Origin of the sequence: Nocardiopsis gilva YIM 90087 (genome assembly GCF_002263495.1) — a bacterium.
GTDB classification, from domain to species: domain Bacteria; phylum Actinomycetota; class Actinomycetes; order Streptosporangiales; family Streptosporangiaceae; genus Nocardiopsis_C; species Nocardiopsis_C gilva.
On record NZ_CP022753.1, the window covers coordinates 3,305,822 to 3,362,816 of the forward strand.

Annotated in this window: 50 protein-coding genes (2 of these 50 cut by a window edge); 21 read left to right on the plus strand and 29 right to left on the minus strand. The window is 72.5% G+C overall.

The features are described from left to right. The 6 genes from CDO52_RS15025 to CDO52_RS15050 form a co-directional block, all read left to right on the plus strand. Window positions 1–64 carry the end of an exodeoxyribonuclease III gene (locus CDO52_RS15025; RefSeq protein ID WP_026125854.1) on the plus strand. The gene continues 731 nt to the left of window position 1, outside the view, so the window shows 64 of its 795 coding nt (coding positions 732–795); its start codon lies off the left edge, out of view; it ends in the stop codon at window positions 62–64. Window positions 65–142: 78 nt separating this feature from the next. Continuing rightward, the gene (locus CDO52_RS15030; protein ID WP_094932466.1) at window positions 143–901 is read left to right on the plus strand and encodes an alpha/beta fold hydrolase; all 759 of its coding nucleotides are present in this window, start codon (window positions 143–145) and stop codon (window positions 899–901) included. Window positions 902–1,346: 445 nt separating this feature from the next. After that, window positions 1,347–1,991: an HAD-IA family hydrolase gene (locus tag CDO52_RS15035; RefSeq protein WP_033300411.1), complete on the plus strand. Its 645-nt coding sequence runs from the start codon at window positions 1,347–1,349 to the stop codon at window positions 1,989–1,991. Between the two features lie 307 nt (window positions 1,992–2,298). Then, entirely contained in the window at window positions 2,299–4,320 is a 2,022-nt protein-coding gene (locus CDO52_RS15040) for a cation:proton antiporter domain-containing protein (RefSeq protein WP_033300413.1), read from the plus strand. A 147-nt stretch (window positions 4,321–4,467) separates the two neighbouring features. Then, the gene (locus tag CDO52_RS15045) at window positions 4,468–5,094 is read left to right on the plus strand and encodes a DJ-1/PfpI family protein (protein WP_017619001.1); all 627 of its coding nucleotides are present in this window, start codon (window positions 4,468–4,470) and stop codon (window positions 5,092–5,094) included. Between the two features lie 145 nt (window positions 5,095–5,239). Beyond that, window positions 5,240–6,067, plus strand: coding sequence for an MBL fold metallo-hydrolase (locus CDO52_RS15050; protein ID WP_094932467.1), 828 nt, complete (start codon window positions 5,240–5,242; stop codon window positions 6,065–6,067). A gap of 12 nt (window positions 6,068–6,079) precedes the next feature. On the opposite strand, the gene CDO52_RS15055 is transcribed toward CDO52_RS15050, so the two are convergent. Together CDO52_RS15055 and CDO52_RS15060 are read right to left on the minus strand one after the other, a co-directional pair. Next, the gene (locus CDO52_RS15055; protein ID WP_017619002.1) at window positions 6,080–6,811 is read right to left on the minus strand and encodes a response regulator; all 732 of its coding nucleotides are present in this window, start codon (window positions 6,809–6,811) and stop codon (window positions 6,080–6,082) included. After that, window positions 6,808–8,103 carry a sensor histidine kinase gene (locus CDO52_RS15060; protein ID WP_017619003.1) on the minus strand — a complete coding sequence of 432 codons (1,296 nt, stop codon included), beginning with the start codon at window positions 8,101–8,103 and terminating at the stop codon, window positions 6,808–6,810. The genes CDO52_RS15055 and CDO52_RS15060 overlap by 4 nt, the downstream gene beginning before the upstream one ends. A gap of 293 nt (window positions 8,104–8,396) precedes the next feature. Between CDO52_RS15060 and CDO52_RS15065 the strand changes: the two genes are divergently transcribed. The 3 genes from CDO52_RS15065 to CDO52_RS15075 all read left to right on the plus strand — a co-directional run bounded on the left by CDO52_RS15065 (window position 8,397) and on the right by CDO52_RS15075 (window position 11,983). Beyond that, window positions 8,397–8,702, plus strand: a complete 306-nt coding sequence (locus tag CDO52_RS15065) for a hypothetical protein (protein WP_017619004.1) — start codon at window positions 8,397–8,399, stop codon at window positions 8,700–8,702. 1,336 nt (window positions 8,703–10,038) lie between these two features. Then, complete coding sequence (locus CDO52_RS15070; RefSeq protein ID WP_026125855.1) at window positions 10,039–11,397, plus strand: amino acid permease; 1,359 nt, start codon at window positions 10,039–10,041, stop codon at window positions 11,395–11,397. Between the two features lie 91 nt (window positions 11,398–11,488). Continuing rightward, entirely contained in the window at window positions 11,489–11,983 is a 495-nt protein-coding gene (locus CDO52_RS15075) for an NUDIX domain-containing protein (protein WP_017619006.1), read from the plus strand. Window positions 11,984–12,000: 17 nt separating this feature from the next. Here CDO52_RS15075 and CDO52_RS15080 read toward each other — a convergent pair whose 3' ends face one another. Then, window positions 12,001–12,987, minus strand: coding sequence for a hypothetical protein (locus CDO52_RS15080; protein ID WP_017619007.1), 987 nt, complete (start codon window positions 12,985–12,987; stop codon window positions 12,001–12,003). Between the two features lie 5 nt (window positions 12,988–12,992). Continuing rightward, on the minus strand, window positions 12,993–13,412 hold the full coding sequence (locus CDO52_RS15085) for an ankyrin repeat domain-containing protein (protein WP_017619008.1): 420 nt from the start codon (window positions 13,410–13,412) through the stop codon (window positions 12,993–12,995). Window positions 13,413–13,871: 459 nt separating this feature from the next. On the opposite strand from CDO52_RS15085, the gene CDO52_RS15090 reads away from it, so the two are divergent. Continuing rightward, window positions 13,872–14,399, plus strand: a complete 528-nt coding sequence (locus tag CDO52_RS15090) for a hypothetical protein (RefSeq protein ID WP_094932468.1) — start codon at window positions 13,872–13,874, stop codon at window positions 14,397–14,399. An 84-nt stretch (window positions 14,400–14,483) separates the two neighbouring features. Here CDO52_RS15090 and CDO52_RS15095 read toward each other — a convergent pair whose 3' ends face one another. From CDO52_RS15095 to CDO52_RS29105, 7 genes are all read right to left on the minus strand, one after another. After that, on the minus strand, window positions 14,484–14,681 hold the full coding sequence (locus tag CDO52_RS15095) for a hypothetical protein (protein WP_094932469.1): 198 nt from the start codon (window positions 14,679–14,681) through the stop codon (window positions 14,484–14,486). Further along, complete coding sequence (locus tag CDO52_RS15100; protein ID WP_157745580.1) at window positions 14,678–16,576, minus strand: hypothetical protein; 1,899 nt, start codon at window positions 16,574–16,576, stop codon at window positions 14,678–14,680. Before CDO52_RS15100 ends, CDO52_RS15095 begins: the two co-directional genes overlap by 4 nt. 103 nt (window positions 16,577–16,679) lie before the next feature. After that, complete coding sequence (locus tag CDO52_RS15105) at window positions 16,680–17,939, minus strand: site-specific integrase (protein WP_017619012.1); 1,260 nt, start codon at window positions 17,937–17,939, stop codon at window positions 16,680–16,682. Between the two features lie 104 nt (window positions 17,940–18,043). Continuing rightward, the gene (locus tag CDO52_RS15110; RefSeq protein ID WP_017619013.1) at window positions 18,044–18,502 is read right to left on the minus strand and encodes a hypothetical protein; all 459 of its coding nucleotides are present in this window, start codon (window positions 18,500–18,502) and stop codon (window positions 18,044–18,046) included. An 82-nt stretch (window positions 18,503–18,584) separates the two neighbouring features. Further along, entirely contained in the window at window positions 18,585–18,899 is a 315-nt protein-coding gene (locus CDO52_RS15115) for a hypothetical protein (RefSeq protein ID WP_026125858.1), read from the minus strand. A 307-nt stretch (window positions 18,900–19,206) separates the two neighbouring features. Further along, the gene (locus CDO52_RS15120; RefSeq protein WP_094932471.1) at window positions 19,207–22,752 is read right to left on the minus strand and encodes a TM0106 family RecB-like putative nuclease; all 3,546 of its coding nucleotides are present in this window, start codon (window positions 22,750–22,752) and stop codon (window positions 19,207–19,209) included. A 192-nt stretch (window positions 22,753–22,944) separates the two neighbouring features. Then, window positions 22,945–23,652, minus strand: a complete 708-nt coding sequence (locus CDO52_RS29105) for a septal ring lytic transglycosylase RlpA family protein (RefSeq protein WP_017619017.1) — start codon at window positions 23,650–23,652, stop codon at window positions 22,945–22,947. A gap of 792 nt (window positions 23,653–24,444) precedes the next feature. Here CDO52_RS29105 and CDO52_RS15130 point away from each other — a divergent pair. Continuing rightward, on the plus strand, window positions 24,445–24,663 hold the full coding sequence (locus CDO52_RS15130) for a hypothetical protein (protein WP_017619018.1): 219 nt from the start codon (window positions 24,445–24,447) through the stop codon (window positions 24,661–24,663). Between the two features lie 135 nt (window positions 24,664–24,798). Here CDO52_RS15130 and CDO52_RS15135 read toward each other — a convergent pair whose 3' ends face one another. The 5 genes from CDO52_RS15135 to nirB form a co-directional block, all read right to left on the minus strand. Further along, on the minus strand, window positions 24,799–25,968 hold the full coding sequence (locus CDO52_RS15135) for a protein-tyrosine phosphatase family protein (protein ID WP_232524197.1): 1,170 nt from the start codon (window positions 25,966–25,968) through the stop codon (window positions 24,799–24,801). 156 nt (window positions 25,969–26,124) lie between these two features. Further along, window positions 26,125–26,862 (minus strand): sirohydrochlorin chelatase, encoded by a 738-nt coding sequence (locus CDO52_RS15140; RefSeq protein WP_094932472.1) that lies wholly within the window; start codon window positions 26,860–26,862, stop codon window positions 26,125–26,127. Beyond that, window positions 26,862–28,034, minus strand: coding sequence for a uroporphyrinogen-III synthase (locus CDO52_RS15145; RefSeq protein ID WP_017619021.1), 1,173 nt, complete (start codon window positions 28,032–28,034; stop codon window positions 26,862–26,864). Before CDO52_RS15145 ends, CDO52_RS15140 begins: the two co-directional genes overlap by 1 nt. Beyond that, window positions 28,031–28,417 (minus strand): nitrite reductase small subunit NirD, encoded by a 387-nt coding sequence (nirD, locus tag CDO52_RS15150; RefSeq protein WP_094932473.1) that lies wholly within the window; start codon window positions 28,415–28,417, stop codon window positions 28,031–28,033. Before nirD ends, CDO52_RS15145 begins: the two co-directional genes overlap by 4 nt. A 4-nt stretch (window positions 28,418–28,421) precedes the next feature. Beyond that, window positions 28,422–30,980: a nitrite reductase large subunit NirB gene (gene nirB / locus CDO52_RS15155; RefSeq protein WP_094932474.1), complete on the minus strand. Its 2,559-nt coding sequence runs from the start codon at window positions 30,978–30,980 to the stop codon at window positions 28,422–28,424. 217 nt (window positions 30,981–31,197) lie between these two features. Here nirB and CDO52_RS15160 point away from each other — a divergent pair, with 217 nt between their 5' ends. After that, window positions 31,198–32,352, plus strand: coding sequence for an ADP-ribosylglycohydrolase family protein (locus CDO52_RS15160; RefSeq protein ID WP_232524199.1), 1,155 nt, complete (start codon window positions 31,198–31,200; stop codon window positions 32,350–32,352). Between the two features lie 484 nt (window positions 32,353–32,836). Here CDO52_RS15160 and CDO52_RS15165 read toward each other — a convergent pair whose 3' ends face one another. Together CDO52_RS15165 and CDO52_RS15170 are read right to left on the minus strand one after the other, a co-directional pair. Next, a complete protein-coding gene (locus tag CDO52_RS15165; RefSeq protein ID WP_026125861.1) occupies window positions 32,837–34,594 on the minus strand; it encodes a PKD domain-containing protein in 1,758 nt (585 codons plus the stop codon). Window positions 34,595–34,924: 330 nt separating this feature from the next. Further along, the gene (locus CDO52_RS15170; RefSeq protein WP_094932475.1) at window positions 34,925–37,759 is read right to left on the minus strand and encodes an ATP-binding protein; all 2,835 of its coding nucleotides are present in this window, start codon (window positions 37,757–37,759) and stop codon (window positions 34,925–34,927) included. Between the two features lie 188 nt (window positions 37,760–37,947). Between CDO52_RS15170 and CDO52_RS15175 the strand changes: the two genes are divergently transcribed. Further along, entirely contained in the window at window positions 37,948–38,220 is a 273-nt protein-coding gene (locus CDO52_RS15175; protein WP_017619027.1) for a hypothetical protein, read from the plus strand. Between the two features lie 11 nt (window positions 38,221–38,231). Here CDO52_RS15175 and CDO52_RS15180 read toward each other — a convergent pair whose 3' ends face one another. Continuing rightward, window positions 38,232–38,990: an ABC transporter permease gene (locus CDO52_RS15180; protein ID WP_094932476.1), complete on the minus strand. Its 759-nt coding sequence runs from the start codon at window positions 38,988–38,990 to the stop codon at window positions 38,232–38,234. A gap of 120 nt (window positions 38,991–39,110) precedes the next feature. Here CDO52_RS15180 and CDO52_RS15185 point away from each other — a divergent pair, with 120 nt between their 5' ends. Further along, on the plus strand, window positions 39,111–39,446 hold the full coding sequence (locus tag CDO52_RS15185; protein WP_017619029.1) for a hypothetical protein: 336 nt from the start codon (window positions 39,111–39,113) through the stop codon (window positions 39,444–39,446). A 195-nt stretch (window positions 39,447–39,641) separates the two neighbouring features. Here the strand turns inward: CDO52_RS15185 and CDO52_RS15190 are convergent, their stop codons facing one another. The 4 genes from CDO52_RS15190 to CDO52_RS15205 form a co-directional block, all read right to left on the minus strand. Next, window positions 39,642–41,081: an FAD-dependent oxidoreductase gene (locus CDO52_RS15190; RefSeq protein ID WP_017619030.1), complete on the minus strand. Its 1,440-nt coding sequence runs from the start codon at window positions 41,079–41,081 to the stop codon at window positions 39,642–39,644. After that, entirely contained in the window at window positions 41,078–43,165 is a 2,088-nt protein-coding gene (locus tag CDO52_RS15195) for a molybdopterin oxidoreductase family protein (protein ID WP_094932477.1), read from the minus strand. Before CDO52_RS15195 ends, CDO52_RS15190 begins: the two co-directional genes overlap by 4 nt. Further along, complete coding sequence (locus tag CDO52_RS15200) at window positions 43,162–44,601, minus strand: MFS transporter (protein WP_017619032.1); 1,440 nt, start codon at window positions 44,599–44,601, stop codon at window positions 43,162–43,164. Before CDO52_RS15200 ends, CDO52_RS15195 begins: the two co-directional genes overlap by 4 nt. A 228-nt stretch (window positions 44,602–44,829) precedes the next feature. After that, window positions 44,830–45,627: an SDR family oxidoreductase gene (locus CDO52_RS15205; RefSeq protein WP_017619033.1), complete on the minus strand. Its 798-nt coding sequence runs from the start codon at window positions 45,625–45,627 to the stop codon at window positions 44,830–44,832. Between the two features lie 197 nt (window positions 45,628–45,824). Here CDO52_RS15205 and CDO52_RS15210 point away from each other — a divergent pair, with 197 nt between their 5' ends. Together CDO52_RS15210 and CDO52_RS15215 are read left to right on the plus strand one after the other, a co-directional pair. Further along, the gene (locus tag CDO52_RS15210) at window positions 45,825–47,249 is read left to right on the plus strand and encodes a hypothetical protein (protein ID WP_017619034.1); all 1,425 of its coding nucleotides are present in this window, start codon (window positions 45,825–45,827) and stop codon (window positions 47,247–47,249) included. Window positions 47,250–47,365: 116 nt separating this feature from the next. Next, window positions 47,366–47,620, plus strand: coding sequence for a hypothetical protein (locus CDO52_RS15215; RefSeq protein ID WP_017619035.1), 255 nt, complete (start codon window positions 47,366–47,368; stop codon window positions 47,618–47,620). Between the two features lie 36 nt (window positions 47,621–47,656). Here CDO52_RS15215 and CDO52_RS15220 read toward each other — a convergent pair whose 3' ends face one another. The 4 genes from CDO52_RS15220 to CDO52_RS15235 form a co-directional block, all read right to left on the minus strand. Beyond that, complete coding sequence (locus tag CDO52_RS15220; RefSeq protein ID WP_026125863.1) at window positions 47,657–48,466, minus strand: methyltransferase domain-containing protein; 810 nt, start codon at window positions 48,464–48,466, stop codon at window positions 47,657–47,659. Between the two features lie 134 nt (window positions 48,467–48,600). Beyond that, a complete protein-coding gene (locus tag CDO52_RS15225) occupies window positions 48,601–49,488 on the minus strand; it encodes a metal ABC transporter permease (protein WP_017619037.1) in 888 nt (295 codons plus the stop codon). A gap of 22 nt (window positions 49,489–49,510) precedes the next feature. Further along, window positions 49,511–50,287: a metal ABC transporter ATP-binding protein gene (locus CDO52_RS15230; protein WP_017619038.1), complete on the minus strand. Its 777-nt coding sequence runs from the start codon at window positions 50,285–50,287 to the stop codon at window positions 49,511–49,513. Continuing rightward, window positions 50,284–51,231: a metal ABC transporter substrate-binding protein gene (locus tag CDO52_RS15235; RefSeq protein WP_394296723.1), complete on the minus strand. Its 948-nt coding sequence runs from the start codon at window positions 51,229–51,231 to the stop codon at window positions 50,284–50,286. Before CDO52_RS15235 ends, CDO52_RS15230 begins: the two co-directional genes overlap by 4 nt. 569 nt (window positions 51,232–51,800) lie before the next feature. Between CDO52_RS15235 and CDO52_RS15240 the strand changes: the two genes are divergently transcribed. Together CDO52_RS15240 and CDO52_RS15245 are read left to right on the plus strand one after the other, a co-directional pair. Further along, entirely contained in the window at window positions 51,801–52,442 is a 642-nt protein-coding gene (locus CDO52_RS15240) for a DUF4360 domain-containing protein (protein WP_017619040.1), read from the plus strand. Window positions 52,443–52,651: 209 nt separating this feature from the next. Next, entirely contained in the window at window positions 52,652–53,422 is a 771-nt protein-coding gene (locus CDO52_RS15245) for a (2Fe-2S)-binding protein (RefSeq protein WP_017619041.1), read from the plus strand. Between the two features lie 53 nt (window positions 53,423–53,475). Here the strand turns inward: CDO52_RS15245 and CDO52_RS15250 are convergent, their stop codons facing one another. Then, the gene (locus CDO52_RS15250) at window positions 53,476–54,219 is read right to left on the minus strand and encodes a TetR/AcrR family transcriptional regulator (RefSeq protein WP_017619042.1); all 744 of its coding nucleotides are present in this window, start codon (window positions 54,217–54,219) and stop codon (window positions 53,476–53,478) included. 120 nt (window positions 54,220–54,339) lie between these two features. Here CDO52_RS15250 and CDO52_RS15255 point away from each other — a divergent pair, with 120 nt between their 5' ends. Continuing rightward, window positions 54,340–55,341, plus strand: coding sequence for an aldo/keto reductase (locus CDO52_RS15255; protein ID WP_017619043.1), 1,002 nt, complete (start codon window positions 54,340–54,342; stop codon window positions 55,339–55,341). Window positions 55,342–55,485: 144 nt separating this feature from the next. On the opposite strand, the gene CDO52_RS15260 is transcribed toward CDO52_RS15255, so the two are convergent. Beyond that, a complete protein-coding gene (locus tag CDO52_RS15260; protein ID WP_017619044.1) occupies window positions 55,486–56,217 on the minus strand; it encodes an alpha/beta fold hydrolase in 732 nt (243 codons plus the stop codon). A gap of 52 nt (window positions 56,218–56,269) precedes the next feature. Between CDO52_RS15260 and CDO52_RS15265 the strand changes: the two genes are divergently transcribed. Next, entirely contained in the window at window positions 56,270–56,629 is a 360-nt protein-coding gene (locus CDO52_RS15265) for a MerR family transcriptional regulator (RefSeq protein WP_017619045.1), read from the plus strand. A 317-nt stretch (window positions 56,630–56,946) separates the two neighbouring features. Then, window positions 56,947–56,995 carry the 5' portion of a lysophospholipid acyltransferase family protein gene (locus CDO52_RS15270; RefSeq protein ID WP_094932478.1) on the plus strand. 710 nt of this gene lie beyond the right edge of the window, so 49 of the gene's 759 nt are visible here — the first part of the coding sequence; it begins with the start codon at window positions 56,947–56,949; the stop codon falls past the right edge of the window.

Genomic DNA, 56,995 nt, shown 5'->3' on the forward strand with positions numbered 1-56,995 from the left:
GGCTGCCGCTCATGACCTGCGGTGGTCGGACCATGCGCCGGTGACGGTGGCCTACGCCTGGTAGGCCGGCGGGTGGTCGGGTACCGCCGGTAGTGCGGGAGTGGAGTCGGTGCCGGTCGAGCGAGCGGAAAGGGGCGGGGCGATGGGCCTGCCGGTGGTTCTGGTCCACGGGCTGCGGCTGTCGGGCACGATGTGGCGCCCGCAGCAGGAGCTGTTGGAGGCTCAGGGGCGCCGTGTGGTGGCGGTGGACCTGCCGGGGCACGGAACGCGCCGGGGGCAGGAGTTCACTCTGCCTGCGGCGATCGATGCGGTGGCCGAGGCGATCGACGCGGTGGGTGGGCGCGCACTGCTGGTGGGGTTGAGCCTGGGCGGGTTCGTGTCCATCGCGGTGGCGGCGGCGCATCCGGGCCGGGTGGCGGGGCTGGTGGCCGCGGGGTGTACGGCGCGTCCGGCGCAGACGCTGGCGCAGGTGTACCGGATCCCGGCGGTGTTGCTGGACCGGCTGCCCGATCACGGGCAGGCGGTCAACGAGCGGTTCCATCGGCTGACGCTTCCCACCGACGGGGCCGCGGCGGCGCTGGACGGCGGGTTGGCGATGGAGGCCGCTCGGGCGGTGATCGATGAGATCTCCGACATGGAGGTGCTGGAGGCGTTGGGCGCCTATGAGGGGCCGGTGTGGCTGATCAATGGGGCGCGTGATCCGTTCCGGATCCATGAGCGGCAGTTCTTGGAGGCGTGTGTCGATGGGCGCCTGCTGAACGTGCCGCGGGCGGGCCACATGGTCAGCTTGGACCAGCCGGAGAACTTCGCGAAGCTGGTGGGCGATATCGCCGATGTGGCGTCGGTCCGCGCCGCGGAGGCGCCGCCGGGCGCGGCCCGGTCGCACGGTCCTGGTGTTTGAACCCTCCCCCAGCTGAAAGCAGGGGGATTCCTGGCTCAGGAAGCCCCGCAGGTCAGCGACCTGAAAGGTCGTACTCCCTGAACACCAGCCGGGACGGAACCTGCCCGGTTCAATAAAGCAAAGCTGGGTTGTTCTGTGCCGTCTTGGTTCTCGACCGGCACGGTGTACGCGCTTGGTTCTCGCAACGCACACGGCACACAACACCCGAACACCCGGTCATGCGGGCGGTCTTTCGCCCTGGGGGCGAAACCCCGTTCGTGCCCCGCTCCGCAGGGGTTCGATTCCTCCCCCGGCTCAAGCCGGGGGCATCCTCGAAGGAAACCCGGTGAAACGGGCGGTCGACGGCCCTTCTTTCGCCGGGGCGGCCCCGGCACGGTGCGGGGGTGGCCGGTGTCACCCCTGCTGGGGGTGGGTCCGCGGGCGCGGGGTTCCTAGACTCCGCAGGATGATGATCTCGGCGGATGCGCTGCTGTTCGACATGGACGGAACCCTGGTCGACTCCGGGCCGGTGGTGGAGGAATGCTGGGCCACCTGGGCGGCGGAGTACGGGATCTCCCCCGAACAGTTGGCCGCGAAGGCGGGGCACGGCATCCCGGCGCGCCAGATCGCGGCGGCGCTGCTGCCGCCCGAGGACGTGGTCGCGGCCGTGGCACGCATCGAGCAGCTGGAGATCGACCGTGTCGCCGGGTTGCGCGTCCTGCCCGGGACGCGGGAACTGCTGGCGGTGCTGCCCGATGACGCGTGGGCGATCGTGACGTCGTGCACCCGTGCGCTGGCCGAGGCGCGGCTGAAGGCCGTGGGCCTGGAGGCGCCGACGCTGGTGACCGCCGACGATGTGAGCCGCGGCAAGCCCGACCCCGAACCCTTCGAGCTGGGTGCGAAGCTCCTGGGTGTCGCCGTGGACCGGTGCGTCGTCTTCGAGGACGCTCCGGCCGGTCTCGCGGCCGCCCGCGATGCGGGCGCGTCCACGGTCGCGGTGACCACGACCCATGGCGCCGCCGATCTGGAGGCCGACGTGGTGGTCGACGACCTCGCGCGCGTCGCGGTGGGCCCTGGTGTGGGCGGGGGCGTGGTGGTCAGCGCCGGGTGAGGCGCGGCGGCCGTCGTGGCTGCCTTTCCGTGCCGGTGGTGCGTGGTGCGGTCCCTTGAATGGCGTGGGGTGGGGGTAGCGCGTCGCCCCGCCTCGGTTCCCCCGTGTCCTGGGCGTTCGGTGTTCCATGTGGAGGTCTGCGCCGCCGGTGCGGTCCATCCGCGCTCAGCGTCGTGCGGCTGTCTTGGCCGGCCGTGGTGGGGCGCTGCTGTTCCGTGGTCGGGCGGGCGGACGGGGCTTCGCTAGGCTGACCTGCGGGTCCCGTGCGTCGGCTGGGGCTGGTGGGTGGCAGGGGAGGAATCCGACCATGATGCTTGCGGCTGGGGAGACGCCGGAGTTTCTCGGGCCCGTGGTGGCGCTGTTGTGTGTGGCCGGGTTGATCGGTGCGCTGTTCGTGCGGCTGCGGGTGGTCCCGATCGTGGGGTTCCTGCTGGCGGGGGTGGTGATCGGTCCCCACCAGCTCGGGGTGGTCGGGGATGTGGAGCAGGTGCGGGCGGCGGCCGACATCGGGGTCATGCTGCTGCTGTTCACGATCGGGATCGAGTTCTCGTTGGAGCGGCTGGCCAAGATCCGCCGCTATGTGCTGCTGGGCGGCAGTGTGCAGGTGGTCGCGACGGTCGCGCTGACCGCTGCGCTGGTGGTGGCCGTGGGGCAGGACTGGCGTAGCGCGGTGTTCACCGGGTTCCTGGTCGCCCTGTCCTCGACGGCGATCGTGCTCAAGATCGTGGCGGCCAAGGGGGTGACGTCCCGGCCGACTGGGCAGGTGGCGGTGGGCATCCTGATCTTCCAGGACTTGGCCGTCGTCGTCATGGTCCTGCTGATCCCGCTGCTGGCGGGGCCGGGTTCCCCCGGTGGCGGTGGGGGCGCGGAGCCGTGGGGGATCCTGCGGGCGCTGGGGACGGCCGCGCTGGTGCTGACCGCAGTGATGGTGGTGGCCCGCAAGGTGATGCCGCCGCTGCTGGAGCGGGTCGCGCGGCTGTGCTCGCCGGAGATCTTCCTGCTGACGATCGTGGCCATCGCGCTGGGCGTCGCCTACCTGACCTCGCTGGCCGGGGTCAGTGACGCGCTGGGGGCGTTCTTGGCGGGGATGGTGCTCAGCGAGTCGCGGCACAGCGCGCACGCGCTCAGCGAGATCATGCCGCTGCAGATTCTGTTCAGTGCGGTGTTCTTCGTGTCCATCGGCATGCTGCTGGATGTGGGCGTGGTGGTGGAGCTGTGGTGGCTGGTGGCGCTGCTGGCGTTGGTCGTGGTCGCGATCAAGGTGGTGACGGGCTATGTCGCGGCCTCCACCCTGCGGGTGGGGGCGCCCACGGTGCTGGCCGGTGCGTTCCTGCTCCCCCAGATCGGGGAGTTCTCGTTCGTGTTGCAGCAGGTCGGGGCCGCGTCCGGGATGAGCCCGGTGGGGTTGGGCGACCAGGGTGCGCAGCTGCTGGTGGCCGTCACCGTCGTGCTGATGACCGCGACGCCGGCGCTGGCGTCGGTCGGTGAGCGCCTGGCCAAGGTCGTGGGGGTGCGCCAGGGGCGTGGAACCGTGCCAACGCGGCAGGGCGAGGCGGCGCGCCCGAGACCGCAGGGGCGGGTGTTGGTCTCGGGGTGGGGGCCGGTGGCCCAGTACCTGGGGGTCTACCTGCGGGCCCGCGGGGTGCCGGTGACGGTGACGACGCTCAACCCCGACCTGGCGGCTCAGGCCGAGGCCGAGGGGCACACGGTGGTGCGGGGCGAGGTCATCAAGGCGGGCGTGCTGCACGATGTCGGCATGGACCAGGTGCGGCTCATCGTGATCTGTGAGCACAGCGGTGAGGAGACCACCCACATCGCCGAGGCGCTGCGCAATGTGGCGCCGGGTGTGCCGATCGTGGCGCGGCCGGTGGAGTCGGTGGATGTGCCGGGGTTGAGTGATGCGGGGGTGGCCCGGGTGGTGGATTCCCAGCGGGCCGTCGCCCAGCCGCTGACGCGGACGGTGCTGGATGTGCTGGGTGTGGAGCATTTCGAGGTGCCGCGGCCCGATCCGACGGTGGTGGTGGATTTCGCCCCGGATGCCGAGGCGGCGTGCCCGCATGCTGAGGAGATCCGCCCGGTGTTGCCCAAGAGTCCGGGCTGTACGGCGTGTCTGAGCCGGGGGCGCCATGACTGGGTGCACTTGCGGATCTGTTTGACCTGCGGGTTTGTGGGGTGTTGCAATTCGTCGCCGGGTCGGCATGCCCAGGAGCACGCGGAGTCGGTCGGCCACCCCATGGCGATGTCGGCCGAGCCGGGCGAGGTGTGGGCGTGGTGCTTCCTGGACGAGGCGGAGATCGGCCCGGCGCAGGTGGACGCCCCCACGAGCTGACCCCTCCCCTCCCCCGTTTGGGGGTGTCCGGATCCGAGGGGTCATCGTCATTGCCGCAACGGGGTTGCGGTTTCGATACTGGGGGTGCGGGCGGACCGGCCGGGGCCCGCGTCCGTTCCGCTTCCGCCGCATCATGAAATGGGCATTATGGACATCGCGTTCGTCCTGTACCCGGGCATGACCGCCCTCGACCTCACGGGCCCCTACGAGGTCCTGGCCCCCAACCCCGGCGTGCGGGCGCACTTCGTGGCCGCCACCCCCGGGCCCGTGACCTGCGACTCCGGCATGGTGATCACCGCAGGCTCCGCCTTGGGCGACCTGCCTCGCCCTGATGTCATCGTCGTGCCCGGCGGGTCGGGGTGGCGGGCGGCCCTGGACAACGAGACCGAGCTGGTGGCGTGGCTGGCCGCCGCCTATCCGCACGCCACATGGACCACCTCGGTGTGCACCGGCTCCACGCTGCTGGCCAAGGCCGGGATTCTCACCGGTCGTCCCGCGACCACCCACTGGAGTGTGCGCGACGTGCTGGCCGACCTCGGCGCCACGGTCAGCACCGAGCGCGTGGTCATCGACGGCGACGTCGTCACCGCGGCCGGGGTCTCGGCCGGGATCGACATGGGGCTGCGGTTGGCCGCGGAGGTGTGGGGCGAGGAGACCGCCCAGCGCATCCAGCTCGTGCTGGAGTACGATCCGCAGCCGCCGTTCGACACCGGCAGCGTGGACAGCGCGCCGCCGGAGATGGTCGAGGCGGTGCGCCGGCTCGTCCGGGGCTGAGGACGGCCGACCGGCGCTGCGACCTCCGCACTTGGCTCACCTGCCCACCCGGCGGGCCGGGCCCCTCGTGGCGGGCCGCGCGCCGCCGAGTGGTAGGCAGGACCGTGGGGGAGGACACAGACGTCGGTGACGAGGAGGTCCACCCATGCGCATCCACCACCTCAACTGCGCGACGATCCGCCCACCGGGAGCCGGGCTGGGCGGGATGGGGTACGGCGGTGCGCTGGTGTGCCACTGCCTGCTCATCGAGACCGGCGGGGAGCTCATCCTCGTCGACACCGGGGTGGGCACCGCGGCCCTGGGCGACCCCGCCCGGCTGGGGCGGTTCTTCCTCGCGGCGCGGCCCGCCCTGGCACGGGAGGAGACCGCCCAGGCCCAGATCACGCGACTGGGCTATGACACCGCTGACGTCCGCCACATCATCCTCACGCACCTGGACGTGGACCACGCCTCCGGCCTGGGCGACTTCCCCGACGCCGCCGTCCATGTCAGCGGCGCGGAGCTGCGCACGGCCACCGCCGGGCCGCCTCTGGAACGGGCCCGCTACCAGCCGTCGGCCTGGGCGCACGGCCCGCGCTGGCAGGAGCACGAGTTCGGCGGCGGCGACCGGTGGTTCGGATTCGAGGCGGTCCGCCCCATCCCCGGCGTCGGGGCCGACATCGCCCTGATCCCGCTGCACGGGCACACCCGCGGACACGTGGGTGTGGCGGTGGCCGCGGGCGGGCAGGCGGCGACACCGTGGCTGTTGCATGCCGGGGACGCCTACTTCCACCACCACCAGACCGATGTGCTGTGGCCGCACCGCCCGCCCGGGGCCGCCGCCATGGAGGTCGTCTCCACGATCGACGCGGTCTACCGCCGCCACAACCAGCGCATGCTGCGGCGGCTGCGCCGCGACCACGGCGGCGAGGTGACGGTGTTCTGCGCCCATGACCCCGCCGAGATGCCGGAGGCAGGTGCCCACAGCCGGTGAGGCGGGGGCTGTTCAGGGTGCGGCGCCGCCCACGGGCGGCGCACCGTCGCCGTTGACGCCTCCCGGGCGGATGAGCCCGGAGTCGTAGGCGGCGATCACCGCCTGGGTGCGGTCGCGCACCTGGAGCTTGGACAGGATGTTGGAGACGTGTGTCTTGATCGTCTGCACTCCGACGAACAGTTCGGCGGCGATCTCGGCGTTGGACCGGCCGCGCGCCATGAGCCGCAGGGTGTCGGCTTCGCGCTCGGTGAGGGCGGGGATCCTGCCGGCGGCGGGGGTGGCGGGTTGGGCATGCGTGGCGGCCAGGGCGCGGATCGCGGCGGGGAACAGCAGGGAGTCGCCGGAGGCGACCAGCCGGACGGCGGCGAGGATGTCCTCGGGGCGGCTGCGTTTGAGTAGGAATCCGCTGGCGCCCGCGCGTAGCGCGCCGTAGACGTAGTCGTCGTTCTCGAAGGTGGTGACGACGATGATCTTGGGCGGGGTGTCCAGGCCGCTCATCAGTGTGGTGGTGGCCTGGATGCCGTCCAGGCGGGGCATGCGCACGTCCATCAGCACGATGTGGGGGCGCGTGCGGCGCGCGAGGTCCAGGACGCCGGTGCCGTCGTCGGCCTCGGCCACCACCCGCAGGTCGTCTTCGGCGTTGATGAGGGCGCGCAGTCCGGCCCGGACGAGTGCCTCGTCGTCGACCAGGGCCACGGTGATCGATCCGCCGTTGTCGGCGGGGTGGGGTGCGGGTGCGGTCATCGGGCCTGCCCCCAGGAGATCTCGGCGCGCAGCCGCCAGTGGCCGTCGTGGGGTCCGGCCTGCAGGCGGCCGCCGAGGATCCGCAGGCGTTCGTGCAGGCCGGCCAGGCCGTGACCGCCGCCGCGGCGCAGCGCGGGCCGGGGCAGCGGGGAGGAGGCCGGGGTGTGCGGGTTGGTGACCTCCACGCTCAGCCGTTCGGGTTCGATGGTCACGTGCAGGGTGATGGGAACCTTACCGCCGTGGCGCAGCGCGTTGGTGATGCCTTCCTGGCAGATGCGGTAGGTCTCGCGGGAGACGACGGCCGGGACGTGGTGCACGTCGCCGTCGACGTGGGCGGTGAGCTGGCCGCCGATGGCGCGGGTGGCCTCGATGAGCCCCTGAAGGTCGCTCAGGCCGCGCTGGGGCGGGGTGGCGGCGGTCGGGCGCTCCTCGCGGAGCAGCCCCAGGACGTGGTCGAGTTCGGCGGTGGCGGTGCGGGCCTGCTCGGCGATGGCCTCCAGAGCGTGGCGGGCGAAGTCGGGGTCGGAGTCCAGCACGCGGGCGGCCGTCCCGGACTGCAGGGCGACCACGGACAGGGCGTGGCCGATGGAGTCGTGCAGTTCGCGGGCGAGCCGGTTGCGTTCGGCCAGGTGGTCGGCGCGTTCCTGGGCGGCGGCCAGCCGCTCGGCCGTCGAGGGCCCCAGCAGGCGGGGTGCCAGCCGCGCCATCCCCCAGCCGATCAGCGCCGTGGTGTAGACGAGGGCGAGCAGGAGGCCCAGCCCGATGAGGGGGGCCAGCCAGCGCAGGGCTCCGGTGGGTCGGCTGCTGCCGAAGAAGGTGAGCGGGCCTTGGGCGATGGCCATGTGGTCGGTGGCGAAGGGGGTGGCGGCCAGGGCCGCGGCCTCAGTGAGGCCGACCATGGTGGCCAGGGCCACCCCGAAGCCCAGCACGAGGTGGAGGGCCAGCCACAGCCCGGTGCGCGCGCGGGAGCGCCAGGAGGCCGACTCGGTGATGTGTTCAGCGGCGATGGGGCCGCGCAGCAGCGCGTGGGTGACGTGGCCTTCCAGGGAACGGGCGCCGGGGATCCACGCCGAGGCGGCGACCAGGAGCACCGCCGGGATCAGGGCCAGGGCGAGGAAGCCCGGGTCGGCGCCCTGGGGGCCGGGCGTGGCGGGGGTGGCGAACATCGAGGCCAGCACCAGGGTCGCCAGCAGGTAGGGCAGGAACACCGTGCCGCCGATGACCATGTAGACCCAGCGGGCGTAGGTGGTGGCGTCCCACAGCGGTGTGAGCAGGAGGCGGATGACCGGCACACCACGATCGTGGCACGCGCGGGCGGGGTGGGGCCTCCCCCGCCCGGGGGAATGCCGCATGTCGCGGTGGGCGGAGGTGCGTGGCGGCACCGCGTGGCCCCCGTGGGTGACGGGATGGTGTATTTGCGCTAAACCGCCACGTGCGGGCGCGGATGTCTCCTACGCTCGGGTGCCAGAGGGGCGCAGGTCAGCGCGTGCGGTGCCCCGGTGGCATCGGCCGACGCCGACCTGGCCCCGTCCCCCAACGCCCCTGCCTACCCCTCGGCGAGGAGATGAGAAGAGATGAGCGGCCGATGAGCGCGACAGAGGAACTCCTGGCGGCCCTGGAGGACGGGCGACTCACCGACGCCCACGCCTACCTGGCCTTGAAGCCGCTGTGGCGCGCCGGACGGTTGCAACGCCCCGCGGGACGCTCACGCCAGTGCATCCTGCGCGCCAAGGAGGAACTGCGGGCCGCCGCGAGCAGCGGAGTGCTCAGCGACGGCGAAGCCTACGACGCCCTGCGCCCGCTGCGCACCGTCCGCGACGGCGGCGCTGCGGATGTGGACGGCGTCGACCCTGAGACCGGCGATTTCCCCCCAGCCGAGCCCGGCGCCTAGTCCTGCGGCGACAGGTTGTTGCCTGGGCGTCTGCGGTAGCGGCTCTGGCCGGCACGCTGCAGGGGCCGACGCCTGGACAGCGCCCCACGCCACGACGTCGGTGACCGAGTGGGTGATCCGCATGCCACCGGGGTGAACAACGACCGGGGGTATCTGGGGCTGCTGCCCCAGCTGCGTATCGCTGAGCTGCGGGGCGCCGAGCTCACCGTCGCCCTCGGGCAGAGGTGGCGCCTTCGCCTGGACGTGGATGCGGCGCAGTTCCCGGTGTCATATCGGCCCTGTCGCCAGCTACTCATCGGAGCGTCCTCCTGTTTCGTACAAGCGCCCCGATGGTTAACGTGGTGCAATCGGTCCGATTCGAAGGGTGGCATTGTGCGTGGTCTCGTTCGTGGTCTGACCGTCATCGCCGGAGCCGCCCTGGCGATCCCCTACTCGCCGTCCCTGCCCTGGCCGACTGGCCGAACCCGGACACTGGCTTCACGATGACAAGCGTCGGCGTGCCCAGCCAATGCATGACGGGAACGACCAAGACGCCCGTGGTCACGTTGGAGCCGTGCTCCGAGCCGGTCTCTCGTGGGCAGACATGGCAAGCCCCCAGTGAAACCCAGGTCTCCAAGCTCAGGAACATGGCCAGTGGCGGCTGCCTCGCTCCGGCGCCCTATGGGCCCCTCCTTGGGCGCTGTGACGGGGCGCCGCCATGGGAGTACGACCTGCTCTCCGGGCAGCCGACGGTGGGCCAGATCCGGATCCAGCTCCCCCAGGGTGAGGGCTGCTTGGAAGCCCGTTCATCGGGTGGACCCATCGGTGGTAGCGAGTGCGCCCCGACCAATCTCAACCAGTCATGGCTGGTGACTCCGACCGTCGGCTAAACGGCCAGGTGGGCGATCGAGGCGTGGTTCCCCGACCGTGAAGAATGAAGCCGGCCGGGGCCACTCGCGGGCACGGGGGTGGAGGGCATGGTATTGCCACGTCACCTTGTCCGGGGCCGCGCTGGCGTTCCTGACCCGGCTGCGCCGAGCCGTTCAAAACCCATGGGGTGGGCCGTAGGTGCCCGCGACCTTGACCGGTCCGCCTCTGGGATCGGCGCCTCGGGGGCGCGGTGTGCGGGCGGTGGGCCAACGGCGGTGGCGCCGCACGGCAGGACTCGGTCGGTGGTGATCTCTCCCACACTCGCCCGGTGAGCGGTGTCATGTGGGGCGTGAGCTGCGTCGGCGGTGCTGTCTGCCACATAGTGTGTGTGGTCGTGACCTCGCACGACATTTCGCCCGTTGAGGCGGATACCAGTACATCCCCGGACGCGGCTCCGCGCCTCGCCCACACGCTGCGGCGGCGGCACATGACGATGATCGCCATCGGCGGCTCCGTGGGGGCCGGGCTGTTCATCGGGTCGGGGGCCGTCATCCACGCCGCAGGTCCCGCCGCGATCGTCTCCTATGCCATCGCCGGGGCACTCGTGCTCCTGACACTGCGGGCACTGGGCGAGATGGTGGTGGCCCGCCCGGCCTCCGGGTCCTTCTCCGACTACGCCCGCATGGCCCTGGGGCCGCGCGTCGGCTTCTCCATCGGGTGGCTGTACTGGTGGCTCTACAGCGTCCTGGTCGCCGCCGAGGCCGTGGCCGGGGCCTCGATCCTCTCCGGCTGGGTGGAGGCCGCAGGGGTGCAGGCGCCCGCCTGGCTGCTGTCGCTGCTCCTGCTGGTGGTCATGACCGGGGCCAACCTCATCTCGGTGAAGGTGTTCGGCGAGACCGAGTCCCTGTTCTCCCTGATCAAGATCGCGACCATCGTCGCGTTCCTCATCCTGGGCGGGTTGTACGCGGCCGGGATGTGGCCCGGGACCGACGGGTCGAGTGTCGCCAACCTGTGGGCGCACGGCGGGTTCGCGCCCAACGGGTGGGTGGCGGTGTTCGCCGCCACCGTCGTGGTGCTGTTCTCGTTCGGCGGCGTGGAGATCGTGACCATCGCCGCCGGGGAGAGCGACGAGCCCGAGCAGGGCGTGGCGCGGGCCACCACCAACGTGCTGTGGCGCATCGCGCTGTTCTACATCGCCTCCATCCTGGTGGTGGTCATGGTGCTGCCCTGGGACGACGCCGGGCTGCGCACCAGCCCGTTCGTGTCGGTGATGGAGACCGTGGGCGTCCCGGCGGCCCCGCTCATCATGGAGGCCGTGGTCTTCGTGGCGGTGCTCAGCGTGCTCAACGCCGCGCTGTACACCTCCTCGCGGATGCTGCACGTGCTCACCCGGCAGGGCGACGCGCCCCGGGCGCTGTCGTCGGTCAGCGGGCGCGGTGTCCCGACGCGCGCGATCCTGCTGGGCACGGTCGTGGGGTATGTGTCGGTGATCGGCAACTACCTGTGGCCCGAGACCGTCCTGGGCTTCCTCATCGCCTCCATCGGCGCGATTCTGCTGGTCCTGTTCATCACCATCGTCGCCTCCCAGCTGGTGATGGGGCGGCGGCTGCGCGCTGCCGAACCCGAGCGGCTCACCTTCCGCATGTGGGGCTTCCCCTACCTCAGCTGGGTGACGCTGGCCGGGCTGGTGGCGGTCCTGGTGGCGATGGCGTTCCTGCCCGAGCACCGCGGGCCGCTGCTGACGAGCATGGCCAGCGTGGCGGTCGTACTCGGCGCCTATGAGCTGCGGCGCAGGCTCGGCACGACACCGGTCAGCGACCGGCCGCTGGACATCGGCGAGCGGTAGCCCGCCGCCACCGCACGGCGCCGACACACCCGCAACGACCCCCCGGGGGCGAGCCCGCGGGTGTCGGCGCCGTTGCGTAGGGTGTCGTTCCATGGCCGACACCGAACTGGAGTTCTTCGAGAGCCTCCCGCGCAGCCGTGGGGCGGCCAGCGCGCTCCTGCGGGCCCCCGACGGGCGGGTGCTGCTGGTCAAGCCCACCTACAAGCCCGGGTGGAGCCTGCCGGGCGGGGTGATCGAGCAGCGGGAGTCCCCGCTGGCAGCCTGCCGCCGCGAGTGCGCCGAGGAGATCGGGTTCGTGCCCGGCCTGGACGGGCTGGCGTGCGTCGACTGGATCCCGCCGCAGCTGAGCCCCGACCACCGGCCCGCGACCATCTTCATCTTCGCCGGTCGGCTGGCGACGGGGCAGTTCGATGAGGTCCGCCTGCCCGCCGACGAGCTGAGCGACGCCATGCTGGCCGACGCCGCCGACTTCCACCTGCTGCTGCCCGGGGGCCGGGGGCGGCGGATCGCCACGGCGCTCAAGGCCGCCGATGCCGGGCTCACCGTGTACCTGGAGGACGGGCAGCCGGTGGACTGGTCGACCTGACGCGGGCCGGAGGCGGCTCAGCCGGTGGTGCCCGGGGCGGTGCCGTCGGGCCCGTCGGGCCCGCCGTCGTCCTCGCGATGGGGTGAGGGCGGCTGCGGGCCGTCGTCCGGGGCCAGCAGGCGGGCGGCCTGTGCGGCCTCCTCCAGCGACCGGCGCAGGTCCGCCTCGGCCAGGCGGGCCCGGTCGGTCAGCTCCTCCACCTGCCCTATCGCCTGCTCGTCGGCCGCGCTGGCCGCCAGCAGGTCGCGGTACTCCTGCTGTTCCTCCATCAGCTGCCGCACGGCGGCCAGGTGCCGGTGGTGTTCCTCGGCCGCCGCGAGGTGGGCGGCGTAGCGCTCCAGTGCCTCCACTCGGGCGGTGACGGCGGCGTCGGCCGCCCGCAGGGCCGCACGGCGTTCGGCCAGCAGCCCGGAGACGTCGACGTCGAGCTGGATGTCGGAGGACACCCGCGCGCGGGCGCGCATGTCGGTCAGGCGGCGCAGCCGGGTGCCGATCTCCCACAGCTGTTCGGGCAGCACGACGGCGTGGTCGATGGGCTCGACGTGGCCGGTGGCCGCCAGCGGTGAGGCGGTGACCGCGGCCACCGCCTCCTGGGCGCTGTGCAGCAGGGCGCGGGCGGGCGCGTCGAGGTCCTCGGCCAGCAGGTAGCGGCCGTGGTAGTGGCGCGCCGCGGCCCGGGCCGGGGATTCGCCGATGCGCCGGGCCGACAGCAGCCCGGCGATCGCCAGGTTGACGGCGACCAGGACCAGTCCCAGGCCGGTGACCAGGATCAGCGCCCCGGAACGGGTCATCAGCGCCACGAGGAACAGTGCGGAGACGACGGCCAGGCGTGCGGGGAAGCGGTCGGGCAGGTCGGGGAACTCCCAGCGGGCCCGCACGGGCGGCGGGGGTGGGCGGGTGGCCGGGATGAGCGCGTGGGGGTGGGCGGCGAGCAGGTCGCGTTGGGCCGGTGGCAGCGTCGGGTCGAACACCGGCCGGGGCCGCGGGTCGGGGGCGGCCATCATGGGCCTCAGGAGTCCTGGGGGCCGAACAGTTGGAGGTACTCGCCCTTGTCGAACATGTGCGCGGCCTCCTTCGCTGAGGGGGTGCCCGCCTCGGGGTCGGCCCCGTGCTCCGCCAGGATGGCCACGACCTCGTCTTCGCCCTTGAACACCGCGCCGGCCAGGGGGGACTGGCCGCGGTCGTTGAGGCGGTCGACGTCGGCGCCGTGGCGGCACAGGTGGGCGACGGTGTCGGCGTGCCCGTGGTAGGAGGCGAGCATGACCAGGGTGTCGCCGCTGTCGTTGGTGAGGTTCACCGGGACGCCGGCGGCGAGGTAGGCGCCCAGGGACTCGGTGTCGCCGTTGCGGGCGAAGTCGAAGACCTTGGTGGCCAGGTTGATGATGTCAGGGTCGTTGATGGGGTCGGTGGACCCGTCCTCGGTACTCACGTTTCCCAGACTAGAGCCAGTCGGCGCGCTAGATCGGTGATGGGAGTCGGCTGGAGCGGCCCTGCCCGGGCCCGGGCAGGTTTCCCGCCTCCCCGTTCGTTGATCTCGGCGATGTGCACCTCATACCGGCGGGTATGAGGTGCACATCGCCGAGATCAACGAAGCGAGCGATGGTGTGGCGCCGGGAACCCACCGCCGCAGGCCCGCGGGCACTCCGTCCCGCCCATGCGTCCACTGCTCGCCTGCCGCCACCGGCCAGGCCGAAGACCTCCCACCAACCATCTAGCGGCGGCGCTCGCAGGTGGTCGATCCGGTGCGCGGGGGCCGGGTGCCCGGGGAGGGTCGGCAGTGCGGGTGCGGGTGGGACACGCGACGCCGCGCATCCGACTTGTCGGAAATGGTCAGGGGCGGGGAATTGTCGCTAGGGTGCCTAGCGCACGTCCTGAGAGGAGCACCCCCATGCGACACTTCGTCGGCTTCCTGACCGGACTGGTCCTGGCCCCCGTCGTCGTTTTCGGGGCCGGGTGGGCTCTGCCCCGCCTGACCGAGCTGAAGGCGCAGCAGGCCACCTTCCTCAGTGCCGGGGGCGCCGTGACCCTGGCCGTTCTGAGCGTGCTCGCGCTGCTGCTGGCGGTGGCCATGGCGGCACCCCGGCTGACCCCCATGGTGCCGGGGATCGCGGGGCTCACCCTGATCGGGCTTTCCGTCGGTGCCGTGCTGCGTCCCGAGCTCGCCGACCGCCTCCCCCGTGGCCCCGGCCTCAGCGGGGCCCTGGACCTGCTGCCCCTGGGCGTCTTCCTGCCGCTGGGCCTGGCGCTGGTGATCCCCATGTTCCTGGCATCGCGCTGGACGGGCGCGGAGCACGGCGACGGCGTCACCGAGGAGGAGTACTTCGACGGCCTCTACGACGAGGACTACGAAGACGACGAGCGCGACCGGCAGCCCGCCGCCGCGTCCCGCCCCAGCGGCCACCGCCGTAGCGACTGACCCGCCCCTCCCCTCCGGGACGTGCGCCGCCGCACGGACGTGCGTTTCCTGCTGCGGCAGGCTCGGCGTGCACCCGCGGGCGGGTCACAGCCAGTTCGGCCCCCACTGCGAGCTGTCGGAAACGCCGGGCGGCAGTGGCGGCAGGAAGGACGCGCCCGGCGCCCCGTCCTGGCCGCCCGCGCGCTGCTCACCGGCGGGCGCATCGGCCGCGCCGTGGTCTTCCGCGCGCTCTTCAGCGGCCCGTTCGGCGTCGAACATGGCGGCGATCTCGTCCGTGATCACCGGGAACACCTCGGTCGCCGCGGAATAGGGGCTCGACTCGGCGCCGAGGGGGCTCGGCGCGCCCGTGTCGCCCGCCGTGGGCCCGGCTTCGACGCGGGTGTCCCGGTCGTCAGGCGCGGGCGCCGCGGGCGCCGCCTCCGCCGGGGCGGGGTGGTGTCCGCGGGCGGCGCCGCGTCGTGGTCCGCATCGGCCGGGGCGGGTGCGTCCGGCGCGTCGGGGCCGCTCTGCTCGGCGCCGGCCTGCAGGGAGCCCAGCATCCGCTCCAGGAACGCGTCGACGCCTGCGGGGTCGCGGCCCGCGTCGGAGGTTTCCCAGGTGGGGGCGGGGTCCGCAGCGTTGCCCTCATACGCGGCCGGGTCCTGCGCCGGGTCCTGTGCTGGGAGGGTCGCCGCCGCGGCCGAGGGGTCGGCGACCGGGCCGTCGGCATCGTCGTGACCGGCCGAGGGCGCGGCGTCCTGCTCGGGTGGCGCCGGATCGGCGTCGTGGAAGGCCGTCGCTGCCGCCTGCGGGTCCTCCTCGGTCGCCGTGGGCATCTCGAGCTGCGCATCGGGCGGCGGTGCGTCGTCCGGCGTGGGTTGGGGCTCCGGGCTGGAGGACTCCTCCCCTGCAGGGGCGCTGTTCGGGGCGCTGTGGGGCTCGGCGCGCTGGGCGGCGCGCGTGATCGGTCCTGCCGAGGCGCGGATCTCCTCCAGCGCGGGTCGCGCTGCGGCACCGCCGTCGGGAACGGCTGTGGGAAAGCCCGCAGTGGCCGGTGCGGAGGTGTCGGTGGCGGGGGCCGCCTCCTGCCGGGGAGAGGGCTCTTGGCCGGTTCGGGCGGATGTGTCCTGAGCCGCATGGGTGGCGGAAGCGGACGTGGTGGTGGCCACGCGGCGCCACCACAGGAAGGCCTCGTCGCTGGTGAGCTCCTCTTCGACCTCCAGCCACCCGGGGACGTGCGGGTGGCGGCGTCCGGCGCTCCAGGTGCGCGGGAAGGGTTGGGCGTCCAGCACGACGATGCGTTCGCCGTCGATAGCGGGGATATCGGCCGGGACGCCTTCGTTCCAGATCCAGGAGCCGTCGGCGGAGGTCAGGTTCCACCAGCTGCGCACGATGCGCGCCTCGGGGTCGGGGGCGCTGGTGCGGTAGGAGGCGGTCCATCGGGGGTCGGGGCGTTCTCCGGCCAGGCCGTGGCCCTCGGGGCCGATGAGCGCGTCGGCCAGCAGGGCGTGCAGCTGGTAGTTGTCGCCGATGCCGTCGAACAGGACGCGGAAGCCCCGTCCGGAGGCGCGGTCCAAGACGACGGCCGAGGTGGTTTCGGCCATCCGCAGTAGGGTGCGGACCTCGTCGAACTCCCACAGGGCCGAGGAGAGCTGGTTGGAGACCGCCACGAGCTCGGCGTGCAGTGCGGGGTCGGCGCGGATGGCGGCGCGCACGGCGGAGGTGCCGAGCATGGTTTTGGCGGCCAGGCCGTGGCGGCGGATGGTCCACCAGCACACGGTGGCGGTGGGGGCGGCTTCGGCCAGGTCGGCGGCGACGCGCTCCTCGGCCTCGGCGGTGACGGTGTCGGGGTCGGGCGGGGGTCCGCCGCCGGTGCGTTCCCAGGCGGAGAGGAACACGGCGGCGCCCTTGCCCATCAGCCGGAGGAGGCGGACCACTTCGACGCCGGTGGCGCCGGGGGTGGTCCCGGATTCGACCATCGCTCCGGCGATGAGGCTGAGGTCGGCGGCGACGCCGGGCAGGGCGTGGCCTCCGCCGAGGATGGGGGCCAACGCCTCCAGTGCGAGTTCGCGTTCTTCCTCGGGCACGTGGGGGACCAGCGTGTAAACCTTGTGGGCTGCGGCGGGGAAGGGCTGCGGATCCGTCGCGACTGAGGCGTCGATCAGCTCCTGGAATGCAGCGCGAAACTCATCGATCACCCCGGCATCTTCGCACATAACGGACACAGGGTGGTCACCCTGAACTTCCGGGACTGTTCCGGACGACCGCGGTGGGCCGGTGCGGCCGCAGCCCGGCGCGCGCTCACAGGCCGAGGCGGGTGACGGCGTTGTCCTCCAGCGGGTTGGCGGTGCGGATGTAGCCGTGCACAGTGCGCGGGTTGGTCCAGCGGCCCTGGCGCATGATCTCACGGTCCGCGGCGCCGCCGAGCGCCGCCTGGGTGGCGAACCCGGAGCGCAGCGAGTGCCCGCTGAAGGCGCGGGGGTCCAGGCCCGCCCGTTCGGCGTAGCGTTTGACCAGGTCGGCGACGGCGCGCCCGGTGATCGCGCGGGGTGCCAGGCGGCCGTGCCGGTCGATGGGCGGGAACAGGGGGCGGGCGGTGCCGTCGGCCAGGTCGGTGCCGGTGTAGGTGTGGCAGCGGTGGGCGGGCGGGTCGGAGGGGGCGCGGTCGTCACGCGCCTGGGGGTCGGCGTCCAGGAACGCGCGCAGACCGGGGGCGCCGCCGTCGCGGTGGGCCTGCACGGCGTCGGCCCACTCGGCGAACGCGCAGACCGGGCAGGTGGTGCTGCGCCGGCCCCGGGGCAGGGCGACCTGCTGGGCGTGGCGTGCCTCCTGGTCGGTCTTGGTGGCCGACAGGCGCACGACGAGCAGGGGGTCGCCGGTCTTGGCGTCGGTGTCCACGGCGATGTCGTCGAAGCTCAGCGCGACCAGTTCGCTGCGGCGCAGGGCCCCGGCGAAGCCGGCGAGGAGCAGGAGCGCGTCGCGGCGCCGTGCGGCGCCGGTGGGGTGGCCGGGGGCGGGGCGTTCGGCCAGCAGGGCTTCCAGGGTGTGCAGGAGCACCGGGCGTTTGCGGTTGGGGCGGGCGCGGCGTTGGCGTCGGATGCCGCGCAGGGTCATGCGGACCACGTCGGAGCGGGTGGGTGAGGCCAGGCCGTGGGCGCCGTGGACGGCGGCGATGGCCGCGGCCTTGCGTTCCAGGGTGGAGGGGGACAGCGCCCAGTGGGCGGGGTCGTCGTGGCCGACGGTGTCGGCCGCGGCGGCCAGGTAGACGGCGACGTCCACGGGGTCGGCGGGCAGGGAGTGCCGCCCTTCGGCCAGGCACCAGGCGGTGAAGGCGCACCAGTCGGTGCGGTAGGCGCGCAGGGTGTTGTGCGACTGGGCGGAGGCCAGGTAGCGGCCCAGGGCGCTGGCCTGTTCGTCGTCGAAGCGTCGGCGCACCTCCTCCAGGGCGCGGGTGTCCACGAGCACGCTGTGGGTGCCGCGCTCCAGGCGGGTGCGGACCTCGGCCGGTACGATCTCGGCCACGTCGCCGCTGTCGGGGCTGTCTTCGAGGTTGTCGTCCATGGTGGTCCATCATGGCGCATCGCGGGCCGGTGGGCGGGGTGGGGCGCGCGGCCGCGGCCGGGCCGGGCGCCGCCGGGCCTGCGGGCAGCAGGTGTTTCGGCTGGTCAGCCGAGCGCGCCGCCGATGGCCGACACCAGGTCGGCGGGGGACGCCAGCGAGTACATGAGCGCCGCCGACAGCAGCAGGGCGAGCCCGAACATCACCGCGGCGACCTTGCGGCGCAGCACCGTGGCGGCCACGGCGCCGGCCAAGGGGACGACCAGGGCGCACACGAGCAGCCCGACGAGGTACCAGGCGGTGGCGCGCCGGGCGGTGTCGGTGATCTCCGCGGCGTTGAGCAGGGCGAACCCCTCGGCCAGATAGAGCACGAAGAACACCAGGGACCCGCCGATCCAGGCCGCCGTCAGCAGGCACCACACCACCACGGGCCAGCGCGCGGGCTCGTCCACCGCGACCGGGGTGCGCGTGGGGCGGGCGGCGGGGGCGGTGGCCGTGCCGCGGGGCGCCTGCGGCCCGGTGCGCCGATCGCGCGGTGTGCGGGGGTTCTTCTTCTTGGGTGACACACGCCCTCCGATCGCCTCACTCGCGGCCACCCGGCTCGGCCGCACCGGCCCCCACCCTAGGCGGCGGGGGCCGGTGCCCTGGTCACGCGGCGGCCAGCAGGTGGATGGCGGTGATGTAGGCGATCGGCCACAGCAGCAGCGTCAGCGACCAGCGGGCGGCCGCGCGGTCCCCGGCGACGGTGGTGATGGCGGCGGCCAGCAGCGGCAGGCCCACGGCGGCCCCGAAGCCCAGCGTGTACCACTCGGCGGCGGAGTCGGCGTCGGCGGCCACGGCGTTGAGGTACCCGATGGGCCCCAGGATCAGGCCGGCCACCCCCAGGAGGGCCGCGGTGATGCGGACGCCCACGGGGTGGCGGGTGTTGCGGATGGGCGGGCCTCCATTTTCAACCGGCGGCAACGGGGAACGCACCTTCTCCCACAGGGTTCGTGGAGCGCCGCGCCGGGGCGTGCGCGGCGTGGACGGAGAATCGAGCACGGTGTCGGTGATGCCTTTCAGCGGGACGGGTGAAACGGGTGATGTCGGCGTCGGTCAGGCGATGTTCGGCGGTCATCGAGGCAGAGGGGCGCTGTCTGGATGCGACATCGACCATCCAACTCGGCTCGGGGCTGTCGATCAAGGGGTGAGGTGGGCGAGTGTCGTCCTCCTCGTGGCCTTTTTCGCTGCTGTGGGCGCCGAATCACGCGTCGGGGGCGGGTGCGCCGCCTCAGGGCGCGTCGTGCCCCGGCCAGAGACGGGCCTGGTGGCACAGGCCCGCGAATCCGGCCAGGACGCGCAGTTCGGCCACCGAGCGCGGGGCGGCGGTCAGCAGGTCCGGAGAGTACACCAGCGCCGCCAGGACCTGGGCGCGGGACAGGGCCACGTTGAGCCGGTTGCGGGACAGGACGAAGTCCAGGCCGCGCGGGACCTCCAGGGCGCTGGAGACCGTCATGGAGCAGAGCACCACCGGGGCCTCCTGGCCCTGGAACTTGTCCACGGTGCCCACCCGTACGCCCTGCAGCCCGGCCTCGCGCAGCGCCCGGCGCAGGGCGCGCACCTGCAGGTTGTAGGGGGCGACCATGAGGATGTCGTCGGGCTGCAGCGGGCGGGGGTCGGCGCCCGGCTCGGTGAAGGCGGTTCCCACCAGCGTCGCGGCCAGGCCGATCGCGGCCTCGACCTCCTCGGGGCTGTGCGTGCTGCGCCCGCTGTGGGCCACCGGCACCTGGTACAGGCCGGCCTCCACGCCCCCGAGGCCGCGCTCGGCGGCCGAGGGGTGGGCGTGCAGGCGCCCGCGGTAGGACAGGGCGGAGACCGGGGCGCACACCGCGGGGTGCATGCGCCGGGTCTCGTCCAGGAAGTAGCCCCGGGAGGCGTCGATGATCTCCTCCTCGCCCACCAGGTGCTCCAGTGCCGAGGCGTCGGCGCCGTCGGCGTGGGTGCCCTGGACGACCTGCGGGAGCTGCTGGGGGTCGCCGAGCAGGACGAGGTTGCGGGCGGCGGCCGAGACGGCGAGGGTGTCGGCCAGCGCGAACTGCCCGGCCTCGTCGATGATGAGCACGTCCATGGGGTCGTCGAGCATCGTGGCGTTGGCTAGGCCCCAGGCGGTGCCGCCGATGAGGTAGCCGCCCTCCTGCTTGGCGCGCCAGCTGGACAGCGCGTTGAGGCTGCGCGGCTGCTCCCAGGGCAGGTCGGGGTCGGGCGCCTGCTTGCCGCTGGGGCGCTTGGCGGCCGGGACGGGGGTTCCGGCGTCGGCTCCGGCGCGCACGGCGGCCGCCAGCACGTTCTCCACGGCCTTGTGGCTGGTGGAGCACACGCCCACGGTGGCGCCGCGGCCCACCAGGTGGGTGATGAGCTGCGCGGCGAGGTAGGTCTTGCCCGCCCCGGGAGGGCCTTGGACGGCGAGGTAGGAGTCCTCCAGGCGGTCCACGGCGGCGATGGCGGTGGCGATCAGGTCGCCTCCGTGCTCGGCGGGGTCGGGCAGCGCCCCGCCGCCGCGCAGCCGGGGCGCCAAGCGGCGCAGCACGTCCACGCCGGGCAGGCGCAGCCAGTCCGGCTGGTGGGCGATGGTCTGCTCGACCAGCGATTCCAGGGCCGCGTCCTTGGGGGCGGCCTGGATGGGCGGGCCGGGCAGCACGGCGGCCGGGGCGCGGGCATAGAGCTGCTCGGGCTCAGCGGTCTCGGTCAGCGTGAGCCGGTCGGCCGCGGCGGCGGTGACGGTCGCGTCCACGGTGTCGGCGCCCTGGCCGGGCGGTCCGGGGTAGAGCAGCCGCACCCGGTCGTCGGCGGAGAAGGGGTGGGGGCGGGTGGGGTCGGCGCGCAGCTGGAGTTCGCGGCGGGCGCGGCGCTGGCGGCCGGTGGGCTCCTGCCACTCCCCCGCCGCCACGCGCAGCGGCACCAGGCAGTCGTTGTCGGACTCCAGCTCCTCCACCGGGGCCGAGACCCGGCGGAAGTACTCCCACCAGGAGGGTTTCTCCTCGCGCGGGTAGTACCCGGCCAGGGCCGCCAGCCGGGCGCGGGCCTGCTGGGCCGCGTCGCGCCGGTGGGTGTCGGCGGGCACGTCGCACATCAGCGGGTCGGTCAGGGCGCGCAGGCGCGCCTCCTTCTCCTCGCGTTTGCGGCGCTTGTCGTCCTCGGCCTCGCTCAGCTCGGTCTGGACGGCGGGGCGCACCGTGATGCCCTCGGCGGTGCGGCGCTCCTCCAGCCAGTCGCGCAGCCGCGCGGTGGAGACGCAGTCGTCGTAGTTGTAGGCGCCGATGTCGGTGAGGATCTTCTCGGCCCGGTCGGAGTCGTGGGCCTCAACGGCGCCCAGGTAGTCGGCGTAGGCGTCGATGCTGGCGGTAGCGGTGGCCACGTCGCCGTCGCGCCCCTCGAAGTACAGCGGCTCCAGGTACTTGATCGAATAGGAGCGCTGCGAGATGCGCAGGCTCTTCCTGACCACCGTGTACAGGTCGACGAGGCGGTGGGTGCGCAGCAGGAGGTCGACCTCGCGCTCGCGGGTGGCGAAGGCCGCCGCCAGGGATTTGAGCCGGTCGACCTCGTAGGAGGCGTAGTGGTAGATGTGCGCCTCAGGGTCGGCCTCCAGGCGGGCGGTGGCGAAGTCGACGAAGTCCTCGAACGCCTGCTTCTCCTCGGTGCGGTCGTGGGCCCAGAACGCGTGGAAGTGGGCGGCGCCGTCCTCCTCGGTGACGGCGCCGAAGAGGTATTCCAGGCCGCGCCCGTCGGCGCCGTCGAAGTAGGGGTAGCCCTCCATGTCGAAGAAGATGTCGCCGGGGCTGGGGGCGGGCAGGCCGGCCAGCCCGTCGGGGGCATACACCTGGGCGATGACCTCGCCGGTGGGGTTGGCGGCGGTGCGGGTGGCGTCCTGGCGGACCTGCAGGGCGGCCTGTTCGCGCAGCCGGGTGTAGGAGTGCCGGGGCAGGGTGGGCGGCCGGTCCTCCTCGGTGGCCGCGGCCAGCGCGTCGATGGTGGTGATGCCGGCGTCGCTGAGTTTTCGGGCCTGGTCGGAGCGGATTCCGGCGACGAGGGTGAGGTGGCGGGCGGCGGTGCGGCCCTCCCGGCACATCGCGGCGTACCCGCAGCGCTCGCAGGAGGGGCGGGGCTCGCCCCACAGCGGGTCGGGGGCGGTGATGGGGCCGCGCAGCCGGCCGGTGAGCCGGTCGGTGACCGAGGCGAGCAGCGGCGTGAAGTCGGCGACCCGGTAGGCGTGGGTGGCGCCGTCGCCGGTGACCAGGTACATGTGCTCCGGCTCGGCAGGTCCCATGCGGCCCAGGGCGGCGGCGTAGGCGGCCAGCTGCACCAGCGCCCCGGGGCCGGGGTGGTGGGCCAGCTTGGTGTCGTAGGGCTCGTAGGTGCCGCGGCCGGGGCGGTCCTGCCCGGTGGCGGGGTCGGTGTCGTCGCGGATGAGGAAGTCGGCGCGGCCGTGGAAGGCGACGCCGGCCTCGCCGGGTTCGTAGAACACGCCCTGGTAGATGACGGGGACGCCGGAGGCCATGGCCGCGGCGGTGGCCTGGGCGGCGGCCGCCATGGCGGCGTGGGTGGGTTCGGGGTTGTCGATCTCCACGACGCCCTCGCCGAACACCTGGCGCAGCCGGTCGAGTTCGGCCTGTTCGTGGGCGGCGCCGCTGCGGGCGACCAGCGGGTCGATCTCGGCGGGGGCGGGGACGCCGTGGACGCGGGCGGCCAGCGCGGCTTTGAGCGCGCTGCGGTGGTCGCACTCCATGGCGTCGACCAGGTCGGTGGGTGAGATCACCCATCCGGTCTCGTTGCGGAACACCGGCCTCGTCCCTTTCCCTGCGTCGCCTTGCGGGCATTGTGCCACGCGGTGCACACGCGTCCGGCGATGTCACACGCGCCCGCGGTGTGCGGCTGGGAGGGGGCGGGGGTACCGACGCGTGTGGCTCCCCGGGGCGTACGCCCGGGAGCCACAGGTCGGTTCTCACCTGGAGTGAGGTGCGGGCGGTGCCGCCTAGCTCACGACCTGCCAGTCGACGTTGACGACGCCCTGGCTGGACGAGGCGATCGAGGTGAAGGACGCCGTGGACAGGTCCAGGCAGCGTCCGGCGACGTAGGGGCCGCGGTCGTTGATGCGCACGGTGACCGACTTGCCGTTGGACGGGTTGGTCACCTTGACCATGGTGCCCATCGGCAGGGACTTGTGGGCCGCCGTCATGGCGCTGGGGTCGAAGGTCTCACCGCTGGCGGTGGGCTGCGGGTCGCTGTACATCGACGCCTGGCAGGAACCGCCGTCACCGGTGGGCGTCAGCCCGGAGTTGTTGGAGCCGGACGACGAGGAAGAAGAAGAGGACTCCGAGGAGGACTGCTCCTCCTTCGGCTCCGGCTTCTTTTCCTCCTTCTTGGCCTGCGAGGCGGAGGCCTGGACCGACTGGGCGGCCTTTTCGGCGGCCTGGTCGCGCTGCTCCTCGCTCTGCTTGCGCTCATCGGCGTCGGGCGTGGCCTCGGTGTCGGCTCCGGCCGCAAGGTCGTTGACCTCGGCGGAGGGAACCTTCATCTCATTGGCCGCGCTCCGCGGGCTGCCACCGAGATCGCCCAGGACGGCCGCGCCGGCGGTGCCGCCGGTGATGAGGACGGCGCCCGCGGCCGCCGTGAGGACGACGGCGCGCTTGGTCTTCAGGTTTTCGAGCAGCGGAGTACGAGAGGGCTCATGATTGCCCACGGGGAACGTCCTTTGAACGGGGACAGGGACCAGCCGTGCGCCAGGGGCCGTGGAACCGTGGGGGTCACCAGAGGGGCGCCGGGGGCACAGGGCTTCCACCCGGAACAGGGGGTGGGGGTCGGTCAGGGGTTAAGCCGCAGGTCAGGGGCTGTGAACCGACCTGGCCGAGCGTATGCATAACGGGAGGGTCACGGAAACCAATTTGGGGGGTTTGTGTCCCTTGTCACTGCATTTGCCTACGTTGGGTTTGCTTTACGCCTCCCTGCGTAGTGCATGGTGTGAACGAGAGCATGTGCCGTAGTTCATCCGTATTTGACCCACCCCGTGTGGGGTGCCCATGTTTCTACCGTCACGGGATAGTAACGGTCAACCGTTAGGCCGGAAATGCCCCGATCCCTTAGGGCGGGTAGGGGTGAGATGCGCTGCGGACCCGCAGGTCACGGCGGGAACGGGGAACTCGGGAAGAAGGGGATGCGAGGCCCCGGCGCCCGGCACTGCGCCCCGATCGCCCACGGTCCGGGCTCCGCTCGCCCGGCACAACGCACAGGACCGGGTCTCTGGCCGTGATCAACGACGGAGGCGCGTGCGACGTCGTGGGCTCCCGCACCGCACAACCCCCGTTACGACCAGCGGGAGCCCCGGTGGTCCGCATCCTCCGGTCGCGGGCCACCCGCGCGGCGCGCTCCATCCCAGCAGGTCAAAGTGCATCCCCCTTGACCCTCCATGGAGATTCCGCCCACCGCGCCCCGGGTAGCAGCCCATCGACCTGACGATCAACACGCGAGGAGCACCATGATCGCGAAACTGTCCGAAATGGGCGTCACCTCAGAAATGGCCTACACCGCCGGCACAGCCTCCATAGGACTCAGCATCGTCACTTGGCTCGCCTCGAAGAAGGCGGAGGACGCCAGCATCGCCCGCGCTGACCGCTGGGGCATCTTCGTGGGGCAATGGGCACCCACCTTGTTCGCCGTGGGCGTCGCGCTCCGCCTCCACGAAGGCAAGCTCTAGCCCGCCCGATCCCGCGTGGTCGCGGTGCACTCGCAGCATCGCCGCAAAAGAGCCGACCACGCCCGCCAGGCCGTGCGTTTCGAGTGCTGCCGCAGCAGCGAGCCCACAATGAGGGGGAACGCACGGCCCAGCGACTCACCCGGGCGGCGTCGCCCGCTGTGCCGGCAGTCCGTCGGGGAACAGCTGTGCCGCCGGGTCGGTCAACTCCACACCGCTCAGCGCCGCGGCGGCCCGGGCCAGCTCCGGGGTGTCGACATGCCCGCCCACCGCGCGGATCGTCGACCGCAGCGCCTCGACCACACCGGCGCCACACGCCGAGGCGGCGTAGTGCGCCGCGACGGCGGGCGTGCGCGACTGGCCGGCCGCGCAGTGCAGCAGCACCCGCTTGCCCTCCGCACGCAGCGCCGCCACCGCCCCCGCCGCCTCATCGAGCACGAAGTGCAGGTTGGGGTTGACCGCCTCCCGATCGGCGAGCCACACCTCCACCCGGTCGCCCGCCGGAAGGTAGGACGGCGCATCGCGCGGCCCCCGCCGGCACAGCGTCACCACCGCCTCCGCGTCGCGCCGCGTGCGCACATAGGCCAGATTGCACAGCGTCACCCCCGGGTCATAGGGGTGCTCGACGGCGAACGGGTGGCGGATGTGCGGGCTGTCGCTGGCGTGATTGCGCTCCTGCTCGGGCCACCGCAGCGGGTCGCTGCCCCGCGCCAGCACCACCGCCCGCGTCACCAGGCCGCGCGGCGCCACGATGTCGGCCAGCCGCCGCTGCGCCTCCAGCGGAACCCCCGACATCCCCCAGCGCGCCCCCGCCAGCGCCCCGGCGTACATCCCGGCCTCGTCGCCGTAGCGCGTATAGGCCCGCCACACCGCCTCGACCAGCTGGGAACAGGGGAAACTCCCGCGCGCCGGATCCAGCGGCGGAACCGGAGCCCCCAGCGCCGAGCGCCACCCCGTCGCGATCGGGCTGCGCTCGGGGGCGCCCGCCTCCACCGGCGGCACCCGCCCCTCGCCCACGGTGCGGCACAGCGCCGCCGTCCACTCCCGCTCCAACGGGCCGTCCACCGCCTTGGCCGCCGCCGCGGGGTCGCCGATGTTGGCCAGCGCCGTGGTGACCAGCCACGCCAGCCGCGCCGGGCCGGTGCCGTCCCCCTCGGGGTGGCAGATCTCGGCGGTCATCGCCGGGGGCGTGCCGACGATGCACGCGGCCGCGGCGGCACCCACCCACGCGCCTGCGGCCCGGTCCAGCCGTGGATCGTCGCGGTCCCAGACCTCGCGGGACTCGATTGCTCGCCTGGCGGGGGACATGGCTCTCCGATCGCGTCGCGCGGTCCGCACCCCCTCCTACATTCCCTCTAGAGAGGAAAAAGGAAGGCGCGTTGCCGGATCCGGCCAGGATCCGGCGCCCACGCATACGCGCGCCACCGGTGCAACGATGGCGTCCACGCGCGAGGCGAGGGGCGCTTATGCCGGTTGGGCGACCAGCACCTCGCGGTAGCGGGCCGCGACCGCCTCGGCCACCTCGTCGTCCGGGCACAGCGGAGCGGCCACCACATCGGCTCCCGCCTCGGCCAGCCGCTGGTGGAACAGGCCCGGCGCCAGCAGCCAGGAGGCGATCGCGACCCGCCCGTGCCCGCGGCGGCGCACGCGCCGCACGACCTCGGGCACCCGAGGGGTGGCGGTGGCGATGTAGCCCACCTCCACCGGCGCCTCCAGTGCCCCCGACAGCCGGTCGGCGGCATCGCGCACCTGGGCGCGGGCGCCCGCGTCGGACGAGCCTGCCGCGGCCAGCACCACAGCGTCGCCCGGCGCCCATCCCGCGCGCCTCAGCCGCCGTTCGGCGGCGGTGATCAGCCGCGCATCGCCGCCCAGCGCCCCGGTGACCACGGCGTCCTGGCGTCCGGCGCGGGAGAGCTGGGCGGGGATGTCCACGTGCACGTGGTACCCGGCGGCCAGGAACGCCGGCACCACCACGACCGGGCCGTCGACCGTGGCGGCCACCTCGCCCACATCAGGGGCCAGCACATCGGCGAAGGCGAGCCGCACGTCGGCACCCGCGCGCCTGCCCACGCGCCGCGCCAGCGCGCGGGCCACGGCCACGCCGCGCTGGTCGCGGGTGCCGTGCACGGCCAGCAGCAGCGTGGGCGCGGCCGCGTCCCGCGGCGGGTCGGCCAGGGCGAAGGTGCGGGGTGAGGCAGGCATCAGGCTCCTGAGGGCGGGCAGTCGCCGTTGTCCAGGGCGAGGCGGTAGCCGCGCTTGACCACGGTCTGGATGATCTTGGGGTCGCCCAGGGCGGTGCGCAGCCGGGCAACGGCCGTCTCCACGGCGTGGGCGTCGGCGTCGCCGCCCAGGCTGGCCAGCAGGTCGGCGCGGTCGCGCACCTGGCCGGGGCGGCGGGCCAGTTGGCGCAGCACCCGCATCAGCGCGGGCGAGATGGGGCGCACGACCCCGTCGAGCAGGACGGCGTGCCCGCGCAGCCGCATGCGGTGCCCGGCCACCGGCAGGTCGGGGAACCGGTCGGGCAGTTCCTCGGTGAGCTTGCGGACCTGGGCGCCGATGCGGGCGCGGGCGGGCCAGACGGTGGGGATGTCGTGGGCCATCAGCGGGCGGGCGGTGACTGGGCCCACGCACATGGCCAGCACGTCGCCGCGCAGTGCGTTGACCAGGTGGGGCTGGGCGCCGGTCTGGTGGGAGCGGGCCAGCAGCCCGGCGGCGGCCGGGGCGCTGGTGAAGGTCACCGCGTCGATGCCGCCGCCGGTGATGCCGTCGATGAGCCGGTCCAGGGCGCCGACGTCCTCAGGCGTGGTCCACCGGTAGATGGGGACCTCCACGACTTCGGCTCCGGCCATGCGCAGGGCGGCGCAGAAGTCGGGCAGGGGCTCGCCGTGCAGCTGCACGGCCACGCGCAGCCCTTCCACGCCGGTGGACAGGAGGTAGTCCAGGACTTCGGCGGAGGATTCGGAGGGCGGTGACCATTCCTCGGTGAGCCCGGCGGCGCGGATGGCGCCCTTGGCCTTGGGGCCGCGGGCGATGAGGCGGGAGCGGGACATGGACGCGATCAGCGGTTCGGCCTGGCCCCAGGTTTCGCAGGCCTCGACCCAGCCGCGGAAGCCGATGCCGGTGGTGGCCACGACGATGTCGACGGGGTCGTGGATGAGGCGGCGCGAGGCGGCGGCGAGGCGCTGGTCGTCGCTGAGCGGGACGATGCGCAGCGCTGGGGCGCACACGACCTCGGCGCCCTTGCGGCGCAGCAGTGCGGCCAGCTCGTCGGCGCGCCGGGCCGCGGTGACCGCGACGGTGAAGCCGGCCAGCGGGGCCACGGTCGCCGCGGGTTCGGTGCGGGGGCCGGGCAGGTGGTCGATGCCGGCGCTCACTGGGGGGCCTCGTCGGGTCGGATGCTGACGTCGATGCGCCCGTCGCGCTCGCGCACCCGGTAGGTGGCCAGGCGCACCTGGGGGTCGTCCAGGCAGGAGCCGGTGCGCAACGAGAAGACCTGCTTGAGCATGGGTGAGGCCACGGTGGGCTCTCCGCCGCGGTCGCCGACGATGCCGCGCGACATCACGGCGGCGTGGCTGAACGGGTCGATGTTGTCCAGGGCGTAGAGCGCGCCGTCGTGGGTGCGGAACAGGGCGGCCTGGTGGCCGTCGGGCAGCAGGACGGCCACACCGCGCTCGGGCAGGAGCCGCTCGGCAGGGCAGGCGGGGACCCACTGGCCGTCGGGGCTGGTGGGCAGGGCAGGAAGGGCGGGTGCGGTCATCTGGTCAGACCTCCACGGGTGCGGAGCCGTCGGGGGCGGTGCGGGCGGCGTCCCCGTTGGGGGTGGTGCCGTCGGTGGGCAGCTGCGGCATCCCCAGGGCGACGGGGCCGGCCGGGACGGGCTGGTCGCGCTCGGTGTCGAAGCTGATGGTGGGGTCGGGGGCCTCGGGCGCGTTGGCGAAGGAGGCGAACCGGGCGAGCTTTTCGGGGTCCTCCAGCACGCCGCGCCATTCGTCGGCGTAGTTGGCGACGTGGGCGGCCATGTCGCGTTCGAGGTCGGCGCCGATGCCCAGGGAGTCGTGGACGACGACGTCGCGCAGGTGGTCCAGCCCGCCGTCGAGGTTCTCGATCCAGGCGGCGGTGCGCTGCAGCCGGTCGGCGGTGCGGATGTAGAACATCAGGAACCGGTCGATGTAGCTGATGAGGGTGGCGTCGTCGAGGTCGGAGGCCAGGAGTTCGGCGTGGCGGGGGGTGAAGCCGCCGTTGCCGCCGACGTAGAGGTTCCAGCCCTTGTCGGTGGCGATGACGCCGAAGTCCTTGCCGCGCGCCTCGGCGCATTCGCGGGCGCACCCGGACACCGCGGCCTTGATCTTGTGGGGGGAGCGCAGGCCGCGGTAGCGCAGTTCGAGGTCGATGGCCATGCGCACGGAGTCTTGGACGCCGTAGCGGCACCAGGTGGTGCCCACGCACGACTTGACGGTGCGCAGGGCCTTGCCGTAGGCGTGTCCGGATTCGAATCCGGCCTCGACCAGGCGCGACCAGATGGCGGGCAGCTGCTCGACGCGGGCGCCGAGCAGGTCGATGCGCTGGGCGCCGGTGATCTTGGTGTAGAGCCCGAATTCACGGGCGACCTTGCCGATGACGATGAGCTTGTCGGGGGTGATCTCGCCGCCGGGGACGCGGGGCACGACCGAGTAGGTGCCGTTGCGCTGGAGGTTGGCGAGGAAGTGGTCGTTGGTGTCCTGCAGGGCGGCCTGCTCGCCCTCCAGGATGTGGCCGCCGCCCAGGGAGGCGAGGATGGAGGCGACGGCCGGCTTGCAGATGTCGCAGCCGCGGCCGGTGCCGTGGCGGGTGATGAGGTCGGAGAACGTGGTGATGCCGGTGGCCCGGATGGTCTCCACGAGCTCGGCGCGGGACTGGGTGAAGTGCTCGCACAGGGCGCTGGACTGCTCCACGCCGGAGGCGGCCAGCAGCTGCTTGAGCATCGGCACGCACGAGCCGCAGCTGGTGCCGGCGCTCGTGCACCCCTTGAGGGCGGGCACGTCGCAGGCGCCCTCGGCGATGGCCTGGGTGAGTGCGCCCTTGGTGACGGCGTTGCAGGAGCAGATCTGGGCGTCGTCGGGCAGGGCGCCGGCGCCCACGCCCCCGCCGTCGGCTCCGGCCGGGGAGATCAGGGTCAGCGGGTCGCCGGGCAGTTCGTGTCCGACCAGGGGGCGCAGGGCCGCGTAGGCGGAGGCGTCGCCGACCAGGACCCCGCCGAGCAGGGTGGTGGCGTCGTCGGAGACGACGAGCTTGGCGTAGCGGCGGCCGGCTGCGTCGTTGACGACGACGTCCAGGGCGCCCTCGGTGCGGCCGTGGGCGTCGCCGAAGCTGGCCACGTCCACGCCGAGCAGCTTGAGCTTGGTGGAGGTGTCGGCGCCGGTGAAGGCGGCCTCGCCGCCCACGAGCCGGTCGGCGACGACCTCGGCCATGGCGTTGCCCGGGGCGATGAGCCCGTAGACGGTGCCGTCGTGGCTGGCGCATTCGCCGATGGCGTAGATGTGGGGGTCGCTGGTGCGGCAGGTGTCGTCGATGACGACGCCGCCGCGTTCGCCCATGTCCAGTCCGGCCTGGCGGGCGACCTCGTCGCGGGGGCGGATGCCCACGGAGAACACGACCACGTCGGTGGGGATGCGCTCCTCGCCGAGGTAGATGGCGGTGGGGCGGCCGTCCTCGCCGGCCTCGATGTGCGAGGTGCCGTTGCCGGTGTGCACGGTGACGCCGAGTTCTTCGATGAGGCGGCCCAGGAGGGCGCCGCCGCCCTCGTCGACCTGGGCGGGCATGAGCCAGGGGGCCAGTTCGACGACGTGGGTGTCGACGTTGAGCAGCCGCAGGGCGTTGGCGGCCTCCAGGCCGAGCAGGCCGCCGCCGATGACGACGCCGGTGGTGGCGTTGCGGGCGGAGGCGGTGATGGCGTCCAGGTCGTCGATGGTGCGGTAGACGTGGCAGCCGGGCAGGTCGTGGCCGGGCAGGGGCGGCACGAACGGGTAGGAGCCGGTGGCCAGCACCAGGGTGTCGTAGTCGATGACGGCGCCGGAGGTGGTGGTGACCGTCGTGTTCTGGCGGTCGATGGCGGTGGCGCGTTCGCCCAGCCGCAGGTCGACGCCCTCGCCCAGGTCGGCCAGGCGCAGGTCGTGTTCTGTGGCGCCGTCGAAGTAGGAGGACAGCGCGACCCGGTCGTAGGCGGGGCGCGGTTCCTCGCCCAGGACCACGATGTTCCACGCGCCCTGGGCGTCGCGGTCGCGGACCGCCTCGACGAGGCGGTGGCCCACCATGCCGTTGCCGATGACGACGAGTTGTCTCATTTGCGACTTCTTCTCCCTTGTGGTCGGCGGGGAGCCGGCGGCGGCGCCGACCGGTCGCCTCCGTGGTTTCCCAGGCAACCCAGAGGGTGTTTCCGCGTGGTCAGCCGTGTGTGACGCGCGTGTTTCGTTCTTCTGCCATCCCAGGTCACATTTGCGTGAACGGGCCAGGTGGCGGGCGGGGGCACGCGTTGGGGGTAGGCGGAGGGTTGGTGTGGGCATGGTGCTAAGTGCGATGGTGTCCAACGCTTCCACCCACGCCGGGCGCGCGGCGGTGTCGCTGAACGCGCTCGCGCTGGGCGATGCGTTCGGGGCGCGCCTGTTCGCGCCGGACGGGGCCGAGGCGGTGCGGGAGCGCACACTGCCGCCGCGGCCTTGGGAGTGGACCGACGACACCGAGATGGCCTGCTCGGTGTATGCGGTGCTGTACCGCTACGGGCGGGTGGAGCAGGACGCGCTGGTCGCGAGTTTCGCCGCGCACTATGACGCGCTGCGCGGCTACCACACCGCCACCGACCACCTGCTGCGCTCGGTGCAGGCGGGCGGCGACTGGCGCGCGCTGGCGCCCGCCCAGTTCGGCGGGGCCGGGTCGTGGGGCAGCGGCGCGGCGATGCGGGTGGCCCCGCTGGGGGCCTGGTTCGCCGATGATGTGGCCGAGGCGGCGCACCAGGCGCGGCTGTCGGCCGAGGTGACCCACACCCATGCCGACGCGGTGGCCGGGGCGGTCGCGGTGGCCGCCGCGGCGGCGGTGGCGGGGCGGTGCGAACCGCTGGGGGCGGGCGAGTTCCTCGACGAGGTGCTCGACCACATTCCCTCCGGCGCGGTGCACGAGGCCGTGCACGACGCCCGCGCCCTGCTGATCTCCTCCGACCCGTGCGCGGTGGCCGCGGAGCTGGGCTGCGGCGAGCTCATCGGCGCCCGCGACACCGTGCCGTTCGCGCTGTGGGCGGCGGCCAAGCACCACGACGACGTCCCCGGGGCGCTGTGGGCGGCCGCCGCGGCAGCCGCGACGGCGGGCGGGGACCTCGACACGACCTGCGCGATCGTCGGCGGCATCGTGGGCACGCGGCTGCCCTGGGGGCAGCTGCCCGCGGGTGGCGCGAGCGCGCCGAGCCGCTGCCGGAGTGGGTGCCGGTGTCAGCTTCGCGGTCCTGAACGGACCGGGCTCGCCAGTGGACGCCCCAGCCAGCTGCCGGGTGAACCCCGCGTCCAGGCGGCCAAAGCCCGCCGGGGGCGGATGACCTCCGCCCAGCCCACCAGGAATCACCGGCTGTCCTTCGGGGATGCCCCGGCTTCGGCCGGGGGAGGAATCGATCCCCTGCGGAGCGGGGCACGAACGGGGTTGCGCCGCCAGGGCGAACGACCGCCCACGTGATCGGGTAACCGGGTAGGGGTGTACCGCGTGCGTTGCGAGAGCCACGCGCGTACACCGTGCCGGTCGAGAACCAAGACGGCACAGAACAACCCAGCTTTGCTTTATTGAACCGGGCAGGTTCCGTCTCGGCTGGTGTTCAGGGAGTACGCCCTTTCAGGTCGCTGACCTGCGGGGCTTCCTGAGCCAGGAATCCCCCTGCTCGCGCTGGTCGAGGGTCCAAGCTCAGGCGTCCCGGTCAAGCCGTAGCCTCGCCCATCGTGCTGCGTTCGAGGACTGGCGTGAGAACTGAGGGTTCCCACGCCACCACGGGGCGGTTCCCCCGATCCTGAAAGGCCCGGGGCTCCCCGCCGCGGGAGCGCCGATGCCCGGGTCCCACGCCAGCGGAATGGGCGGCGCCCCGGCCCCGCGGGTGCGGGGTGAGGAGGCGCCGCCCGGGTCGACAGACGCGCCCGCGTGGGACGCGCGCCGGTGAGCGCGACGGCCGTTATCGGACGGTGATCGTCTTGGTGGTCGTCCCGCTGGCCCCCTTGTCGTCGGTGACGGTCAGGGTGACCTCGTAGGTGCCGCCGGAGTTGTAGAAGTGCCAGGTGGACTGGCCGCTGCCGGTCGTGCCGTCGCCGAAGTCCCAGGCGTAGGAGGCGATGGTGCCGTCGGGGTCACTGGCGCCGGAGGCGTCGAAGGTGCACAGGTCCCAGGAGGCGTAGCAGGTCGCGGTGAACGCGGAGGTGGGGACCTCGTTGCCGGGCTCGGTGCCGACCTTGACCTCGATGGAGGTCGTGCCGGTGGCGCCGCTGTCGGCGGTGACGGTCAGCTTGACGGTGTAGGTGCCGTCCGCGGTGTAGGTGTGGGACGGGGTCGCGCCCTCACCGGTGGTGCCGTCGCCGAAGTCCCAGGCGTAGCCGGTGATCTCGCCCTCGGGGGCGGCGGAGCCGGTGCCGTCGAACTCGCAGGTCCGCGAGGTGTCGTCGCAGGTGTGCCCGATGACGGCGGTGGGCGTGTCGCCGCCGCCTCCGCCGTCGGCGGGGTAGGTGGAGGCGTCGCCGACGTCCAGCAGGGGCTCGCGGACGCCGTCGTTGGAGGTGTCGTCCCAGCCGCCGTTGCCGGTCGACTTGAGCGTCTCGTAGATGGCCATCACGTCGGCGCGGTTGGTGGGCTTGCTGTCGCCGACCGCGAGCAGGCCGGCGGCCCCGGCGACGTGCGGTGCGGCCATGGAGGTGCCGCTGATGGTGTTGTAGCCCCCGTTGGCCCAGGTGGAGTAGATGCACACGCCTGGGGCGGTGATGTCCACGACGGTGCCGTAGTTGGAGAAGTCGGCCAGGGTGTCGTCCTGGTCGGTACGGCAGGAGAAGGAGGGGCCGTTGCCGCCGGGCTTGCCGTCGGAGTCGGCCATCGCCGAGACGGTGAGCACGTCGTCGTGGTTGGCCGGGAAGAAGTTCTGCGCGTTCTTGTAGGAATTGCCGGCGGCCACGGTGTGCACGATGCCGGCGTCCACCGAGGAGGAGATGGCCTGGCTCATGGCCTGGTCGAAGCAGCCGTCGCAGCCCAGGCTCATGTTGGCGACCTCGATGTCGGAGGCATGTCCGGTGACCCAGTCGATGCCGGCGGTGACGGCGGCCAGGGTGCCCCCGCCGTCGTCGCCCAGCACCTTGACGCTCCACAGGCGGGCGCCATTGGCCACGCCGACGACCCCGGACCCGTCGTCGATGGCCGCCGCGCTGCCCGCGACGTGCGTGCCGTGCCCGTTGCCGTCGGTGCCCGACCCGTCGCGGCAGGTGCCGCTGGTGCAGTCGGTGCGGGAGACGATGTCGAGATCAGGGTGCTCGGCGATGCCGGTGTCGATGATCGCGATGTCGACGTCGGCCCGGAAGTCCTCCTGGCCGTTGATCTTCAGGTTCTCGTTGTCGGGGGCGAAGGCCCGGGAAATGCCGGTGGGGGTGTCCTGGGCCATGGTGTGGACGACCGCGTCCTCTTGGACGAAGTCGACCTCGGGGTCGGAGCGCAGCGCCCGGGCCTCGGCGGCGGTCATCTCGGCGGCGTAGCCGGTCAGGGCGTGCTGGTAGATGCCGTTGGGGCGGTCCCCGTGCCGTTTGGCGACCTCGCGGGGGTTGGCGTCGTCGTCCAGGACCACGATGTAGGTCTTTTCGGGTCCGGATTCGGCGGGGGTGGGAGCGGCCGCGGCCGGTGCCATGGCGAACACCGGGACCAGAGCGGCGGCGGCGAGCACGGCAAAGATTCTTCGCATCGTGTCGTCAACCCTTCGGTGGGCCCCTTGTGGGGAGGGGCGTGGGGGATGTTCGGGGGCCGCCTGGTGAACAGGAGCGGGGCCGATCCTCAGGCGGCTCCCGAGAGCAGCATCAGCCGAGCGAGAGGTAGTGAAAATACGTATCAACTACGTAAAGTTGGTCGTGGTGTCGGGCTACGTAGTACCGATCTCCCTCGCCGGGCAGGTCACTCCCGGGCCCGCCCGTGCGGGACACGGAACTCATCCGGAAAGCGGCGCGGACTCCTGCGCGGGGCGGCCCGAGGCCGCCCGCCGCGGGAACACCCCGGCGGGGCCGCGCGTCAGCGCGCTTCAGTTGCCGCGCGCCAGTTCCTTGCGGGAGCGCAGGCCCAGCTTGCTCAGGGCGTTGGCGACGTGCGTCTCCACCGTGCGCGGCGAGAGGTACAGCATCGCCGCGATCTCGCGGTTGGTGCGCCCGCCCGCGGCCAGGCGCACGATCTCCTGCTCGCGGGGCGACAGCGCGCTGCCATAGCCGCGCTGCCCGACATGGGGGGTGCTGACGCCCTGCTCGCGCAGGAGGCGGCGGCAGCGCGCCGCGTCCCAGGCCGCCCCCACCGCCGTGTAGGCCCGAAGCGCCTCGACCAGCACCGTGGTCTGTCCGTCGGCTAGCCGGCAGCGTCCGCGCGCCTCCATCGCCTGCGCGGCGTCATAGGGGCGCGGCAGCGCCCGGTAGGCCGCCTCGGCGCGCGCGTAGTGCTCTACGGCCCGTGCCGACTCGCCCCGGTGGTCGGCCAGCAGCCCCCGCCACCGGTGCAGGGTCGCCGCCGCGGCCGGGGCGGCGGTGCCCTCCAGCCCGGCGGCGAAGCGTTGCAGCAGGTCGGCGGCGAGCGTGTCGCGGCCCAGGGCGAGCAGCGCCTCCAGGCCGGGCGTCAGGTCGCTGGCCCACACCCAGATCCCCTTGGACTGGATGAGGCACAGCACCGGGTCGATCCGGTTCCAGGCCTCCTCGGCGTCCTTGCGGGCGAGCAGGATCCGGCCCAGCGTCCCGGCCGCCGCCGCGCGGATCGGCACCAGGTTGGCCGTGGTCGCCCCGCTGCCGACCCCGCGCAGCAGCTCCTCGGCTTCGGCCGGATCCCCCTGGGCCAGTGCCAGGTTGGCCCGCACCAGGTCGATCTCGGCCGCCACGAGGGGGAGGTCGGCCAGGTGCGGCGAGTGCGCGGCGCCCCCCGCCCGCTCGGCCAGCCCGTCCCACCGGCCGCGCACCCAGTCCAGCAGCAGACCGGTCGACTCGGCGCCCACCAGCGCCAGGGTGAAGGGCACCTCGGTGGTGGTGGCCAGCTCGGTGGTCAGGCGCAGGTAGTGCTCGGCGCGGGGGTAGTCGCCCAGCATCACCGCGGCGTCCGCCAGGTTGAGGGCGCCGCGGGTGAACTCGCGCCGCTGCGCCCGGTCCAGCGGGTCGGCGGGGTCGGGCAGGGCGACCTCCCAAGCCCCGGAGTCGCCCAGCTGCGCCAGGAGCGTGGCGCGGTTGACCGCCACGGCGGTGGTGACCACCGGGTCGCCGCTGTGCCCGGCGGCGGTGGTGGCGCGCTGCATCCACTGGCGGTGGGCGTCGACGGGTTCGGGGGTGGAGCGGGGCACGGCCAGGGCCGACATGGCGCGGGCGGCCAGGGCGGGGCGGCGGGAGAGTTCGGCGCAGGCGCGGGCCAGTTCGTGGCGGCCCTGGGTGCCCTGCCCGGCCTGGTTGAACAGCAGCAGGCCCAGTTCCAGGCGCAGTTCGCCGCGGGTTTCCGGGGGCAGGGCCGCATCGTCGATGATCTGGCGCAGCAGCGTGATGGTCTCGTCGGTGACCAGCCCGGTCAGGGCGGCGCGGCCCAGTTTGACGGCCAGGCGGCTGCGGGTTTCGGAGGCCAGGCGGGGCCGGGTGAGGGCGTCGCGCAGCAGTTCGGCCGCGGCGCCGTCGTCCCCGGTCGCGATGGCGCGGTCGGCCGCCTGTTCGGCGTAGGCCGTCCAGGCGTCGTGGAGTCCGGCCTCACGGCTGTGCGCGGCCATCGCGGCATAGGGCGGGCCGGGTTCGGAGCGCAGCACGGCGGCGGCGCGCCGGTGCAGGCGCCGCCGCTTGGGCAGGGGCAGTGCGCTGTAGGCGGCCCGGCGTGTCAGGGGGTGGGGGAAGCCGATGCTGCCGTCGGGGCCGCTGCGCAGGATCCGGCGGGTGAGGGCCTCGTCCAGACCGCGGGCGGCGTGGGCGGGGGTGAGCTTGGCGACGGCGGTGAGCACGCCTTCGGTGGCCGGGTCACCCAGGACGGCGGCGGCCTGCACGATGGCGCGGGCGTGGCGGCCCAGCCGGGCCAGGCGTTCGAGGAGCGCGTCGCGCAGCGTCGGCGGGACCCTGGCGTCCTGCAGGCAGGAGGGGGTGGTGGGGTCGATGCGGGTGGCGCGCAGGTGGTGCAGGAGTTCGACGGTGGCAAACGGGTTGCCGCGGGTGTGGGCGTGCAGGCGGGCGGCGAAGCCCTCGCCAGGTGGGGGGCGGTCGTGGAGCAGGGCGGTGCACAGGTGGTGCACCTCCTCGACGCTCAGTGGCGGCAGGTCGAGCTCGGCCCGGAAGGTGCCGTGCGGGAGGCGGGCGGCCAGGGCGGCCACCGGGTAGTCGGCGGGCAGTTCCTCGGGGCGGTAGGTGAGGACCAGGGTGAGCTGGTCGGGCAGGCGCGGGACGAGAAAGTCCAGCAGCGCGCGGGTGTCGGCGTCGACCCAGTGGACGTCCTCGATGACCAGCACGGCCGGCCCCAGGGCGGTGAGGATCTCCCGGAAGGCGCGGAAGAGCCGGTGGCGCTCACTGTTGGGGTCGGGCAGCACGGGCGGCGGGTCGGGAAGCAGGTGGGCGCACTCGGGCAGCAGCGGGTGCAGGGTGCCGCAGACGGGGTTGAGACCGGTGGGGATGGGCGCGCCGCGCAGGGCCTCGATCACGGGCCCGTAGGGAAAGGGGGCGGGGGCCGGGTGGCAGTAGCCCAGCAGCGGGCCGGAGCCGGAGGGGTGCGCGTCGGCGTCCTGGTCGCCGCGTAGCTCGTGCACCAGCCGGGTCTTGCCGGTTCCGGCCTCTCCGGCGATCAGGACGACGGCGCGCTGCTGTGTGGTGGCGCGGGTCAGGACCCCCAGTTCCCTGTCCCGGCCGACGAGTGGGGGACTGCACACGCCTGGAACGTATAGCGAAGCACTGGCGGATCACATCCTCCCCGCGGTTACGAATTCGTTTTATATGCAGCCATATGGGTCATGGGCCTCTCTTCCCTGTCATTTCGGCCGTCCATGCGCGGCGGCGGAAACCGGGCGCGGGGCCGGTTGTGCTGCGTGCGCCGAGGGTGCGCGCGTAGTCTGGCTACGTGGTCACCGTCGAGAAAGGCTCGCCCATGCTTCCAGCCAGCGGCAGCTCCCGCACCTCGATGAACTGTCCGCGATGCTGGAACGACTTCATCCCGGACGACGACATCGGCTACTACGCCAACTGCCCGTTCTGCAAGGGCATCGTCGAGCTGGCCGAGTCTCCCCTGTTCCAGCCGCCGCACATCGACCAGAAGAACTGCTCCAACTGCGGCGCGATGATCGAGACCTGGCGCAAAACCTGCCCCACCTGCGGCGCCGACACCAACTACTGACCGCCCCGTCCCTACCGCGCCTCCCGCTGCGGGAAGACCCCGCGCGCGAGCAGCTCCAGGCAGCCCATGATGGCGATGACCTGGACCAGCAGCAGTCCGGTCAGGACGAACAGCTGCACGGCCCCCGCGTCCACCGGTGACGCCCCGCCCATGAGCATCCCCACGAACGCACCGGGCAGCGTCACCAGCCCCACCGTGCGCGTCTGGTCCAGCGCCGGAATCAGCGCCGAGACCGCCGCCGGCCGACAGATCTCCAAGGCCGCGTCGCGCGGAGTCATCCCCAGCGAGAGCGCCGCCTCGACCTCCCCCTTGCGCGCGGCCAGCTCATCCATGGCGCGGCGCCCCGCCAGCGACGTGGCGGTCAACCCGCCGCCGATGAGGATCCCGCTGATCGGAATGAGCACCATCCCCTCGGCCCGCACCAGCCCGGCCAGCAGCAACACCCCCACGAACGGGACCACCGCGACGCCGATCGGCACCACCGCCAGAAAGGCGCGCCGCCGCGTGGTGAACCGCCGCCCGGCGGTGAACCCGGCGACACCCAGCATGACCGCCACATACACCAGCGTCAGCGGGCCCGAGGTCACCACCGCCGCGATGATCAGGGACACCGTCCCCAGCTGGACGACGGCCCGCAGCCCGGCCCGCAGCACAGCGGCACCGTGCCCCATCCGGGCCAGCGCCCCCAGAGCGGCGGCGATCAGGGTGGTCAGGACGATGGCCACGAAGAGTGGCGGCCCAATCGGCAGCAGCGTGGAGGAGGCGCTCATGGGGCGATCATTCCCCACGCTTTCGCGCGCACCGACCTGGTGTTCCCGGATAGGTTGAGGACCGTCACCCGGCACGCCGGGGCGGTGGTGCGACCGCTCCCCCAATTTCGAGGAGCCGACGTGAGTTCCGATCGCCGCAGCCGCCTTCACTGCCGGGAGGGCGCGATCATTGCGCAGCCGGCTCCCACGCCGGAGGCGCTGCGGGCGGCGGTGGAGACGCTTGACCCTGACCGCCTCGGTGAGTTTCTCACTGACCTTGTCGAGGCCAAGGCACGGGGCGGTATTCGGCCCATGATGGTCTTCTATCACCGGTGGTCGGCATTTGCCGCGCTGCACAGGTTTCCTGACCGCCTGGAGACGCTGCACGGCCTCCAAGCCAAGGCCGCGACCGACCGAACCGCCTATGCGGAGATCTCTCAGCTGCTGGCCGAGATCGATGCGGAGGTCCGCGGGTGAGCGGCGGGACGGCGGGCCCGTTTGCTCGATGGGCCGACCGGTCGGCCCATCGAGCAAACGGGAGGAGCGCGGTGACGCGATCTCTGTGACCGCAAAGGGCTCTCCCAACGTCCGCGGCGGGGAGCCCCACGTGCGAGATCGCCGTGATCAATTCCCCCTCTGCTGCTCCTCGACGGGCCCAGTGGTGCGGCCCTCTCACCCCACCGCGGCCGGGGAGGCGCCGTTCCACCCCGATAGCAGGGCGTTGACATCGCGTACGCACCCGCCGCAGCCGGTGGTGGCGCGGGTGGCCTCCGCGATGGCCTCACGGGTGCGTGCGCCGTCCAGCCAGGCGGATTCGAGACCGCCGCGGGTGACCGCGTTGCACCGGCACACCACCGGGTCGGCCTCCTCGGCCTGCTCGCCCGCCCCGGCATCGGGTTGCGGGCGGCCCTGGATGAGGGCCAGGCGGTCGGCGGGCACCGGCGTTCCCGTGTCGAACAGCTGGGCGATGGTGGAGGCGGCCTCAGGGAAGCCGAGCAGCACCGCGCCGGCGACCCGGCCCTCGCGCACCGACAGCTTGGCGTAGCGGCGCCCGTAGGGGTCGCAGACGGTCACGGTCTCGGCGGTGTCATCGGCGTCGGCCTCGCCCATCGCGGTCAGCTCGATGCCCTCGGCCTTGAGCCGGGTCACCGGGCGCGCACCGGTGTAGCGGGCGTCCAACGCGGCCCCGGTCAGCAGGTCGGCCAGCACACTGGCCTGCTCCCAGCCGGGCTGCACCAGGCCCGCACCGCCGCCACGGTGCTGGGCGCAGTCGCCGATGGCGTGCACCCGCGGATCGGTGGTGGTCAGCGTGTCATCCACGATGATTCCGTGCTCGACCTCGATCCCGGCGTCCTTGGCCAGCTCGGTGTTGCCGCGCACCCCGGCGGTGACCACGAGCGCGTCGCCGGCCAGCACCCGGCCGTCGTCCAGCTCCAGACCGGTGCCCGGGATCCAGCGCGCCGCCACCCGCCAGGAGTGCACGGTGATGCCCAGCGACGTGTAGCACTCGGCCAGGATCTCGGCGCAGGGCTGGTCGATCTGGCGGCGCATGATCCACGGCGAGGACTCCACGACCGACACGCGCACGCCGCGCTCGGCCAGCGCGCGGGCCGCCTCCAACCCGAGCACGCCCCCGCCCAGCACGACGACCGGCGCACCGGGGCGGGCCAGCGCCTGCACGCGGTGGCAGTCGCCCATGTCGCGCAGCGCGGTCACGCCGGGCTCGGGTGTGCCGTCGGTGGCGGCCACACCGCTGACCGGCGGGAAGGAGGCGCGCGCTCCGGTGGCGAACACCAGCTCGTCGTAGTCGACCTCGCTGCCGTCATCCAGCCCGACACGGCGGTTGACGGTGTCCAGGGACGTGGCGGCGGTGCCGCTGCGCAGCGTGATGGCATCGGACTCGGGGAACGGCAGCGCGATGTCGCCGGGGGCATAGGTTCCCGAGACGACACCGGGCAGCAGCACCCGGTTGTAGGCCGGGTGGTCCTCGGCGCCCACAACGGTCACCCGGAGGCGCTGGCCTGCCGGGTCGCGTCGGGCGACCTCGTCGGCGAACCGGGCGCCGACCATGCCGTTGCCGATCACCACGACGTGGCGCGCGGGCTGAGTCACAGGTTCTCCCCTTCGGTGTGGTGCGCGGCCGGTTCCAGCCGGACCGCGCTGACCTTGAATTCCGGCATCCGGCTGGTGGGGTCCAGCGCCGGGTTGGTCAGGTTGTTGGCCGCCTGCTCTCCGGCGAAGTGGAACGGCAGGAACACGGTGTCCAGGCGCGCATCGGCGCGCAGCCGGACCCGGGCGACGGTGGTTCCGCGCGCGGAGGTGAGGCGCGCCCAGGCGCCGTTGGACAGCCCGCAGCGGGTGGCGGTGTCGGGGTGCACCTCGACGTAGGCCTCGGGTTCGGCCTGGGCGAGCTCGACGACGCGGCGGGTCTGGGCGCCGGACTGGTAGTGGCCCATGAGCCGTCCGGTGGTGGCGATGAGCGGGTAGTCGGCGGTGGTGGCCTCGGCCGACGGCCGGTGGGCCACCGGGGTGAAGCGGGCGCGCCCGTCAGGATGGGCGAAGGCGTCCAGGAACAGCCGCGGGGTGGCCTCGGCCTGGGCCCGCACCGGCCAGTGCAGGGCCTCCCCCTCCTCGAGGCGCTCCGGTGTGACGCCCGAGTAGTCGGCCGCGCCTCCAGCCGAGGCGGCCCCCAGTTCGGCCAGTGCGGCATCGGGGTCGGTGGGGAACCGGTCGGCGGGCTGGCCCAGGCGCGTGGCCAGGCCGTTGAGCACCTCCAGGTCGGTGCGCACCCCTGCGGGCGGGGCCGCGGCGGCCCGGCGGCGCAGGACGCGCCCCTCGAGGTTGGTCATGGTGCCGCTCTCCTCGGCCCACTGGGCGACCGGGAGCACCACATCGGCCATCGCGGCGGTCTCGGAGAGCACGAAGTCGGCGGCTACCAGCAGGTCCAGGGCGGCGATGCGGTCGCGCACGCGCTGGGCCTCAGGCGCGGAGACCACGGGGTTGGAGCCGAACAGCAGCATCGCGCGCGGACCGGTCTCGGTGCCCAGCGCGTCCAGCAGCTCGAACGCGCTGCGCCCGGGGCCGGGCAGGGTGTCGGGTTCCACCCCCCACACTCCGGCGACGTGGTCGCGCGCCGCGGGGTCGTCGATCTTGCGGTAGCCGGGCAGCTGGTCGGCCTTCTGCCCGTGCTCGCGCCCGCCCTGGCCGTTGCCCTGGCCGGTGATGCACCCGTAGCCTGAGCCGCGGCGGCCCGGCAGGCCCAGGGCGAGCGCGAGGTTGATCCACGCCGAGACCGTGTCGGTGCCCTTGGCGTGCTGCTCGGTACCGCGCCCGGTGAGGACGTAGGCGCTGGAGGCCTCGGCGAGCAGCCGCGCGGCGTCGCGGATCTGGTGGGCCGGGACGCCGGTGACGTGCTCGGTCTGCTCGGGCCACCAGGCGGCGGCCTGGGCCCAGGCCGCGTCGAACCCGGTGGTGCGCGCGGCGATGTAGTCGGCATCCAGCAGGTGCTGGATGCGGGCCGCGTGCAGTAGCCCCAGCGCCAGCGCCAGGTCGGTGCCCGGCCGGGGCGCCAGGTGCATGCCTCCCTGGGCCAGCGCCTGCTGGGCGGTGGCCGAGCGCCGCGGGTCGACGACGATCAGCGTGGGGGCGGCCAGGTGGCCCATCATCGGCGGCATCGTCTCGGCGGGGTTGGCGCCGGCCAGCAGCACCACCTCGGCCTCGCCCACGTCGGTGAGCGGGAACGGCATCCCCCGGTCCAGCCCGAAGGCGCGCATGGAGGCCGCGGCCGCCGATGACATGCAGAACCGGCCGTTGTAGTCGATCTGGGAGGTGCCCAGCGCCACGCGGGCGAACTTGCCCAGCAGGTAGCTCTTCTCGTTGGTCAGCCCGCCACTGCCGAACACCGCCACCGCGTCGGGCCCGTATTCGGCGCGCAGCCCGGACAGCCGCTCGGCCACATAGTCCAGGGCGGTGTCCCAGTCGACCTCCGTGAACTCGGCGTTGCGGTCCTTGCGCAGCAGCGGGGAGGTGATGCGGTCGGGGGTGCCCAAAACCTCCGCCGATGTCCAGCCCTTGCGGCACAGCCCGCCCCGGTTGGTCGGGAAGTCCGCCGGGCGGACGGTCAGTGCGCCGTTGGGCCCGGGCTCCAGGTGCATCGCGCACTGCAGGGCGCAGTACGGGCAGTGGGTCGTGGTCATGAGGCGACGCGCTCCGTGTCGGCGTCGGCGGCGCTGTGGGATCGGGCTGGGGCAGCGGGGATCGGGGCGGCACCGGCTGGAGTGCGCAGGTAGACGCCGTAGGTGATCGCGATGCACACCAGGTAGTAGCCGAGGAAGGCGATGAACGCGGGCATGGCCGACTGCGTGGCGGCGAAGGACTCGCGGAAGACGAGGTTGATGCCCACCCCACCGAAGGCCCCCATGGCGCCGATCAGGCCCAGCATCGAGCTGGCGATGCGCTTGGTCTGGGACAGGGCCTCCGCGCGCGGGGCGCCCGCGGCGATCATGTTCTCGGCCTTGGCCGCGTAGATGCCCGGGATCATCTTGTAGGTCGAGCCGTTGCCGAGACCGGTCAGCACGAACAGCACACCGAAGGCGGTGATGAACAGGGGCAGCGAGTCCGAGGCCACCGAGGCGATGACCACGCCGGTCCCGGCGACCATCGCGATGAAGTTCCACAGTGTGACGCGGGCGCCGCCGAAGCGGTCGGCAATGTATCCGCCGACCGGGCGGATCAGCGAGCCGAGGGCGGGACCCATGAAGGTGACCATCGCGGCTTCCAGCGGGGTGCGGTCGAACTGGCTCTGCAGCAGCAGGCCGAAAGCGAACCCGAAGCCGATGAAGGACCCGAACGTGGCGATGTAGAGGACCGACATGATCCAGAAGTGCCGGTCCTTGGTCGCGGCGATCTGCGCGGCGACATCGGTACGGGCACCGGAGAGGTTGTTCATGTGCCGCCAGGCCACCCAGATGGCCAGCAGCAGGAACGGGACGTAGAAGAGGGGGACGAACGCCCCGGCGCTGACGGTGAACAGCGCGATCACCCCGAGGCCGACGAGCTGCACGGTGGCCACGCCGATGTTGCCGCCGCCGGCGTTGAGCCCCAGGGCCCACCCCTTCTCCCGTTCGGGGAAGAAGAAGTTGATGTTGGACATAGAGGAGGAGAAGTTCCCCCCGCCCAGGCCCGCCGTGGCGGCCAGCACCACGAACAGCCAGAAGGGCGTGTCGGGGTTCTGGATCAGGTAGAACGCCAGGCCAGTGGGCACCAGCAGGGCGCTCACCGAGATCATCGTCCAGTTGCGTCCGCCGAACAGGGGCACGGCCAGGGTGTAGGGCACCCGCAGTACGGCGCCGACGAACGCGACCACCGAGACGAGCAGGAACTTCTGCTCGGGCGCGAAGGAGAACCCGGCTTCGGGGGTCATGAACAGCACGAGCACCGACCACAGGCTCCACACGGAGAACCCGATGTGCTCGGCGAAGATCGACGCCCACAGGTTGCGCCGGGCCACGCGCCGCCCGCTCTGCTCCCAGAACGTCGGGTCCTCGGGGTCCCAGTGGGCGATCCACCGCCCACCGGAGCGTTGTTCGCCGACTGCGGCCTGGGGGGATTGGGGGGAGTTGGTGCTGCTCACATCCCGGCCTTCCTGCTCGCCTGTGGTTTCGCTGTCGACGCTAGGAAGGGGCCGTTGCCGGGATATGTCACGTCGTAACACTCGCGAAACAGACACATCACTTCGCGCGCGTCAGAGCCGTGAGGTCGGCGTTTAGCGGGATGAGTAGGGAGGAAGACGGCGCGGAAATGTGGCGGGTATCACCATTGCGCGGGGTGCGCGCTGGTGCGGAATCCACCCCGGGGCGGGTCAGCCGACGCCGCCGTTGCTGGAGAGCAACTGTCCGTTCATCCAGCCGCCGTCCGGGGAGAGGAGGAAGGTGACGAGGTTCGCGCAGTCCTGCGGCCGCCCGATCCGCCCCAGCGCCGTGGAGTCCACGACGTCGTTTCTGACCTGTTCGCTCATCCAGCCGGTGTCGACCGCGCCGGGGTTGACCACGTTCGCCGTGGCTCCGAGGTGCGCCAACTCCGTGGCGGCGGCCAGCGTGATGCGGTCCATGGCCCCCTTGCTGGCGCCGTAGGGCAGATTGCCCGCCGTGTGATCGCTGGTCAGGCTGACGATCCGCCCGCTGCCAAACGCGCCGGTGAAACGCAGCCCGAACTCCCGGATCAGCAGCCAGACCGCCCGCGCGTTAACGGCGACGTGACGGTCGAAGCTGTCCACCGTGGTGTCCAGGAGTCCGGAGTCCACCGACTCGCAGTGGCCCATGACCAGTGCCGTGACCATGCCCAGCTCGTGCTCGACCGCGTCGAAGAGCCGGGCGGGTGCCTGCGGGTCACTCAGGTCGGCCTCGATACCGCACGCGCGTGCGCCGGCCTCGTCCAGCCGCCGGGAGAGTTCAGCGGGGGCCTGCTCCTCCACACCCCACGGCATCCGCGCGTCGTAGGGCCGCCAGTAGGTGAAGGCCACGTTCCAGCCGTTGCGGGCGAGGTCGAGGGCGATGGTCGTGGCGATGCCCACCGACCGGCCCGCACCGGTGACCAGGGCCAGCGGCCGGTTGTGGCCAGTTCCTTGCGGAGGGGCGGTCGGGTGGGCGCGGTGCGTCATGGTTTCCCACGATCACCAGCCCCGGCCGTCCCCGCAACCCCTATGGAGCACCGGATGCGGGAGAGTCTCCCGCCGTCCGCCCGGCCCTGGGGCCGGTACCGGGACCGTAGCGGTGCTGGACCCTCCGCGGTGCGCGGGGCCCGTAAGCCCGAGGTCGGGGTGATCTTCGGACCGATTTCTGTGCAAAGATTCCGTATGTGATCAATGAGTTCCGCGCCGCGTTCCAGGAGCTGCTCGACGCAGCCGTAGCGCAGTCGCCCAACTTCCGCTCCGCCATGCACGAGGTCTTCCGGCTGTCCTCCCAGGTGCCGCAGGAAGAACGGATCCTCGCCCTGGACGCGCTGGCGCCGGTCATGCGGCAAAGCGAGCCCGTTGCCGGTATCGCCGCCGACCTGGCCGTTCTCGCCGGAGCACTGGTGGAGGCCGGCGCGCCCGCCGGACCGGCCGGGGTCGAGGTCATGCGTCAGCTCGGCGACTACGGCAAGGCCGCCGGGGCCTTTCTGATGGCCTGGGAAGAAACCGGTGGCGGGACCCCTCCCCCGCCCATGGAGGTGACCGAAGCCGAGGAGCAGCGCGTCGCCGCCTACCTCAACGAACTCGCGCGCCTGGCGACCACCGGATGGTGGGTGTCCCACCGCTACGGGCTGGCCGCCAAGACCGTCCTCAACGACACCGAGACGCGCGCCGCCCTGCGCTCCGATCCCGGAACGCTCCAGGAGATGACCTACCTGGAGGAGCTGACGCTCATCGCGCGCCAGCTCGCCGCCGAGATCCAGGAGTACCAGGAGGTCCACGAGCTGCTGCGGATGGCCGCGGCCGACAGCGCCCTCGTGCTCGACCGCGCGTCGGGGCGCGGATTCCGGGTCCGATTCGACGGTGTCGCCGACAACTTTCAGCTGCACACCCTGCTCGCCGACGCCCTGATCGGCACCGAAGGGCGTGGCGTTCCCGGCACGCGGCCGCACCCGAGCTGGGTTGCGGCCTCCCAGGACCGAGACAACGATCCCCAGGCCGACATCGTCACCGGCGCATGGGACCTCGTCGGCGGCGACGGCAGCTGGGTCGGCAACGAGCCGACTCCCGCCGACATCCCCGTCATCGACGGCCAGCGGGTCCTGCTTCTCGAGGCACCGTCGCTTCCCCATAGCTGGCGTGCGGGGCGCCGCCACCCGCACATCGTCGGCTGGTTGCGCGTGGAGGAGGAGATCTCCCCCGACGAGGCCGCCGGTTGGTGGGCGCGGCTGCATCCCGCAGGAACGGTCCGCCACCCGCTGAGCCCCGCCCCGGCCGAACCGACACCTGCCCCGGCCAACGAGCCGCAGGCGGCCACCCCGGAGCCCGCTTCGTTCGAGGAGCCGAACTCCCCGGTCGAATACTCCGTGCCTGCGCCCGAAGGCGAACCAGCTGCGGTGGAGCCGGAAGCTCCCCTTGCGTGGGAACCCCCGGCGGACAACGCTCAGGAGGTCCCCGCCGCTGCGGAGGAGCCCTCCCCCGCACACGACAACCGCGTGGACGCGGAATCCACCGAGTCCGCCAACGACGTGCCCCCGGGCGCGGGGCTGCTGCCTCCGCTGCCGCCGGGAGTCTCCGACAGCGCAGGCTGGGCTCCCGCCTGGAAGTAGGCCGAATCGCGTGGGGGGTGCTTCGCCTGGAACGGCGAAGCAGCTCCACGGCAGGCCCGCCTGTTCCTCGCCGAAAAGCTCAGCACGGTGTCTCTCTGCCTGATAAGCCAGACAGCATGAGCGAGGACTACCGGATCGGAGAGGGACCCGCGACTCCGATCAGCGCTTCACTGCCCGAAGGCACCGTTGAGGCGCTGCGCCGACGGATCGCCGCGAACGAGCTCTCCTCGTTCATCGCTGCGGCGGTGGAGCGCGAGTTACGCGGCCAGGTCATGGACGAGTACCTGGCCGACTATGAGCGGCGCAAGGGACCGATACCCGAGTACCAATGGGAACAGGCACGAGAGTTCTTTGACCGGATGACCTGGTGACAGGGGCACGAGCCGATCCTTCACTGCGGGTGGGCCTCAGACACGGCAGCGGATCTCGCCGTGCACGATGGTGAACCATCCGTCGTCGGCCTGCCCCCAGACGCGCCAGCCGTCGGCGATGCGCTGCAGGTCGTCGGCGGTGGCCAGCCCCTCGTCCAGTGCCTGTGCCGCCAGGCCGGAGGACGTGATGCGCTGGCTCCAGACCTCGCTCCACCAGGCGCGTTCGTCGGCAGTGGCGTAACACCACGTCGATGTCGTGCAGGTGATGTCGGTGAGTCCGGCGCAACGGGCCCAGGACAGCAGGCGGCGTCCGGCATTGGGTTCACCGCCGTCGCGTCGGGCGATGCGCTGGTACAGCGACATCCACTCGGTCAGTTCCGGGACTTCGGGGTACCAGCCCATCATCGCGTGGTCGGCGTCGCGCGCGCCGACGATCCCCCCAGGGCGGCAGACGCGCCGCATCTCGCTCAGCGCGCGGACCGGGTCGGCGGCGTACTGCAGGACCTGGTGCGCGTGGACGACGTCGAAAGTGTCGTCGGGGCCGTCGAGTGCGTGCGCGTCGGCGACCGCGAACTCGACGCCCTGCACCCCCTGCTCGGCCGCGGCCTGCCGGGCCTTGGCCACCGCGTCGGCGGAGGCGTCGACCGCGACCACACGACCCGGGGCGACGCGCTCGGCGATGTCGGCCGTGATGCTGCCCGGGCCGCAGCCGACATCCAGCACCGTGGCTCCGGCACGGAGGTCGTCGGCGAGGTAGGCCGCCGAGTTCTCGACCGTGCGCCATCGGTAGGAGCGCACCACTGATTCGTGCTGTCCGTGCGGGTAGACCGCTGGCGGCTGGGCCATGTCCGATCACCGTTCCGATGGGTGGATGAGCCTGTGCTCCGGTAGAGGGAACCTAGCCCAGGTGATCAGAATATGAGAAATGTGTCTTGGAATGTGGACATCGTTTTGGGGTTCGGCGGCCACCGCCCCCCTTGTCAGGCCTCGACGGTTTCTCCCTCCCGCTCCTGCTGCCGGGCGCGGCGCACCGCACGGCGCCGCAGGAGGCCGTGCTCCGGGGCGAACAGGTAGGCCAGGGCGAAGGCGCAGGCCTGCGCGACCACGATCGCGCCGCCAGTGGCGACGTCGGCCTGGAAGCTGACGTAGGTGCCCAACACCGAGGCGGTGACGGACACGCCCACCGCGATCAGCAGCATCCGCTCGAAACGGTTGGTCAGCAGGTAGGCCGTGGCACCCGGGATGATCACCATGGCGACCACCAGGATGATCCCGACCGCCTGCAGCGCGATCACCACTGTTACCGACAGCAGCCCCAGCAGCAGCATCTCCAGGCGACGCGGGCTGAGTCCGATCGCGTGGGCGTGGGTGGAGTCGAACGCGAACAGCGTCAGGTCGCGGTGCTTGACGAGCACCACACCCAGAACCACCGCCCCCATGGCGAGGATCTGCGCGATCTCGGAGTCGGAGACGCCCAGGACGTTACCGAACAGGATGTGCATCAGGTCGGTGTCGCTGGGGATCTTGGAGATCATCACCACCCCGATGCCGAACATCGCGGTGAACACGATGCCGATGGCGGCGTCCTCCTTGACCCGGGAGGTGCGGTTGACCGTGCCGATCAGCGCCACCGACCCCGCACCGAACACCAGCGCGCCGACCGCGAACGGCCAGCCCAGCAGGTAGGACAGCACCACGCCGGGCAGGACCGCGTGCGAGACCGCGTCGCCCAGCAGCGACCAGCCGATGAGCGTCATCCAGCACGACAGGATCGCGCACACGATCCCGGCCACGGTGCTGACCAGCAGCGCCCGCCACATGAAGTCGAACTGGAAGGGCATCAGCAGCCATTCCACGAAACCCGCCATCAGTCCGTGCCTCCCCAGGCGCTCATCTCGTGTCCTCCTCCGGCTGCGCTTCGATCCCGAACGCCTCGAACAGCCGGTCGGGGGTGAGGACCTCTTCCGGTCCGCCCTGCGCGATCACGCGCCGCTGCAGCAGCACCGCCTCGTCGCAGAACTCCGGCACGCTCGCCAGGTCGTGCGTGGAGACCAGCAGGGTGTGCCCGTCGTCGCGCATCGCGCGCAGCACCTCGACGATGGTGGCTTCCGAGCGCTTGTCCACCCCGGCGAACGGCTCATCGAGCAGGAACACGCTCGCGCCTTGGGCGATGCCGCGCGCTACGAACGCCCGCTTGCGCTGGCCGCCCGACAGCGCGCCGATCTGCCGGTGCGCGAGGCCGGTGAGGTCGGTGCGCTCCAGAGCCTCGGCCACCGCCTCGCGGTCGGCCCGGCGTGGGCGCCGCGTGATACCCATGTGCCCGTAGCGGCCCATCATCACCACGTCGACGACCCGCACGGGAAACGCCCAGTCCACCTGCTCCGACTGCGGGACGTACCCGACGAGCCCGGCCTTGCGCGCCGCGGCCGGGTCGTGCCCGTGGAGACGGACGCGGCCGCGTTCGGCGGCGACCAGCCCCAGAATGGTCTTGAACAGGGTGGACTTGCCCGAGCCGTTGGTGCCCAGAAGTCCGCAGACGCGGCCGGGCGTCAGGGCGAGGTCCACGCCGTCGAGCGCGAGCACGTCGCCGTAGCGCACCGTGACCCCGCTGACCCGCACGGCGGGTGCGGCCATCGTCGTGGTGGAGGGTGTCGTCGCAAGCGTCATGACGTGCTCTCCTGTCCGGTCAGCCCGGCCACGATCGCCTCGGCGTCGTAGCGCAGCAGGTCGACGTAGGTGGGAACCGGCCCATCGGCCTTGGACAGGGAGTCGACGTAGAGCTTGTCGCCCATACGTGCCCCGCCCTCATCGGCGACCTGGCGCTGCGCGCCGTCGTTCACGGTGGTTTCGCAGAACACCGTGGGGACCTTGTTCTCGCGGACGAACTTCGAGGCGGAGGCGATCTGCTGGGGGGTGCCTTCGCTGTCGGCGTTGACCGGCCACAGGTACTTCTCCTTCAGCCCGACGTCGCGCGCGAGGTAGGAGAAAGCCCCTTCGCAGGTCACCAAGGCGCGTTGGTGCTCTGGAAGGTCGCCGAGCTCGGTGTCGAGGAAGTCGCTGATCTCGGCGAGTTCTTTTTTGTAGGCGGTGGCGTTGGCCGCGTAGGTGTCGGCGTTGTCGGGATCGAGGTCGGCGAGCGCGTCGCGGATGTTGTCGACGTAGATGGCGGCGTTGTCCGGCGACATCCAGGCGTGCGGGTTGGCCTTGCCCTCGTAGGTGCCGGATGTGATGGGCATGGTCTCCACGCCCTCGGACAGGGTGACGGTGGGGGCGTCGATGCGCTCGGTGAACTGCTTGAACCAGGCCTCCAGACCGAGCCCGTTGGCCAGGATGAGGTCGGCGCCCTGGCCGCGCACCAGGTCGTCGGGTGTGGGCTGATAGGTGTGGATCTCGGCGCCCACGCGGGTGATCGACTCGACGTCGACCTTTTCGCCTGCGACGTTGCGGGCCATGTCGGCGATCACGGTGAAGGTGGTCAGGACCTTGAGCCGCTCGTTGTCGGAGGCCGAGGAGGGCAGGCCGGAACACGCGGCCGCGCTCAGGAGCGCCGCGACCGCGGGGAGCGTCGTCAGTGACCGGGTTAAAGGGGACCAATCTCTTATGTTCGGCACGCCTAACATTTACCATAGCGGGCGTGTTTCGAGGTAGGCGTCCCCCGGGGTGGGAGGGGGCGCGTCCAGCACCGTGCTCGGCCGTTGCACCCGTCGCGGCCGGAGTCGTGGGTCGTGCCCGCCTGCGGTAGCGGGCCACCGCGTTCCAGTCGACTCCGGCGCAGCGGGAGTGCCCCTTCGCATGTGCCGACTCGGAGTGGAGGGTGGGCGATCGCGCCGTGCCCGGCGCGGCCGTCAGGTGAGAATGGCGGCGGCGACGGAAAACGCATTCCTAACCGGATGTCATCCAACGATGGGATGACAAATGGTTATACCGTTCGATTTCTGAGAATTCCCTATGATCAAGAAATTCTACAGTGAAGATATTGACGCCGTGTTGTTGCGGAAATAACATGCCGTTACGCATTCGGCTTGAGTTGTACTACCGAAAGTGAAGAGCGAGGTGATCATCTCGCCGAATGCGCGCCCCACCGGGTGTTCCGGAAGCCGTGGCGTGAATGTGAGCATTGCGGCGTCCGGTGGATGGGCCACCAGCATTCTTCCATCACGACGATCGGAAGTGATCCCCCATGCTCAAGTCCATTTCGGTGGTCGCAGGCGCGGCCGCCCTCCTGTCCTCTCTGCTCGCGGCGCCCGCGAGCGCTGATTTCGTTATCACCCCGCCGCCGCCCGGCGAGATCACCATCGACCTGGTGACCGTCAACGGATCCGGCTGCCGCCCCGGAACCGCCGCTGTGGCCGTGGCTCCCGACAACACCGCCTTCACCGTCACCTACAGCGAATACCTCGCCCAGGCGGGCTACGGTTCCAAGCCCACCGACTCGCGGAAGAACTGCCAGCTCGCCGTCCAGGTGAAAGTCCCGCAGGGATACACCTACGCCATCGCCCGGGCCGATTACCGCGGATATGCGGACCTGAAGAAAGGCGCGACTGGTACGCAGAAGGCGAACTACTATTTCCAGGGCATGCCGGAGACGGTGCCCGTCACCCACAACCTCGACGGTCCGCATGCGGATAACTGGCAGTTCGGCGATGAGACCGGCGTGTACGTCTACGCCCCCTGCAACGCGATACGCAACTTCAATATCAACACCGAACTGCGCGTGAACGCGGGAACCTCCGACCCGAAGACCACCAGCTTCATGACGATGGACTCGACGGACGGCAGTATCACGACGACCTACCACTTCGCCTGGAAGGAGTGCGAGTAGGAGCATTGTGCCTCCCCCTTTCACGTGGGGAGGCCACCCGCCGCGATGCGCGGACGCCCACGAGGCCCGGTCGAGGGCAGGACGGTCGGCCCTGAACCGCATCGGGCCGGTGCGGCTCCGCGTCGAAGGTCGGCGAGGTCGGGTGGGGTGGCCCGGGGACACCCCACCCGACCGCCGCGCCGGGGGCGTACTCGGCGAGAATGGGGCCGATGACCGATCCCATGCTCCGTGCCGTCCTCAGCGACATCGGTACCATCAACCTGTTCTTCGCCGTCGAGCCGGAGGCCGCCGGAGGCGGCTGGGTGCCCATCGACGGCCTGTGGCGGCGTCCGGAGCTCCTGGCCGCCGAGATCGCCGACGTGCGCGGCAGGCTGGCCGGGCGCGCGGATGTGCCCGAGGACGAGGTGGAACCCCGCGTCGCCGCGTCCATCCTCTACCAGGGCCTGGCTTCCCGGCTGCTGTCGCCGGTCATCGCGGCCGCCCTGTGCCACGACCGCGTGCCCGACCCCGCCGCGCTCCACTGGAGTCCCGTGCGCACCGGACCGCTGGTCTTCGCGCTGGGCGACGGCCCCGGCCTGGAGGCGCCGACGGGTCGGGCACGCGGGCGCGGCGGGGCGGACCTGGTGTCCGACCACGTCTTCACCGGCGTGCTGGCGCCGATCGGCGAGGCCATTCGCACCCAGGTCAAGGTGGCGCCGCGGCTGCTGTGGGGCAACGCGGCATCATCCCTGGCCGGGACCGTCCAGCAGTTGGCCGAGGCCCGTCCCGGCCAGGCGGGGACGGCGATGGCACTGGCCACGGCGCTGATGAACCGCCCTCCCCTGGTCGGGCTGGGCGAGTTCGCCCGACCGGGCGGGACCGACGCGCGCTTCTTCACCCGCTCGACCTGCTGCCTCTACTACCGGATTCCGGGCTGCGGCAAGTGCGGCGACTGCGCGCTGCTGTCCGCCCGCCGCACGCGCCCGACCGGCGCTCGCTGACCCCTGACGTCCCCGCCGCGTCCCGGGCCCGCCACCCCGGCGCCGCGCGGTCGTCAGCGGTCGTTCTCCGCCCTGTACCCGGCCAGGCGCCGCAGCCAATCGCGCAGCAGGGCCGTCTCCGTCGGGGTAAGTGCGGCGGGCTGCTCATCCAGGAGCGCGTCGAGCGTGAGCGCGGTCGTGCCCACCGACACGGCCGCCCCCGCGTCCTGGTCTCCCACGTCCCGCGCCTCCGGACCGGCGGTGCTGATCGCGCCGATGATGGTCTCGCGTGTGCGGGGCGACAGGTCCGGGTCGCGCTCGCCTTCCGGCGCCGAGATCAGGCTCAGTGTGACCCCCGAGCTGGCGGCGTGGACCATCCGCGCCGCCGTGTCCACGGGGACGCTCAGCCGCCCAGCACGGGCGATGCGCTCCAGTAGCGACCCCAGCAGGTCCCGGGCATGCTCGGCGGCCGCCGCCGGGCGCCCCGGCCGGATCGTTCCGTACATCAACACGTAGAACGCCGGGTTGGCGACGCCGAACTCCACGTGCCGGTCCCAGCCGCGACGCAGATCCGCGACCGGATCATCGGTGGTACCCAGGGCCTCCTTCTCGGCGAGGTAGCGCTCGAACCCGTAGGCCGCCAGCTCGTCCAGCAAGCCCTGCTTGTCACCGAAGAGGCGGTAGAGCGTGGGCGCCTGCACCCCGGCGGCGGCGCTCACCGCGCGCGTGGAGACGGCGTCGGCACCCCCCTCGGCCAGCAGCTCAGCAGCCGATTCGAGGATGCGTCGGCGTGTCTCGGGAAGTTTCTCCGCAACCATGGAATCAATGTTATCGGATGTGTGTTAGCGTTGTTGGTATCGACGATAACGAACTATCGTTAACAACGATTCGACCGTGGGGTGCACGCCCCCGCCAGCAACCGACGAAGGATGCGATCCATGACCGTCCAGGAACACGCCCTCGGCAGCACCGGCCCCCGCGTCTCCAGCCTCGGCCTGGGGCTGATGGGCATGTCCGACCTCTACGGCCCGGCCGACGAAGCCGAGTCGATCGCCACCATCCGCGCCGCCCTCGACGCCGGGATCACCCTGCTCGACACCGGCGACTTCTACGGCATGGGCGACAACGAGATGCTGCTCCGCTCGGCCCTGAAGGGCCGCGACCGCGACGCGGCGGTGATCAGCGTCAAGTTCGGCGCCCTGCGCGACCCCGCTGGTGGTTGGTCCGGCTACGACGCGCGCCCTGAGGCGGTGAAGAACTTCCTCACCTACTCCCTGCGCCGCCTGGGCACCGACCACATCGACATCTACCGCCCCGCCCGGCTCGACCCCGACGTCCCCATCGAGGAGACCGTCGGCGCCATCGCCGAGATGGTCGAGGCCGGATACGTCCGACACATCGGGCTCTCCGAGGTGGGAGCCGAGACGCTGCGCCGTGCCGCGGCCGTCCACCCGATCAGCGACCTGCAGATCGAGTACTCCCTGCTCTCCCGGGGCATCGAGAAGGAGATCCTGCCCACCGCCCGTGAGCTGGGCATCGGCGTGACCGCCTACGGCGTGCTCTCCCGCGGCCTGCTCTCGGGCCACTGGAGCGCTGATCGGTCCGTCAACGGCACCGATTTCCGCAATATCAGCCCCCGCTTCCAGGGCGACAACCTGCGGCACAACCTGGCCTTGGTCGAGGCGCTGCGCGCGGTCGCCGAAGCCAAGGGGGTCACCGTCGCCCAGGCCGCCATCGCCTGGGTCGCCTCACGCGGCCAGGACATCGTGCCGCTGGTCGGCGCGCGCCGCCGCGAACGCCTCGCCGAGGCCCTCGGCGCCGCCGAGGTCGACCTGAGCGCCGACGACCTCGCCGCCGTCGAGCAGGCGGTCCCCCAGGGGGCCGCGGCCGGTGAGCGCTACGCCGCGCCGATGATGGCGCACCTGGACAGCGAGCGGTGATCGCGGCCCCGCGGACAGCGGGCGCCGATGGGCACGCGGACACCATGCCCATCACCACCGAGGGGCGGGACCGTCTGGTCCCGCCCCTCCTTTCTTACGCCCCGTCGGCCTCCGAACGCACCAGCGTGAGCGGTGCGGGCGCGCCTACGCCTGCGCCACCTGCACGGAGGCGTCGGGGACCTGGGCGAGGAAGCCGTTGACCAAGCGCGCCCATTCGTCGGGCGCCTCGTCGAAGGGCAGGTGGCCGCACTGCAGCTCGGCCCGCTGGGCACCCGCGATCCCCTCGACCAAGACGTCCGAGTGGTCGGGTGTCACCAGCTCGTCGGTCATGGTCGCGACCACCAGGGTGGGCACCGTGATGTCGGCCAGGTCGGCGCGCGTGTCCGACCTGCGGACCAGGTCGATCTGCTCCAGGGCACCCGCCTGCTCCGGCGGGAGCTGCGCGGCGGCCGTCTCCTCGTACCAGGCGTCGAGCACGCGCTGGGTGTGCGCAAGCGGGTAGGCCAGCCCTGCGGTCAGCACCAGCGCGGTAACCCGTTCGGGATGGCGGGCGGCGGCGCGCACGGCGACCAAGGTGCCCAGCGAGTATCCCAGCATCGCGAACTCCTCCAGCCCGGCGGCCACGGCGGTCGCCACGACGCGGTCGGCGAGGGCGTCCAGGTCGAGCGGGGCGGCCGCGCGCGGCGTGGAGCCCGAACCGGGGTAGTCGGGGGCGACGACGGTGTGGTGGCGGGCGAGGTCGGCGAGGATCGGCCCGAAGTTGGCATCCACCCACCCCGTTGCGCCATGGGCGAGGAGCAGGCCGGGTCCGCTGCCCAGCTTCGTGGTGGACAGGGCGATGCCGTCCAGCCGAGGACGCTGTTGTTGCGTGGTCATGGGATGACGATAAGGTTTCACATCGATGTGAAGGTCAAGTCGAGGTGGGGCCGTGCGGATCGGTGAACTGTCGCGACAAACGGGGGTCAGCACCCGGCTGTTGCGCTATTACGAAGAGCAGGGGCTGATCCGCGCTGAGCGGCTGGCCAACGGCTACCGCGCCTACAGCGACGACTCTGTCGCCACGGTCCGCCAGATCCGCGCTCTCCTCGCGGCCGGCCTGTCGACCGAGGTCATCAGGGATGTGCTGCCGTGTGCGCGCGGCGAGGTGCCGACGCTGGAGCCCTGCCCGAACCTGCTGGCCACGCTGCGCCGCGAGCTCGACGCGATCGACGCGCGCATGGAGGCGCTGCGCGAGACACGGGAGTCGCTTGCGGGCTTCCTCGACGCCACCGCGGGCGCTCCCGTTTGAGGCCGACGGGGACCGTCCCACATCGACGCCATTCCTGAATCCCCCGGGTGAGCGGTGGCGCCGCCCCGGACTCAGTGGAATCCGCCGAGCGTTGACCGGAGAAGAAATTCCGCCGCTCCGCTACCGGAAGGCCGTGGAGAATCCGCACCTTTCTCATTTTCTCGTTTTCCCGGGAGGCAGGAAATTCACATTGCCCGGGAAAGTAGAATGTCGGCGCCCGCCCGGTGGCACCCGTACCGGGGGCGTCGCCGGAGAAGGGGTGGATTCCGGATAGTGTCAACGGGGAAAAACTCCGGTGACGGATGGGGTGACCTGCGGTGATCTACTGGATTCTCAAGCTGATCCTGGGGCCGATACTGGCCGCGC

Excerpts from the sequence above, each read along its gene's own strand:
- CDO52_RS15030 (WP_094932466.1), top strand. The coding sequence starts at position 143 with ATGGGCCTGCCGGTGGTTCTGGTCCACGGGCTGCGGCTGTCGGGCACG.
- CDO52_RS15035 (WP_033300411.1), top strand. The coding sequence starts at position 1,347 with ATGATGATCTCGGCGGATGCGCTGCTGTTCGACATGGACGGAACCCTG.
- CDO52_RS15040 (WP_033300413.1), top strand. The coding sequence starts at position 2,299 with ATGATGCTTGCGGCTGGGGAGACGCCGGAGTTTCTCGGGCCCGTGGTG.
- CDO52_RS15045 (WP_017619001.1), top strand. The coding sequence starts at position 4,468 with ATGGACATCGCGTTCGTCCTGTACCCGGGCATGACCGCCCTCGACCTC.
- CDO52_RS15050 (WP_094932467.1), top strand. The coding sequence starts at position 5,240 with ATGCGCATCCACCACCTCAACTGCGCGACGATCCGCCCACCGGGAGCC.
- CDO52_RS15055 (WP_017619002.1), bottom strand. The coding sequence starts at position 6,811 with ATGACCGCACCCGCACCCCACCCCGCCGACAACGGCGGATCGATCACC.
- CDO52_RS15065 (WP_017619004.1), top strand. The coding sequence starts at position 8,397 with ATGAGCGCGACAGAGGAACTCCTGGCGGCCCTGGAGGACGGGCGACTC.
- CDO52_RS15070 (WP_026125855.1), top strand. The coding sequence starts at position 10,039 with ATGACGATGATCGCCATCGGCGGCTCCGTGGGGGCCGGGCTGTTCATC.
- CDO52_RS15075 (WP_017619006.1), top strand. The coding sequence starts at position 11,489 with ATGGCCGACACCGAACTGGAGTTCTTCGAGAGCCTCCCGCGCAGCCGT.
- CDO52_RS15080 (WP_017619007.1), bottom strand. The coding sequence starts at position 12,987 with ATGATGGCCGCCCCCGACCCGCGGCCCCGGCCGGTGTTCGACCCGACG.
- CDO52_RS15090 (WP_094932468.1), top strand. The coding sequence starts at position 13,872 with ATGCGACACTTCGTCGGCTTCCTGACCGGACTGGTCCTGGCCCCCGTC.
- CDO52_RS15105 (WP_017619012.1), bottom strand. The coding sequence starts at position 17,939 with ATGGACGACAACCTCGAAGACAGCCCCGACAGCGGCGACGTGGCCGAG.
- CDO52_RS15130 (WP_017619018.1), top strand. The coding sequence starts at position 24,445 with ATGATCGCGAAACTGTCCGAAATGGGCGTCACCTCAGAAATGGCCTAC.
- CDO52_RS15135 (WP_232524197.1), bottom strand. The coding sequence starts at position 25,968 with ATGTCCCCCGCCAGGCGAGCAATCGAGTCCCGCGAGGTCTGGGACCGC.
- CDO52_RS15140 (WP_094932472.1), bottom strand. The coding sequence starts at position 26,862 with ATGCCTGCCTCACCCCGCACCTTCGCCCTGGCCGACCCGCCGCGGGAC.
- nirD (WP_094932473.1), bottom strand. The coding sequence starts at position 28,417 with ATGACCGCACCCGCCCTTCCTGCCCTGCCCACCAGCCCCGACGGCCAG.
- nirB (WP_094932474.1), bottom strand. The coding sequence starts at position 30,980 with ATGAGACAACTCGTCGTCATCGGCAACGGCATGGTGGGCCACCGCCTC.
- CDO52_RS15160 (WP_232524199.1), top strand. The coding sequence starts at position 31,198 with ATGGTGCTAAGTGCGATGGTGTCCAACGCTTCCACCCACGCCGGGCGC.
- CDO52_RS15165 (WP_026125861.1), bottom strand. The coding sequence starts at position 34,594 with ATGCGAAGAATCTTTGCCGTGCTCGCCGCCGCCGCTCTGGTCCCGGTG.
- CDO52_RS15180 (WP_094932476.1), bottom strand. The coding sequence starts at position 38,990 with ATGAGCGCCTCCTCCACGCTGCTGCCGATTGGGCCGCCACTCTTCGTG.
- CDO52_RS15195 (WP_094932477.1), bottom strand. The coding sequence starts at position 43,165 with ATGACCACGACCCACTGCCCGTACTGCGCCCTGCAGTGCGCGATGCAC.
- CDO52_RS15205 (WP_017619033.1), bottom strand. The coding sequence starts at position 45,627 with ATGACGCACCGCGCCCACCCGACCGCCCCTCCGCAAGGAACTGGCCAC.
- CDO52_RS15215 (WP_017619035.1), top strand. The coding sequence starts at position 47,366 with ATGAGCGAGGACTACCGGATCGGAGAGGGACCCGCGACTCCGATCAGC.
- CDO52_RS15220 (WP_026125863.1), bottom strand. The coding sequence starts at position 48,466 with ATGGCCCAGCCGCCAGCGGTCTACCCGCACGGACAGCACGAATCAGTG.
- CDO52_RS15225 (WP_017619037.1), bottom strand. The coding sequence starts at position 49,488 with ATGGCGGGTTTCGTGGAATGGCTGCTGATGCCCTTCCAGTTCGACTTC.
- CDO52_RS15230 (WP_017619038.1), bottom strand. The coding sequence starts at position 50,287 with ATGACGCTTGCGACGACACCCTCCACCACGACGATGGCCGCACCCGCC.
- CDO52_RS15240 (WP_017619040.1), top strand. The coding sequence starts at position 51,801 with ATGCTCAAGTCCATTTCGGTGGTCGCAGGCGCGGCCGCCCTCCTGTCC.
- CDO52_RS15245 (WP_017619041.1), top strand. The coding sequence starts at position 52,652 with ATGACCGATCCCATGCTCCGTGCCGTCCTCAGCGACATCGGTACCATC.
- CDO52_RS15250 (WP_017619042.1), bottom strand. The coding sequence starts at position 54,219 with ATGGTTGCGGAGAAACTTCCCGAGACACGCCGACGCATCCTCGAATCG.
- CDO52_RS15255 (WP_017619043.1), top strand. The coding sequence starts at position 54,340 with ATGACCGTCCAGGAACACGCCCTCGGCAGCACCGGCCCCCGCGTCTCC.
- CDO52_RS15260 (WP_017619044.1), bottom strand. The coding sequence starts at position 56,217 with ATGACCACGCAACAACAGCGTCCTCGGCTGGACGGCATCGCCCTGTCC.